Annotated in this window: 48 protein-coding genes, 1 pseudogene and 1 CRISPR repeat array (1 of these 50 running past the window's edge); of the genes and pseudogenes, 22 read left to right on the top strand and 27 right to left on the bottom strand. The window is 61.2% G+C overall.

From position 1 onward, the window contains the following. The 9 genes from PK789_RS00240 to trxA all read right to left on the bottom strand — a co-directional run. Positions 1 to 1,004, bottom strand: the beginning of a protein-coding gene (locus PK789_RS00240; RefSeq protein WP_324306056.1) for a carboxy terminal-processing peptidase. The gene continues 1,180 nt to the left of window position 1, outside the view; the window shows 1,004 of its 2,184 coding nt (coding positions 1-1,004); the start codon lies at positions 1,002 to 1,004; its stop codon lies off the left edge, out of view. A gap of 150 nt (positions 1,005 to 1,154) precedes the next feature. Beyond that, complete coding sequence (gene lipA, locus PK789_RS00235; RefSeq protein WP_324306054.1) at positions 1,155 to 2,171, bottom strand: lipoyl synthase; 1,017 nt, start codon at positions 2,169 to 2,171, stop codon at positions 1,155 to 1,157. A gap of 49 nt (positions 2,172 to 2,220) precedes the next feature. Further along, the gene (lipB, locus tag PK789_RS00230; protein WP_324306052.1) at positions 2,221 to 2,874 is read right to left on the bottom strand and encodes a lipoyl(octanoyl) transferase LipB; all 654 of its coding nucleotides are present in this window, start codon (positions 2,872 to 2,874) and stop codon (positions 2,221 to 2,223) included. Beyond that, the gene (locus PK789_RS00225; protein WP_324306050.1) at positions 2,862 to 3,140 is read right to left on the bottom strand and encodes a DUF493 family protein; all 279 of its coding nucleotides are present in this window, start codon (positions 3,138 to 3,140) and stop codon (positions 2,862 to 2,864) included. The genes lipB and PK789_RS00225 overlap by 13 nt, the downstream gene beginning before the upstream one ends. Continuing rightward, positions 3,137 to 4,366 (bottom strand): D-alanyl-D-alanine carboxypeptidase family protein, encoded by a 1,230-nt coding sequence (locus PK789_RS00220; protein WP_503011853.1) that lies wholly within the window; start codon positions 4,364 to 4,366, stop codon positions 3,137 to 3,139. The genes PK789_RS00225 and PK789_RS00220 overlap by 4 nt, the downstream gene beginning before the upstream one ends. A gap of 94 nt (positions 4,367 to 4,460) precedes the next feature. Next, positions 4,461 to 5,564: a septal ring lytic transglycosylase RlpA family protein gene (locus tag PK789_RS00215; protein WP_503011846.1), complete on the bottom strand. Its 1,104-nt coding sequence runs from the start codon at positions 5,562 to 5,564 to the stop codon at positions 4,461 to 4,463. A gap of 92 nt (positions 5,565 to 5,656) precedes the next feature. After that, positions 5,657 to 6,766 (bottom strand): lytic murein transglycosylase B, encoded by a 1,110-nt coding sequence (mltB, locus tag PK789_RS00210; protein ID WP_324306044.1) that lies wholly within the window; start codon positions 6,764 to 6,766, stop codon positions 5,657 to 5,659. A 108-nt stretch (positions 6,767 to 6,874) separates the two neighbouring features. Further along, positions 6,875 to 8,605: a transcription termination factor Rho gene (gene rho / locus PK789_RS00205; RefSeq protein ID WP_503011852.1), complete on the bottom strand. Its 1,731-nt coding sequence runs from the start codon at positions 8,603 to 8,605 to the stop codon at positions 6,875 to 6,877. Between the two features lie 248 nt (positions 8,606 to 8,853). Further along, positions 8,854 to 9,180 (bottom strand): thioredoxin, encoded by a 327-nt coding sequence (trxA, locus tag PK789_RS00200; RefSeq protein WP_324306042.1) that lies wholly within the window; start codon positions 9,178 to 9,180, stop codon positions 8,854 to 8,856. Between the two features lie 216 nt (positions 9,181 to 9,396). On the opposite strand from trxA, the gene rhlB reads away from it, so the two are divergent. Further along, positions 9,397 to 11,097, top strand: coding sequence for an ATP-dependent RNA helicase RhlB (gene rhlB, locus PK789_RS00195; protein WP_324306040.1), 1,701 nt, complete (start codon positions 9,397 to 9,399; stop codon positions 11,095 to 11,097). Between the two features lie 61 nt (positions 11,098 to 11,158). Here the strand turns inward: rhlB and PK789_RS00190 are convergent, their stop codons facing one another. Further along, the gene (locus PK789_RS00190) at positions 11,159 to 11,905 is read right to left on the bottom strand and encodes a peptidoglycan-binding domain-containing protein (protein WP_324306038.1); all 747 of its coding nucleotides are present in this window, start codon (positions 11,903 to 11,905) and stop codon (positions 11,159 to 11,161) included. A gap of 196 nt (positions 11,906 to 12,101) precedes the next feature. On the opposite strand from PK789_RS00190, the gene ftsE reads away from it, so the two are divergent. Genes ftsE through PK789_RS00175 form a run of 3 tightly spaced genes read left to right on the top strand, consistent with a single transcriptional unit; the run spans position 12,102 to position 14,567 of the window. Next, positions 12,102 to 12,791 (top strand): cell division ATP-binding protein FtsE, encoded by a 690-nt coding sequence (ftsE, locus tag PK789_RS00185; RefSeq protein WP_324306036.1) that lies wholly within the window; start codon positions 12,102 to 12,104, stop codon positions 12,789 to 12,791. After that, positions 12,784 to 13,734 carry a permease-like cell division protein FtsX gene (gene ftsX / locus PK789_RS00180; RefSeq protein WP_324306034.1) on the top strand — a complete coding sequence of 317 codons (951 nt, stop codon included), beginning with the start codon at positions 12,784 to 12,786 and terminating at the stop codon, positions 13,732 to 13,734. The genes ftsE and ftsX overlap by 8 nt, the downstream gene beginning before the upstream one ends. A gap of 2 nt (positions 13,735 to 13,736) precedes the next feature. Continuing rightward, the gene (locus PK789_RS00175) at positions 13,737 to 14,567 is read left to right on the top strand and encodes a response regulator (RefSeq protein ID WP_324306031.1); all 831 of its coding nucleotides are present in this window, start codon (positions 13,737 to 13,739) and stop codon (positions 14,565 to 14,567) included. Between the two features lie 24 nt (positions 14,568 to 14,591). On the opposite strand, the gene PK789_RS00170 is transcribed toward PK789_RS00175, so the two are convergent. Continuing rightward, a complete protein-coding gene (locus PK789_RS00170; RefSeq protein WP_324306029.1) occupies positions 14,592 to 16,841 on the bottom strand; it encodes a DUF5916 domain-containing protein in 2,250 nt (749 codons plus the stop codon). A 211-nt stretch (positions 16,842 to 17,052) separates the two neighbouring features. On the opposite strand from PK789_RS00170, the gene PK789_RS00165 reads away from it, so the two are divergent. Both PK789_RS00165 and PK789_RS00160 read left to right on the top strand, forming a co-directional pair. Beyond that, positions 17,053 to 19,101 (top strand): M1 family metallopeptidase, encoded by a 2,049-nt coding sequence (locus tag PK789_RS00165; protein WP_324306027.1) that lies wholly within the window; start codon positions 17,053 to 17,055, stop codon positions 19,099 to 19,101. Between the two features lie 13 nt (positions 19,102 to 19,114). Next, on the top strand, positions 19,115 to 20,074 hold the full coding sequence (locus PK789_RS00160; protein WP_324306026.1) for an alpha/beta fold hydrolase: 960 nt from the start codon (positions 19,115 to 19,117) through the stop codon (positions 20,072 to 20,074). Here the strand turns inward: PK789_RS00160 and rodA are convergent. From rodA to PK789_RS00135, 5 genes and pseudogenes are all read right to left on the bottom strand, one after another. Then, complete coding sequence (gene rodA / locus PK789_RS00155; protein ID WP_324306024.1) at positions 20,071 to 21,198, bottom strand: rod shape-determining protein RodA; 1,128 nt, start codon at positions 21,196 to 21,198, stop codon at positions 20,071 to 20,073. The two genes, PK789_RS00160 and rodA, sit on opposite strands and share 4 nt — an antisense overlap. After that, complete coding sequence (gene mrdA / locus PK789_RS00150) at positions 21,195 to 23,150, bottom strand: penicillin-binding protein 2 (RefSeq protein ID WP_503011851.1); 1,956 nt, start codon at positions 23,148 to 23,150, stop codon at positions 21,195 to 21,197. The genes rodA and mrdA overlap by 4 nt, the downstream gene beginning before the upstream one ends. Next, positions 23,150 to 23,626, bottom strand: coding sequence for a rod shape-determining protein MreD (mreD, locus tag PK789_RS00145; protein WP_324306023.1), 477 nt, complete (start codon positions 23,624 to 23,626; stop codon positions 23,150 to 23,152). The genes mrdA and mreD overlap by 1 nt, the downstream gene beginning before the upstream one ends. A gap of 5 nt (positions 23,627 to 23,631) precedes the next feature. Next, positions 23,632 to 24,558 (bottom strand): annotated as a pseudogene (gene mreC / locus PK789_RS00140) (rod shape-determining protein MreC); the annotation flags it as partial. A 100-nt stretch (positions 24,559 to 24,658) separates the two neighbouring features. Further along, positions 24,659 to 25,702, bottom strand: coding sequence for a rod shape-determining protein (locus PK789_RS00135; protein WP_324306021.1), 1,044 nt, complete (start codon positions 25,700 to 25,702; stop codon positions 24,659 to 24,661). Positions 25,703 to 25,924: 222 nt separating this feature from the next. Between PK789_RS00135 and PK789_RS00130 the strand changes: the two genes are divergently transcribed. Beyond that, the gene (locus PK789_RS00130; protein ID WP_324306018.1) at positions 25,925 to 26,860 is read left to right on the top strand and encodes a carbohydrate kinase family protein; all 936 of its coding nucleotides are present in this window, start codon (positions 25,925 to 25,927) and stop codon (positions 26,858 to 26,860) included. 49 nt (positions 26,861 to 26,909) lie between these two features. Here the strand turns inward: PK789_RS00130 and PK789_RS00125 are convergent, their stop codons facing one another. Together PK789_RS00125 and PK789_RS00120 are read right to left on the bottom strand one after the other, a co-directional pair. After that, positions 26,910 to 27,638, bottom strand: a complete 729-nt coding sequence (locus tag PK789_RS00125) for a hypothetical protein (RefSeq protein WP_324306016.1) — start codon at positions 27,636 to 27,638, stop codon at positions 26,910 to 26,912. Positions 27,639 to 27,716: 78 nt separating this feature from the next. Continuing rightward, positions 27,717 to 28,529 carry a D-hexose-6-phosphate mutarotase gene (locus PK789_RS00120; RefSeq protein ID WP_324306014.1) on the bottom strand — a complete coding sequence of 271 codons (813 nt, stop codon included), beginning with the start codon at positions 28,527 to 28,529 and terminating at the stop codon, positions 27,717 to 27,719. A 37-nt stretch (positions 28,530 to 28,566) separates the two neighbouring features. Between PK789_RS00120 and ubiE the strand changes: the two genes are divergently transcribed. From ubiE to PK789_RS00095, 5 genes are all read left to right on the top strand, one after another. Then, complete coding sequence (ubiE, locus tag PK789_RS00115; RefSeq protein WP_324306012.1) at positions 28,567 to 29,328, top strand: bifunctional demethylmenaquinone methyltransferase/2-methoxy-6-polyprenyl-1,4-benzoquinol methylase UbiE; 762 nt, start codon at positions 28,567 to 28,569, stop codon at positions 29,326 to 29,328. 4 nt (positions 29,329 to 29,332) lie between these two features. Further along, positions 29,333 to 29,515, top strand: a complete 183-nt coding sequence (locus PK789_RS00110) for a hypothetical protein (RefSeq protein WP_324306010.1) — start codon at positions 29,333 to 29,335, stop codon at positions 29,513 to 29,515. Continuing rightward, positions 29,515 to 30,228 (top strand): uracil-DNA glycosylase, encoded by a 714-nt coding sequence (gene ung, locus PK789_RS00105; RefSeq protein ID WP_324306009.1) that lies wholly within the window; start codon positions 29,515 to 29,517, stop codon positions 30,226 to 30,228. The genes PK789_RS00110 and ung overlap by 1 nt, the downstream gene beginning before the upstream one ends. A gap of 115 nt (positions 30,229 to 30,343) precedes the next feature. Further along, on the top strand, positions 30,344 to 31,225 hold the full coding sequence (gene rpoH / locus PK789_RS00100; RefSeq protein WP_324306007.1) for an RNA polymerase sigma factor RpoH: 882 nt from the start codon (positions 30,344 to 30,346) through the stop codon (positions 31,223 to 31,225). 139 nt (positions 31,226 to 31,364) lie between these two features. Beyond that, entirely contained in the window at positions 31,365 to 32,279 is a 915-nt protein-coding gene (locus PK789_RS00095) for a lysozyme inhibitor LprI family protein (protein WP_324306005.1), read from the top strand. 280 nt (positions 32,280 to 32,559) lie between these two features. On the opposite strand, the gene PK789_RS00090 is transcribed toward PK789_RS00095, so the two are convergent. After that, entirely contained in the window at positions 32,560 to 33,630 is a 1,071-nt protein-coding gene (locus PK789_RS00090; protein ID WP_324306003.1) for an energy transducer TonB, read from the bottom strand. A gap of 7 nt (positions 33,631 to 33,637) precedes the next feature. On the opposite strand from PK789_RS00090, the gene PK789_RS00085 reads away from it, so the two are divergent. Further along, positions 33,638 to 37,282 carry an indolepyruvate ferredoxin oxidoreductase family protein gene (locus tag PK789_RS00085; RefSeq protein WP_503011850.1) on the top strand — a complete coding sequence of 1,215 codons (3,645 nt, stop codon included), beginning with the start codon at positions 33,638 to 33,640 and terminating at the stop codon, positions 37,280 to 37,282. 81 nt (positions 37,283 to 37,363) lie between these two features. On the opposite strand, the gene PK789_RS00080 is transcribed toward PK789_RS00085, so the two are convergent. The 4 genes from PK789_RS00080 to PK789_RS00065 are packed head-to-tail and all read right to left on the bottom strand — an operon-like array spanning position 37,364 to position 42,456. Beyond that, positions 37,364 to 37,978 carry a trimeric intracellular cation channel family protein gene (locus tag PK789_RS00080; protein WP_324306157.1) on the bottom strand — a complete coding sequence of 205 codons (615 nt, stop codon included), beginning with the start codon at positions 37,976 to 37,978 and terminating at the stop codon, positions 37,364 to 37,366. A 10-nt stretch (positions 37,979 to 37,988) separates the two neighbouring features. Then, positions 37,989 to 39,272 (bottom strand): NAD(P)/FAD-dependent oxidoreductase, encoded by a 1,284-nt coding sequence (locus tag PK789_RS00075; RefSeq protein WP_324305999.1) that lies wholly within the window; start codon positions 39,270 to 39,272, stop codon positions 37,989 to 37,991. A gap of 10 nt (positions 39,273 to 39,282) precedes the next feature. Next, positions 39,283 to 40,224 (bottom strand): transaldolase, encoded by a 942-nt coding sequence (gene tal / locus PK789_RS00070; protein WP_324305997.1) that lies wholly within the window; start codon positions 40,222 to 40,224, stop codon positions 39,283 to 39,285. Between the two features lie 48 nt (positions 40,225 to 40,272). Further along, positions 40,273 to 42,456: a primosomal protein N' gene (locus tag PK789_RS00065; RefSeq protein WP_324305995.1), complete on the bottom strand. Its 2,184-nt coding sequence runs from the start codon at positions 42,454 to 42,456 to the stop codon at positions 40,273 to 40,275. A 456-nt stretch (positions 42,457 to 42,912) separates the two neighbouring features. Between PK789_RS00065 and PK789_RS00060 the strand changes: the two genes are divergently transcribed. After that, on the top strand, positions 42,913 to 44,289 hold the full coding sequence (locus PK789_RS00060) for a DUF3106 domain-containing protein (protein ID WP_324305993.1): 1,377 nt from the start codon (positions 42,913 to 42,915) through the stop codon (positions 44,287 to 44,289). Here PK789_RS00060 and PK789_RS11640 read toward each other — a convergent pair. Both PK789_RS11640 and PK789_RS00055 read right to left on the bottom strand, forming a co-directional pair. Beyond that, entirely contained in the window at positions 44,192 to 44,602 is a 411-nt protein-coding gene (locus PK789_RS11640) for a DUF4286 family protein (protein WP_503011849.1), read from the bottom strand. The genes PK789_RS00060 and PK789_RS11640 overlap by 98 nt on opposite strands. An 8-nt stretch (positions 44,603 to 44,610) precedes the next feature. Next, positions 44,611 to 45,690: a DUF3667 domain-containing protein gene (locus PK789_RS00055; RefSeq protein ID WP_324305991.1), complete on the bottom strand. Its 1,080-nt coding sequence runs from the start codon at positions 45,688 to 45,690 to the stop codon at positions 44,611 to 44,613. Positions 45,691 to 45,820: 130 nt separating this feature from the next. On the opposite strand from PK789_RS00055, the gene PK789_RS00050 reads away from it, so the two are divergent. Further along, on the top strand, positions 45,821 to 47,200 hold the full coding sequence (locus tag PK789_RS00050; RefSeq protein ID WP_324305989.1) for an MATE family efflux transporter: 1,380 nt from the start codon (positions 45,821 to 45,823) through the stop codon (positions 47,198 to 47,200). A 73-nt stretch (positions 47,201 to 47,273) separates the two neighbouring features. After that, positions 47,274 to 49,166, top strand: coding sequence for a signal peptide peptidase SppA (gene sppA, locus PK789_RS00045; protein WP_324305987.1), 1,893 nt, complete (start codon positions 47,274 to 47,276; stop codon positions 49,164 to 49,166). 27 nt (positions 49,167 to 49,193) lie between these two features. On the opposite strand, the gene PK789_RS00040 is transcribed toward sppA, so the two are convergent. After that, positions 49,194 to 49,793: a PfkB family carbohydrate kinase gene (locus PK789_RS00040; protein WP_324306155.1), complete on the bottom strand. Its 600-nt coding sequence runs from the start codon at positions 49,791 to 49,793 to the stop codon at positions 49,194 to 49,196. A gap of 118 nt (positions 49,794 to 49,911) precedes the next feature. After that, on the bottom strand, positions 49,912 to 50,136 hold the full coding sequence (locus PK789_RS00035; RefSeq protein ID WP_324305985.1) for a hypothetical protein: 225 nt from the start codon (positions 50,134 to 50,136) through the stop codon (positions 49,912 to 49,914). Positions 50,137 to 50,196: 60 nt separating this feature from the next. Here PK789_RS00035 and PK789_RS00030 point away from each other — a divergent pair, with 60 nt between their 5' ends. The 6 genes from PK789_RS00030 to cas2 all read left to right on the top strand — a co-directional run bounded on the left by PK789_RS00030 (position 50,197) and on the right by cas2 (position 56,290). Next, entirely contained in the window at positions 50,197 to 50,976 is a 780-nt protein-coding gene (locus PK789_RS00030) for an SDR family oxidoreductase (protein WP_324305983.1), read from the top strand. Positions 50,977 to 51,150: 174 nt separating this feature from the next. Beyond that, positions 51,151 to 54,246, top strand: a complete 3,096-nt coding sequence (cas9, locus tag PK789_RS00025) for a type II CRISPR RNA-guided endonuclease Cas9 (protein WP_324305981.1) — start codon at positions 51,151 to 51,153, stop codon at positions 54,244 to 54,246. A gap of 47 nt (positions 54,247 to 54,293) precedes the next feature. After that, positions 54,294 to 54,584, top strand: a complete 291-nt coding sequence (locus PK789_RS00020; RefSeq protein ID WP_324305980.1) for a nucleotidyltransferase family protein — start codon at positions 54,294 to 54,296, stop codon at positions 54,582 to 54,584. Next, a complete protein-coding gene (locus PK789_RS00015; RefSeq protein WP_324305978.1) occupies positions 54,581 to 54,958 on the top strand; it encodes a HepT-like ribonuclease domain-containing protein in 378 nt (125 codons plus the stop codon). Before PK789_RS00020 ends, PK789_RS00015 begins: the two co-directional genes overlap by 4 nt. Then, positions 54,955 to 55,941 (top strand): type II CRISPR-associated endonuclease Cas1, encoded by a 987-nt coding sequence (gene cas1 / locus PK789_RS00010; RefSeq protein WP_324305976.1) that lies wholly within the window; start codon positions 54,955 to 54,957, stop codon positions 55,939 to 55,941. Before PK789_RS00015 ends, cas1 begins: the two co-directional genes overlap by 4 nt. Then, entirely contained in the window at positions 55,829 to 56,290 is a 462-nt protein-coding gene (gene cas2, locus PK789_RS00005) for a CRISPR-associated endonuclease Cas2 (RefSeq protein WP_324305974.1), read from the top strand. Before cas1 ends, cas2 begins: the two co-directional genes overlap by 113 nt. A 72-nt stretch (positions 56,291 to 56,362) precedes the next feature. Further along, positions 56,363 to 57,652: a CRISPR direct-repeat array (repeat unit 36 nt; unit sequence AGGTTAGCAGATCAGGAATTGCGCTCTAGCCGGAAC). Positions 57,653 to 57,671 lie beyond the last annotated feature (19 nt).

The following is a 57,671-nucleotide window of genomic DNA, read 5'->3' as shown; positions in this document are numbered from 1 at the left end:
ATGGTGACCAGTTGCGGCTTGCTGTCCAGCGGTGCTTCTGCCGGCACCACGTCCAGCCGCACTTGGGTATTGGCAGCACCACGGATCAACTGCACCACATCGTCGATGCGCCAGCCGATCACATCTTTCATCTCGCCAGAGACACCCTGCCCAACGCCCACCACGCGATCGCCAGGCTTGAGCCTGCCGCTGCGTGCCGCCGGGCCACCCGGCACCATTTCGCGCACCACCACCACATCGTCCTGGCGGAACAACACCGCACCGATGCCCTCCAACGAATTGGACATCTGCATGTTGAAGTTTTCCGCGCTGCGCGGATTCATGTAGTCGGTATGCGGATCAATACTGCCGGTGTAGGCATTCATGAAGCTCTGAAACACTTCATCGCCCTTCAACTGCTGCACGCTGGTCAACAAATTGGCGTAACGCTTGTCCAGCGTCTTACGGATCTCGTCGGCCGGTTTGCCTGCCAAACGCAGGCGCAGCCAATCGTTTTTCACCGACTGCCGCCACAGCGCCTCGATCGCTGCGCTATCGGCCCACGGCGCATCTTTCCGGTCGTAGGAATAGCGCTCGTCCTTGCTGAAATCAAAATCGCCCTTGAGCAATTTGCGCGCATAGCTAATGCGTTCATCCACCCGTTGCCGATACAGCGCAAAAATCGCCCACGCCGGATCCACCTGCCCGGTTTTGATCGCGTCATCCAACGTGGTGGCGTATTTGTCGAAACCGGCCACGTCTTGTGCGGTCAAAAACACCTTGCCCGGGTCCAGCGTCTTCAAATATTCGGTCAGAATTTCCCGCGATAGCGCATCGTCCAGTGCGCGCGGGCGGTACGCATAGCGGCTATCGGACAGCAGCCCGAACACCATGCGTGCGGTGGTGGACTGGTCTTTGGTCGGACCTGCGGGCAGGGCGATATCGCCACTGGCAGCCAACAACGCCAACGGCGCGGTCAGGGCCAAACCAAGGGAGAGGGCAAGCAAGGGGCGGGTATGCTTCATCGAAATTCCACGGCGTGGGGCCGCATCAGGGTGACAGGCAGAATGGCCAAAGCTGCGACCGCGCACCAGTGCTAGAAGTTGCACCACTGCGTTGCATCCACTGTAACCGCTGGCGCCGGTGCTGGGTGAACGCTTACCGCAAGCGCAGGCTTAGCCGCCCGCGCCCAACCGCTCGGCAGCTTGGCGATCGGCGTGGTAGCTGGAGCGCACCATTGGCCCCGACGCCACATGCGCAAAGCCCAAAGCATCGCCGTAATCGGCCAGTGCTTGGAACTCCTCCGGCGTCCAGTAGCGCAATACCGGGTGATGGTGCGCGCTGGGCTGCAAATACTGACCGATGGTGACCATTTCCACGTCATGCGCACGCAGGTCGCGCAAGGTGGCTTGCACCTGCTCCATGGTCTCGCCCAGCCCCAGCATGATCCCGGATTTGGTGGGGATGCTGGGGTGCTGCGCTTTGAATTTTTGCAGCAAGGTCAGCGACCACTGGTAGTCGGCACCCGGGCGCACATTGCGATACAGATCGGGCACGGTTTCGATGTTGTGGTTGAACACGTCCGGCGGATCGCTGGCCAAAATCTCCAGCGCGCGATCCATGCGGCCTTTGCCACGGAAATCCGGGGTCAAAATTTCGATGCGGATCCCCGGCGCGGCGGCGCGGGTTTCGCGGATGCAATCGACGAAATGCTGGGCGCCGCCATCACGCAGATCATCGCGATCGACACTGGTGATCACCACATACTTCAAGCCCATATCGGCCACGGTGCGCGCCAAACGCAACGGCTCGCCGGCATCCAAGGGCTTGGGCCGGCCATGCGCGACATCACAAAAACTACAGCGCCGCGTACACACATCGCCCATCACCATGAACGTGGCGGTGCCATGGCTGAAACATTCGTGGATATTGGGACAACTGGCGTCTTCACACACCGTCACCAAGCGGTTTTCACGCAGCTTGGACTTCAGTGCCTGCACCGCATTCCCGGAGGGGATGCGTACCCGGATCCAACTGGGTTTGCGCAACACCGGCGCGTCGGCAAATTGCACCGGCGAGCGGTTGATTTTGTCGCCGGCAACTTGACGCGCACCGGGCTCAAGGGAGGCATGGTCGTTGTGGGCAAGGCTATCGACAACGGCCAGCGGAATATTGCGGGGGGTGGTGTTCATCCCGCAATTATCGCGCACATCGTGCACGGAGTTGTGTGCAGAGACAGGATCAAGCCACCAATTGCGGCGGCAGATCGGCTTGCGGCTGCCAGTGCAGGCCAAATTGCTTGCCCAGCTGCGCCAGTAGCACGGGCTTGACCGCATCCAGCGCGGCGGGGCCGCCCAAGTCATCCAACGCCACCACGTGCAGCCCGGCATAGCCGCAGGGGTTGATGCGTGCAAATGGCGGCGTACATTCACCGGTGATATTGAAGGCCAGCCCGTGAAAGCTGCAACCACGACGCACGCGAATCCCCAGCGCGGCGATTTTGGCACCGTTGACATACACACCCGGCGCGCCGGCTTGACGTGTCGCACCGATATTCCAGGTGTCCAGTGTGTCGATGATGGCTTGCTCGATTCTGCACACGTAGTCGCGCACGCCGATTTTCAGGCGTTTGAGATCCAACAGCGGGTAGGCCACCAACTGCCCGGGACCGTGATAGGTCACCTGCCCGCCGCGATCCACATGCAGCACCGGGATGTCGCCCGGCATCAGCACATGTTCGGGCTTGCCGGCTTGGCCAAGGGTAAAAATCGGGTCGTGCTCGACCAGCCACAACTCATCGGGTGTGGCCTCGTTGCGGGCATCGGTGAATGCTTGCATCGCCTGCCATACCGGCGCATACGCGTGCCGGGCAAGGTCACGAACTACAGCGTCCACTTCACTTCCGGATGGTCGCGCAGCGCGGCGTGGGCGCGGTCGTAGTCCTCACGCGAGTTGGCGCGGAAGGCAATCCGCACCGACACATATTTGCCATTGCTGGAATGGCGCCAGCGCACGTCTTCGTGCAGCACATCGATGCCTGCCGCCAACAAATGCTGCGGCAGGTCACTTTCCAGATGTTTGTCCGCAGAGCCCATTGCCGATAGCTCGAACGTGCCAGGAAACTGGAACCCGTGCTCGGGGTTGTCGGAGTGCACACTCATCCTTGCCACCACATCAGCAGGTCATGCCACAGCCGCTTGAAAAAGCCGCCCTCTTCCACTGCCTCCAGCGCCACCAGCGGGGCCTGTGCAATGAGTTTGCCGTCAAACATCACCTTGACCGTACCAATCCGCTGGCCCTTGCTGATCGGGGCTTCCAGTGACTTGGGCAGATCCATGCTGGCTTTCAGCTGCTCGTACTTGCCGCGCGGGGTGGACACCAACAACGGCGCAATCACGCCCACCTTGACCGCATCGGTCGCACCTTTCCACAGCTTCAAGGTTTGCACTGGCTTGTCGGCGTCGTAAAGCTTATGGGTTTCGTAGAAACGGAAACCCCAATTGAGCAGCGCTTGAGCGTCCACTGCGCGCTGGTTTTCACTGCTATCGCCCATCACCACACTGATCAGGCGTTGATCACCACGCATGGCCGAAGCCATCAAACAATACCCAGCACTGGAGGTGTGGCCGGTCTTGATGCCATCCACCGAGGCGTCACGCCACAGCAGCAAGTTGCGGTTGGGTTGGGTAATCGGGCCGACGGTGAATTCCTTGATTTTGTTGTAGGCGTAGGTGGCTGGATAGTCGCGAATCAGCGCGCGTCCCAACAGGGCCAAATCATGCGCAGTGGTGATGTGACCGTCGGCCGACAAACCGGTGGGATTGACGAAGTGGGAATGCTGCATGCCAATTTTCTTGGCATAGGCATTCATCAATTGGGCGAACGCCTCCGAGCTGCCAGCCACGTGTTCGGCCAGCGCAATCGCGGCATCGTTACCAGACTGCACCACCATGCCTTTTTCCATTTCCACCAGCGGCGCAGTCTTGTTGACTTCAAACCCGCTGTAACTGCCGTCAGTGGCAGCGCCACCTTCGCGCCAAGCGTGCTCGCTCATCATCACCGGATCGGTGGGCTTGATCTTGCCCGACGCCATTTCCGCCGCGATGACATAGCTGGTCATCACCTTGGTGATACTGGCCGGCTCAACCTGTGCGTCCACATTTTCACCGGCCAACACTTGGCCGGTGGCCGCATCCATCACCACCCATGCCTTGCTAACCTTGGGGGCCGGCGCATCCGGGATGGGCAGGGCGTCACTCAATGCAGCAGGCTTGGCGGCAGGCTTGGCGACGGGCTTGGCCACCGTGGGTGTGGGCACCGGTGTTTGCGCAACGGCCAAACCACAACCCAAAGTAAAACCAGCCGTAGCCAGGGCGACAAATAGCAGCGAACGTGGGTGCATCAACGAGAGCTCCGGGTGACCGCGCAAGCGCGGCAAAAAGCACGAAAGGTAAGAATCAATGGCGCATTTTACGCCGCAATTAGTACTTGACCCGTTGCGGCTGCGCAAAACCCAGACCCACGATGCGCGCCGCAAGTTCCGCAGTGGCGGCCTCACTGACCGGGCCAATACGCAGCCGCCAGATTTTTTTGCCGCCCACGTCGGCGTCTTGCAACTGTGCCTGCGTAATCGCCGCGCCTTGCAGCAACCCCAGCGCGTGCTGCGCATTTTGCTGATTGCCGAAGCTGGCCACTTGCAGGGTAACCTCGCCTGCCACGGGCGTGGCTGCGACCACCGGCAAACCCGCGCTGCCGGCAGCGGCGGGCACGGGCACGGGCGCAGGCACGGGCGCAGCCAGCAACTTCGGTTTTCCAGTCGCTACCCGGATCTGCCGCGACTGCATCCACGCATCAAATTCATCGGCACGCATGGCGCGGCCGCTTTGGTGCATGTCGAAGCGATTGTCGGCAGTCGCGGGCGTCGTTGTGGCAATCCTCTGTGCATTCGCCACTGGCGGGTTTGGTGTTGGCAGCGTGTCCACCTTCTTGCCGGCGGTGGTCGCGGCGTCAATGGCGGCGACGGCTTCCGTATCCGGCTGCAATGCCTCCACCCGCACCCGCGCACTGCCTTTATTGCGATACCCCAGTTTCACCGCCGCCGCATAACTGAGGTCGATCAAGCGCCCGGGATGAAAGGGCCCGCGATCGTTGATGCGCACCACCACCGAATTGCCGTTTTCCAGATTGGTCACCCGTGCAAAACTGGGCAGCGGCAAGGTCTTGTGTGCCGCGGTGAAGGCGTACATGTCGTACACCTCTTGGCTGGACGTGCGACGGCCATGGAACTTGTTGCCGTAGTACGAGGCGGTGCCTTCTTCGACATAGCCACTATGGCTATCCAGCACACGGTATTGCTTGCCCAGCACGGCATAGTCGCGATTGCCGGTGCGCGCACGCGGCTCATCGCGGACTTCGGGCTCGGGGATGGCATCCACATCCGGAATCTCGTCCGGAACGCTGTCCGACACCCCCGGCCGGAACAAGCCACCGGCCACATAATCCCCGCGCTTGGAGAGGTCCTCTTGCGCAGGCGCATACGGCGACACCCGCGGCTTGTGGATGCCGGCAGCCTTGGGCACTGGCACATGACTGATTGGCGCAGCCTTCGTGGCCGGCCCGGTGCTGGCGCAGGCCGCCAACCCCAAAGATATTGCAACTAACAAAAGCGCACGCAGGCTCATGGGACGGCACGTCCGGCAATGGCCTCGGACAACTGGAAGACCGCCGTCGCGTACAGCCGCGAGATGTTGTAGGTGGTGATCGCCTTGAAGTTATTGAACACCACCCAATACTCCGGCCCGGTCGCACCGTCTAACGTGATCAGGCTGACCGGCTGCGCCGTATCTGCCGCTGTCAACCCTGCGGTGGTGGTATAGCCCAACCCCGCCAAGCCCGGCACGGTTTGATCTAGCGTCACCGCATTGCCGGGGTTGATGAAATCACTGGCCATTGCCGTGCGCATCGCCGGCACCATCACCTTGCCGTCACGCTGCCACTTGCCTTTCTTGGCAAAATAATTGGCCACCGATGCAAACACATCGTCCAAATCGTTGAACAAGTCGCGCTTGCCATCGCCATCACCATCCACCGCGTATTGGCGGTAGCTGGACGGCATAAATTGGCCCCAGCCCATCGCGCCGGCATAACTGCCTTTGAGTTGGGTGATGTCAAACCCTTCTTCCTTGCCCAGCGCGAATAATTGCGCCAGCTCATCGCGGAAGAATGCTTCCCGCTTGTCCTCGTATGCCACCTTTTCAGGATTGCCGCTGCGCGGATACGCAAACGCCAGTGTGTAGAGTGCATCGATGACCGGGTAGCTGCCCTTGTTGCCGCCGTAGCTGGTTTCTACACCCAAGATTGCGGTGATGATTTCCTTCGGCACGCCGTATTGATCTTCGGCGCGCTGCAAGGCGACACGATTTTTTTCGAGAAACGCACGCCCCGCCTCGATTCGCGACGGCTGGATGAAGATGGGCCGGTAATCACGCCACGGCTTGGCTTCCGCCGGGCGCGCCATCGCCTTGATGATGGGTTCGCGAATTTGCGCGCGGGCCAACACCGCTTCGATGTCGGCAGCCGGGATATTGAAGCGCTGCGCGGTGCTTCGCACAAACTCGGCACGCGCGGCACGGGTATCGCGGGTTGGCATCGCCGTTGGCGTACCTGCAGGGATTGTGGCAACAGTCGGCGGTGCTGGCACCGGCGCAACCGGCGCGGGCTTGGGCGGTGTGGCGGCGCAAGCAGCAAGCAACAACGCCGCGAGTGAGGGTAGGAGGTTTCGGCTCATCGGCGCGAGGGTAGCACGCGAGGCAAGCCAGATTGGAACGCCCCGTTCAGGTTGTTGGCGTGCATGTCAGACAAAACATGCACGCCAAACAATGGGCAAACGCGGCAATCAGCGTTTCATCGACCCAAAGAACTCGTCGTTGGACTTGGTGTTCTTCATCTTGTCGAGCAGGAACTCCATCGCTGCGATTTCGTCCATCGGGTGCAGCAGCTTGCGCAGGATCCAAATTTTCTGCAGCAGGTCGGGTTCGATCAACAAATCCTCGCGGCGGGTACCGGAGAGGTTCACGCCGATCGCCGGATAGACGCGCTTCTCAGTGATGCGGCGATCCAGGTGCACTTCGCTGTTGCCGGTGCCCTTGAACTCCTCGTAGATCACCTTGTCCATCGCGCTGCCGGTATCGACCAGCGCCGTCGCAATGATGGTCAGGCTGCCGCCTTCCTCGACGTTGCGGGCCGCGCCGAAGAAGCGCTTCGGGCGGTGCATCGCGTTGGAGTCCACGCCGCCGGTCAGCACCTTGCCGCTGCTCGGCATGACGTTGTTGTAGGCGCGGGCGAGGCGGGTGATCGAGTCGAGCAGGATCACCACGTCCTTCTTGTGTTCGACCAGACGCTTGGCGCGCTCGATCACCATTTCCGCCACCTGCACATGGCGCGCGGCCGGTTCGTCGAAGGTGGAGGAGATGACCTCGCCGCGCACGGTGCGCTGCATTTCGGTCACTTCTTCCGGGCGCTCGTCGATCAGCAGCACGATCAGGTGCACGTCGGGGTGGTTGTAGGTAATCGCGCTGGCGATCTGCTGCATCATCATCGTCTTGCCGGCCTTCGGCGGGCTGACGATCAGGGCGCGCTGGCCCTTGCCCTGCGGGGCCATCAGATCGAGGATGCGGCCAGTGATGTCTTCCGAGCTGCCATCGCCGCGCTCCAGCTTGAAGCGCTTGCGCGGGAACAGCGGGGTGAGGTTCTCGAACAGGGTCTTGTTCTTCGACGCTTCCAGCGGCTCGCCGTTGATGGTGTCGACGATGTTGAGCGCGAAATAGCGCTCGCCGTCCTTCGGCCAGCGGATGCGGCCGGAGACGTGGTCGCCGGTGCGCAGGTTGAAGCGGCGGATCTGCGAGGGCGAGATGTAGGTGTCGTCCGGGCCGGCCAGGTAGCTGGCTTCGGCCGCACGCAGGAAGCCGAAGCCGTCCGGCAGGATTTCCAGCACGCCGTCGGCCTGCACGCCTTCGCCGTGGCGGGTCAGCACTTTCAAAATCGCGAAGATGATGTCTTGCTTGCGGGCGCGGGCCACGCCATCGGTGATCGACAACTGCTCGGCCACTTCCTGCAATTTGTACGCCGGCATGCGCTTGAGGTCGCCCAGCGAGTAGGTGGGGAAGCCCTCTGGCACCTGCGGGTGTGGCCGCGGCACAAAGTTTTCGCCGTTGCCACCACCGTTGCCTTCGTCCTGCATGCCGCCTTCGCGATAACGCTCGCGCTGGCGGTCACGGCGATTTTTGAAGCGATCGCGACGGCTGGTCCGTTGGCCACCGTCTTGCGGCTGGCCACCTGACTGCTGGCCCTCGGCATGGTTTTGACCACCGCCCTGCACTTCACCACTGGCCGGTGCAGTTTCGCTGGTGCTGGTGTTGTCTGCACGATGGGTGGTCGCCTCGCTGACAACAGGTGTCGGTGCGGGTGCGGGTGTCGGTGCCGGCGCTACTGGTGGCGCGGCATCTGGAACAGCTGCCTGCGGCAGTGCGATTTCGGATTGTTCGGGGCTACGGGCCTTGGCCACGCGGGGTTTGCGCACGCGCTTTTCGGCGACTTCGCCAGTAGCGTCGTTGGTGATATCAGACAAGAGGAAAACCTCGCTTACGTTGCGAGCGCCCACAGACTTGCGGGCGGGATCGTTGAGAGTGGTTCAGAAGGAAGGCGTGTGGCGCGCCGGGAGGGCGATGGATCTGCGCCGGACTTGCTAAACGCTAGCACCTTTGCGGGCAGGCGTGCAAGCTCACGCCGACCCGTACGTTTATTTTGGGGATGAACGGGGCGCGTGACGCACCCGTATCCCTGCCCGTCTCCGTCAACGGAACCGGGCACACGGCATCAAAGCGCCTTGTCGATCAGCTGGGCCAGCTGGGCCTTGCCCACCGCGCCAATCTGGGTGCCCTGCACTTGGCCGTTCTTGAACACCAGCAGCATCGGAATGCTACGCACGTGATATTTCATCGCGGTTTGTTGGTTTTGATCCACATCGACCTTGACGATCTTGGCTTTGCCAGCGTAATCGGCAGCCAATTGATCCAGCGCCGGCGCAATCATCTTGCACGGGCCGCACCACGGCGCCCAAAAATCCACCAGCACCGGCTGGTCGGAAGCCAGCACCAGGCTATCGAAATCGGCGTCGGTGGCGTGCAGGACGGTATTGCTCATGATGGCTCCAATGGCTAAGGCACGGCGGAATGCCGCACCGGTGTTAAACTTGGGGGGTTCGCCTTGCATTTCAAGACAATGTCAAGGCGATGTGCCGGGAACAACCAGCCCCGGAATCCTCCCGGCAGTCTGCGCGGCTGCCCCCCATTCAGACAAGTGGCACAGTGCAAACGGCGTTCCAGCGCCCGCTGCAACCGCCACCATAAAGGCCGCATCGTGTCCGATAAACCCCTGACCGACATCACCTTTTCCACCTTCGACCTGCACCCGTCGCTACTGGCCGGGTTGGAGGCCGCAGGCTTTACCCGCTGCACGCCGATTCAAGCCATGACCCTGCCGGTGGCGTTGCCCGGTGGCGATGTGGCCGGGCAAGCGCAAACCGGCACCGGCAAGACCTTGGCCTTTCTGGTCGCGGTCATCAACCGCCTGTTGACCCGCCCGGCGCTGGCCGACCGTAAACCCGAAGACCCACGTGCACTGATTTTGGCCCCCACCCGCGAGCTGGCCATCCAGATCCACAAGGACGCGGTGAAATTCGCCTCCGACCTTGGCCTGAAATTTGCACTGGTCTATGGCGGCGTGGACTACGACAAGCAGCGTGAGCTGCTGCAGGCCGGCGCTGATGTGATCATCGCCACCCCCGGCCGCCTAATCGACTACGTCAAGCAGCACAAGGTGGTCAGTCTGCACGCCTGCGAGGTGTGCGTGCTGGACGAGGCCGACCGCATGTTTGATCTGGGCTTCATCAAGGACATTCGCTTCTTGCTGCGGCGCATGCCCGAGCGCGGCACCCGCCAGACCCTGCTGTTCTCGGCCACCCTCAGCCACCGTGTGCTGGAGCTGGCCTACGAGCACATGAACGAGCCGCAAAAACTCGTCGTGGAAACCGAGCACATCACCGCCGCACGCGTGCGCCAGAAGCTGTATTACCCGGCCGACGAAGAAAAACTGCCGCTGCTGCTGGGCCTGCTGTCACGCAGCGAGGGCGCACGCACGATGGTGTTCGTCAACACCAAAGCGTTCGTCGAGCGCGTGGCACGCGCGCTGGAAAAAGCCGGCTACCGCGTCGGCGTGCTGTCCGGCGATGTGCCGCAGAAAAAGCGCGAATCACTGCTGAAAAAATTCCAGGCCGGCCAACTGGAAATCTTGGTGGCCACCGACGTGGCCGCGCGCGGCCTGCATATCGACGGCATCAAATATGTATACAACTACGACTTGCCGTTTGATGCCGAAGACTATGTGCACCGCATCGGCCGCACCGCACGCTTAGGTGAAGAAGGCGACGCCATTAGCTTCGCCTGTGAACGCTACGCGATGAGCCTGCCCGACATCGAAGCCTATATCGAGCAGAAGATCCCGTCCGAGCCGGTGACGCAGGAACTGATGACCGCGTTGCCGCGCCCCGAACGGCCCAAGCCCGAGGCCGGTGCAGACGGCGACAGCATTGGTGAGATTTTCAAGGAAGTGCGCGAGGCCCGCGCCGCTGAAGACGCCAAACGCGGCGGTGGTCATGCCGGCCGTGGTGGCCGCGGCGGCGGCAGTGGCCGTCCCAGCGAACGCCGTAGCAACGGGCCAGACAGCCGTGGGCCACGTCCGCCACGCAAGCCCCACGCAGCGGTCACTACTGCGTCTGCGGCACCCGCAGGGGCACACGCCAACGTGATACCGCAAGAGATGCCGCACGGCGCGCAGACCGAAGGCGAACGCGGCGAGCGCAAACGTCGTCGCCGGCGGCGTGGGCGGCCGTTGGACGCGGGCAGTGACACCAGCGCGACAGCGCAGCCCACCACCTCCGAGCCGCGCTTCGTACCGGCCAAGCCCGCAACCCCTGCCGCCGCCGAGCCCCCCTCGCTGCTGGTGCGTATCGGCCGTGGCTTGAAGTCGCTGGTGACGCGCTCACCCAACAAGCAGCACTAAAGCCTAGTACGCGGCATTGCAGAACCCCGCTGCAACGCAGGGGTTCTGTGGCGATGTGTGCTCAGCCAATCCCGCGCGCATTGGCGGCAAGCCCAATGGCGATTTGCCTGGCCACGTCTTTCGCAGACTGTGCGGTATCGCGCAGCTGCGCCACTGCGGACTCGACCACCGCCATGCAGCCCGCAATGGCACGCTGAAACTGGGCGACGACGTGCGCGGCAACCGCAGGAATGGCCGCCAGCCGTTGCAGCGCAAATTTGATCGCCGTCACTGCTTGCCCAAAAATAGCGCGCAGCTGTTGAACGAACATTCCTGCCGCACTTTGCCCCACCTGAACGGTCATCTTCACCACACTCCGCACCCCCGCCACAAACGCATGGAATGCGGCGTTGACCATTTCATGGATTTGGCCAACGACAGCACGCGGCAATGCAGACGCTGGGCCGGTCATCACCAACACCGGCGACACCACCAACTTGAATCCTTCGATGACCGCATCGGCCACAACGCCGTATAGCGACAAATCGACCGCCCCGCCAGCGGCTGGCACCGGCGCGCCGGGCGCTGCCGGCCCCGCAGCAGAGCCCGCCAGTGACACCCCCAGTATTGCCGCTGTTTTTTGATCAACCACACCGGTCACCGCCAGCCCCATGCGCTGCTGGAATGCACAAACCGCTTGCTGGGTTTTCATCCCAAACCGACCATCGACCGTTAGTCGCGGCAACCCAGCCAGCACCACATTGAGCCTTGACTGGAGTTGCGAAACACTGGGACCTTGGCTACCTAACTGTAATGTTGCACCCTGCATTGTGGCGTCCTGTTGTGAGTATTCGTGCTGCGCGTGGTGCGCATTGCGGCACGTCATTCAACGCACTTGCGGCGCAATGCCGGACACCTGCGCGCCACCGTTGCCGATTGCCGGCGCTAGCCGTTCCGCCGGCAACCGGCGATACTAACCAGCGATACTGCTAAACCTTCGCCACTCCCCCAAGCACATCGTCACCATGCCGGTTCTGCGCCTTGATAATGTCAGCAAAACCTATCCCGGCGGCCACACGGCGTTGGCCGAGGTGAGCTTTGCCGTGGATGCCGGTGAAATGCTGTTCGTCACTGGGCATTCGGGTGCAGGCAAAAGCACATTGCTGAAATTGATTCAGTTGGCCGAGCGCCCCAGCCATGGCACGGTGTTGTTTGACGAGCGCAACCTTGCCCGGGTGCGTGGCAGCGGGATTGCCGGGCACCGCCGGCAACTGGGCGTGGTGTATCAAAACCACCAATTGCTGATGGATCGCAGCGTGGCCGAGAACGTGGCGCTGCCACTGGTGCTGCGCGGGATGCAGCGCGCCGAGATTGGCAAACGGGTGCGTTCGATCCTCGACAAACTGGGGCTAGCGGCACGCGAACGCGCCCTGCCTTCGCAACTGTCTGCCGGCGAGCAGCAACGGGTGGGCATCGCGCGCGCGGTGGTGGCCGAACCGGCCCTGCTGATCGCCGATGAGCCCACCGGCAACTTGGATCCGGGCTTATCAGCGGAAATCATGGCACTGTTCGCCTCGCTGCCCGAGCGGGGCACCAGCGTACTGGTCGCCAGCCACGACCTGCGCTTGGTCAAGCACATGCGCAAGCGGGTGCTGGTGCTGGATCAAGGCCGCCTGGAAGACGACATCGCGCCGGAGGATCTGGTCGATGAATGAACGCAGTCGCAGCACCCACGCCCACCGTGCGCGTGCGTGGCTGGCCCATCACGGCGACAGCCTGACCGCCAGCTTGAAGCGCATCTTGCGCACGCCATGGGCCAGCGCATTGACGATTGCGGTGATGGCGCTGGCGCTGGCCTTGCCGCTGGGACTGTGGCTGGTGCTGCACAACATGGTCAGCCTGGGCGGGCAGGTGCAGACCAGTCATGAGGTAACGCTGTACCTGAAACCCGGTACCGACGCCGCACGCACCCAAGCCCTAGCGCACACGCTACAACAACGTGCCGACGTGGCCGCCGTGGCCGTGATCAGCCCTGCGCAAGCGCTGGCAGACATGCGCGCGCGTGACGATTTGGCCGCCGCCATCGACATTCTGGGAGCAGACGCCGCGCAGGCAGCGCTGCCCCCGGTGTTGCGCTTGACCCCACGCGACGATGCCACCGCGTTGGTGGACGCGGCCAAAGCACTGCCCGAAACCGACCGCGTGCAATTTGATACCCAATGGCGCGACCGTTTGCAGGCCTGGCTGGCGTTTGCCTTGCGTGGCGTGCAAGTGCTGGCGGCCCTGTTGGGGCTGGGCGCATTGCTGGTGGTGGGCAATACCGTGCGGCTGGATATCCAGTCGCGGCGTGAGGAGATCGGTGTGCTGCAATTACTGGGTGCCAGCGATGGCTTTGTGCGCCGTCCATTTTTGTATTTGGGCGCGTGGTACGGGCTGGCCGCAGGCGGTTTGGCACTGGCCATCCTGACCCTAGCGCAATGGGCACTGCAGCAACCGCTGGCAACCTTGGCCAGCCGCTATGACAGCCATTTCGTCCTGCAAGGGCTAGACCCACTGACCACTCTGGCCGTTCTGGTAACGGCGGGCCTGTTAGGCTGGTTGGGTGCTGGTCTGGTGACCGGTCACCAGTTGCGACAACACCGGCCAAGGCGGGCTTGAGAATGGCAGACAAACACGACTTGCGGCATGTTGTCAGCGACGCCCCCCGGGTGATGGTGGTCGATGGCAGTAAATTGGTGCGCAAATTGATTGGCGACACCTTACGCAAAGCCTTGCCCAGCGCCGATGTGGTGGGCTGCGCCGGCCTGACCGAAGCCCGTGCGGCACTGGCCGAAGGCAGCGTGGACTTGGTGACCACCGCCCTGGTGCTGCCCGATGGTGACGGTCTGGCCTTGGCGCGGGTGGTGCGCGAAGCCGCCGGACAAGCCTATGTGCCGGTGATCGTGGTGTCCGGCAATGCGCAGGAAACCCTGGAAACCCGCGCCTTCACCGAGGACGTCACGGACTACTTCGACAAATCCCTCGGTCAAGAAGCGCTGGCGGCATTCATTCGCGGCTATGTCCACCCGGCCCCGGTTGAAGGTGCGCGGGTGTTGTATGTGGAAGACAGTCGCGTGGTGGCGGTGGCCACCAAGCGCATGCTGGAGCGCCAATCCCTACAAGTGCTGCATGTGGTCAGCGTGGAAGAAGCGCTCGATCATCTGCACCGCTACTTGGGCCGTAGTGATGGCGACGTGGGTGCCGACTTGATCCTCAGCGATGTTTATCTGAAGGGCGCACTCAGCGGCCGCGACCTGCTCAACCAAATCCGCGCCGCGTTCCGCTACGGCAAGCGCAAATTGCCGATGGTGATGATGACCGGCGACGATAACCGCGACAACCAGGCCGCGCTGTTGCGCGAAGGTGCCAACGATCTGGTCCTCAAGCCCATCGAAGAGCGCTTGTTGGTGACCAAGGTGCTGTTCCAGTTGCGGCTGTCGAAACTGGGCTGATACGGCGCTGGCTGACCCATCGCATTACGGCTGCCAGCCGTAACTCAGCTTCAAGAACACGCTGCGGGTGTTGCCGAACAGTTCGGGGTGGTCATCGTCCATGAACGCACCATACGAGGCCCCGGCATACAACGCCGTGCGTGGATTGAGCTTGTACGAATACACCACTTGCGCCGCCCAATCGCGTGCGCGTTGCTTGACGGTATCGGCATACAAGGCTTGATTGCGCTCCACCTGGCTGCCCTGCAAGGTCAAGCGCAGGCGCTGGCGTGGATCAAATTGCCAGCTGCCGCCCGCATTCAACACCGTTGCCGTGAATGCGGTACCGCCGTCGCGTTGCATGCGCTGGCGCAGTACATCCCAATTCAACGCCACGCCCAAGCCAAGATTGGCATTACCAAAAACCTCGATCATGGTGCGTCGGCCGGTGGTATCTGCCGCTAAGTCCAGCATCCGCCCCACTTGCAGATAGCCACCCACTTGAACATTGCCAAGCGGACGGAAATTGCCGTTGAAATCGACGTAATGCTCATCAAACAACTTCCCTTTCCAGAACCGCGTCCGGGTCAGCCCATGCAAGGTCAGACCACTTTGCATCGGCCCCTGCGCATTGACTTGGCCCTCCAATTCACGCTCCAACAATTGCCCATCAAAGCGATGGGTGATGTCGAAATCCGCATGCACATTGATGCGGTTGAAGGCCTTGTCATCGCGATACCAGCTGCGGCCACCGCCGAGCAATGATTTTTCATACCCCACTTGGCCAATGAAACCCAGATCCGCGCGGAACCCCGGACTGATCGCCATGTGCCAAACATCCATATTCCAGTGGCGATTGCTGTACGCATACTCCGCCCGCCACGCATTGCCGGAGGGCGCGGCATCGCTGCCCAGCTCGTCCTGATAGCGATTCACAATGTTGGCTGGATACTGGGACTGGCTATGCAAAACCTGCGCAGTGGCGGTATGCCCGCCTTGTTGCCAGCGCACATCCACACCCGCCACGTCATTGCGATAGTCCTCGCCGCTGCGGAAAGTACCAATCACCCCCACACTGAGCTGCTGGGTGAAGTCTTGCCGATAGCGGCCCACCACCACATTGGCTTTTTGGTCGAGTTTCGCAAACCCGGACCCTTGCACGCCCGGCACCAATAGCAAGGTGGTGGCATCGCGTGCCACGATGGCACCATACGCACCGCTACCAGTGCGGCCGGTAATGCGTAGACCAAAATCCGGGTCGGCAATTTGGCGGGTGTACAGCACGTTGAACTGGCTGCTGAAATAGTCCGCACCTTCCAAAAAGAACGGGCGTTTTTCTTGATAGAACAAAGCAAACCCATCATTGAAATTGAGCTGCAGCTGGTCGGTTTCCACCTGCGAAAAATCCGGATTGATGGTGGCGTTCAAGGTCATTGCCGGTGACGGTGCCCAACTCATATCCACGCCGGGTTCGATGCGGGTTTTCTCGCTGGCCCATGGCGCTCCCGCAGCATCGCGGGTTTGGGTTTTGCCAACGGTCAGAGTCGGCACGATTTCCAGATTGCGGCCTTGCCGTGCACCCGCCATGCCTTGGTACTTCCCCCACTCGCATTGGAAACACTTGGAGTCGCGCGGCACTTTATGGCTAGTCAACTGATGGCGTTTATCGCGCGGCCAGTTACGAAACAAGGAAATACCCCAGTGCTGATCACCGTCACCGGTGGGAAAGCGCAAGGTGGAAAATGGGACGCGAACTTCCACGTCATAGCCATCGGCCGTGCGCCGGCCGGCGCTTTGCCACACCCCATCCCAACTCGGGTCTTCTTGATTGTTGGTATTGGTTTCATCGCGAATCAGATCCGCTTGCACGCCGAGCGGATTGACCACCAATTCGTAGCCGCGCCGATGATCATTGAACGTGTCAAGGAAGATGCCCACCCAATCGTCATTGAATGCGGTGTCGCGGTCACTTAGGTGCGCGCGGATTTTTGTCGGGTCAGGATCTTGCGCATGAAACGCCACATACAACGCATCGGCGGTATACCCCATGCGTACTGTGGTCTTGACCGGTGCCGGGGAGTTGTCACCGGGTTGGATTTCATAGGCGATCTCTTGCACCAACGCGCCCTGCCATGCGGCATCGTCCAGTTTGCCGTCGATCTGGATATCGCCTTGCAGCAACGGAATGCGGTTGTTGTTCACCGTCAAGTCGGGGCGGACGGGTGATGTGGTTTGCTGCGCTTGCGCGAATGCAGGGCATAGCAACAGGGCGGCGGTGAGGGCGTGCAATTTCAAGCGAATTCTCCAAGTCTGCGTGGGTAACGCGGCAGCAATGCAACATCGGATGCAAGCTGCAACCAAAGCGTTGCCATGACTGATGGCAGGGGCATGTGCTGCTGCACAACTGTGCGCAATGCTGGGTGTATCCGCCCGTGGCCGCACGCGGCATGCGACGAACACCCGCCGGCGGCGATAAACTCCACTTTTCTGCCACCGGATCGTGTCCATGCGCCAGTTACTTCTGAGTGTCTCCATCGCCGCCGCGCTTGGCGTGCTTGCCAGCGGCTGCCAAGGCAACCAAGCCGCACCTGTGGCCAATCAAGCCCATCCCGCATCCGCCAAGGCCACTGCGGAGAAAATCGTGGACGAACACTCCTACGCGCAACCAGACAAGGTGCGTATTACTGACATCGCGCTGGATTTGGCGGTGAATTTCGACGCCAAAACCTTAAGTGGCTCGGCCACCTACACCCTGAACTGGGTGGATAAAGCCGCCACTCAATTGGTGCTGGACACGCGCGACTTGACCATCAGCAAGGCCGAGGGCTTAGCCGCCGACGGCACTTGGTCGGAATTGAAATTTGCGCTCTCCGATAAGGACAAAGTGTTGGGCAGCGCACTGACCATCGAAACCCCCACGCGCCCGGCCAAGGTGCGCGTCAGCTACGTCACATCACCTGAGGCCTCCGGCCTGCAATGGCTGGCACCCTCGATGACCGAGGGTGGCAAACAGCCCTTCATGTTCAGCCAGTCGCAACAAATCCATGCGCGTTCGTGGGTGCCGCTGCAAGACACCCCGCAGGTACGTTTCACTTACAGCGCGCACGTCACCGCGCCGAAAGACGCGATGGTGTTGATGAGCGCGGACAACGACCCGAATGCGGTGCGTGATGGCGATTACAGCTTCAAGATGCCGCAAAAAATCCCGTCGTATTTGCTGGCGATTGCCGCTGGTGATTTGGTGTTCAAGCCGATCTCCGCACGCAGCGGCGTGTGGGCAGAACCCACCATGGTGAACAAGGCCGAGCACGAGTTTGAAGACACCGAAAAAATGATCACCACCGCGGAAGGCCTATACGGGCCGTATCGCTGGGGCCGCTATGACTTGCTGGTGCTGCCCCCCACCTTCCCGTACGGCGGCATGGAAAACCCGCGCCTGACCTTCGCCACGCCCACTGTAATCGTGGGCGATAAATCCTTGGTGTCGCTGGTGGCGCACGAGTTGGCGCATAGCTGGTCGGGCAATCTGGTGACCTTTGCTACCGACAAGGACAGCTGGCTCAACGAAGGCACCACTACCTATGTGCAAAGCCGCATCACCGAAGCCTTGTATGGCCGCGACATGGCCGACATGGAAGAAGTGATCGACCGCGATGAGCTCAAGCAAGAATTCAAAACCCTCGACCCCAAATTGCAGCGGCTTTCGCTCAAGCCTGGCACCTTGGCCGATCCGGATGACCAATCCAGCGCCACCGTGTATGTGAAAGGGGCGTGGTTCCTGCAATTTCTGGAAAAACGCTTTGGCCGTGATGTCTTCGACCCGTGGCTGAAAAGTTACTTCGATCATTTCTCATTTCAGAGCATCACCACCCAGCAGTTCCGTGATTACCTGAAAACCAATTTGATCGACAAGCATCCCAACATCGTCAGCATGCAGGAAGTGGATCAGTGGCTGTACGCGCCAGGCATTCCTGCCGATGCGCCGAAAGTGGAGTCAGGCAAATTTGCCACCGTGAATGCCGCGCGTATCGCGTGGCAAGGCAGTGAGCAGCTACCCAATAAAGCCGTGACGGAAGCTTGGAGCACACAGGAATGGGTGCACTTCCTAGAGTCCATGCCGGCCACACTCAAGCCTGCGCAACTCACCCAGCTGGATGCGGCCTATCACTTTACCGGCACACCCAACGGCGAAATCGCGATGCGCTGGTACCCGCTGGCAGAACGCAGTGGCTATACCGCCGCGCGCGAAGAAATGGGCAAGTTCATCGAGCGTGTGGGCCGGCGCAAATTGATTCTGCCGATCTACAAGGCACTGGTGGCCACCCCGGACGGGCTGGCGTTTGCCGAGGCGGCGTTTGCCAAGGCCAAACCCAGTTCACACCCGATCACGGCCGGCTCGGTGCAGGCGATTTTGGATGCCGCCAAGGGCAAGCCCTCGACACCAGCTCCGGCCCCGACTGCCAGCCAACCCCGCGTGGTTGGCGGCCCGCTCAAAGCCCCACTGGTAGAAGACCCGGCCAGACCGCCGGCGCACCCGGCACCCGCCAGCAAGTAAGCGCAGGCGCACGATGCCGACTCTCGCTATCGGCATGCTTGTCCTCGGCGCGGTGGTGGCCATGGCCACCCTCGCGCTGTGGCGGCAGCGCGATGCATTGATCCGCGCGGAATTCAACCGTCAGCGCCATGCTGCTGGCTTGCAACGCTGCACCCTCGATGCCGCAGGGCATCGCTGGGTGCTGGCTTGCCGCGATGCCAGCAGCGCAGATGCGGCGACCATCGTCATGCTGCATGGCTACACCGGGAGCAAGGAAAATTGGTACCCCTTGGTGCGGGCATTGGCGCCGCAACATCGCCTGCTGATTCCCGACCTGCCGGGCTGGGGTGAAAGCGAACGCAAACCCGGGCAGGCCTATGGCTTTGTCGAACAAGCCGCGCACGTGGCCGCACTGATTCAAACCCTATCACCGGAGCGGCCGGTGGTGCTGTTGGGGCATTCGATGGGCGGCGGCATCGCTGCACTGGCTGCCGCGCGCTATCCGCAGTTGATCGCGCGCGTGGGCTTGCTCAATGCTGCGGGTGTGCGTTTTGCCGACAACGCATTCGGCCTGGCGGTACTGGCCGGTGAGAACCCATTTGCAGTCACCGATACGGCGTCGTTGCAGCGCTATGTCAACGCTGTGTTTCATCGCGATCAAGCCAAACCCTGGATCCCGTGGCCAGCATCCCGCGCGTTGATCGCACAGCGTCGCCGCGATGCCGCGTTCGAGCAATCGGTGCTGGACAGCATTGGTCGCAGCGATGACGCCATGCTGCCGGGTGATGCGGCTACCGCCATTGGGCAACCCACCCTGCTGTTATGGGGCCGTCAAGATGCCATCATCGACCCCAGTGCAATGGCACTTTATGCCGCCCGCATCCCGCAGGCGCAGCAAGTGTTGTTGGAGGACTGTGGGCATATGTCGCTGGTGGAGCACCCACGCGACGTGGCCGTGGCGGTGGCCGCGCTGATGGCGCCAGCATTCCCCTAACGGTGCACAGGCCGGTGCGTGCGCAGCGCCATCACCACCCCAAAGCCCAGCAAGATGGTGACCGCCGAGGTGCCACCGTAACTGAGCAGCGGCATTGGCACGCCAACCACGGGGAGCAAGCCAGAAATCATGCCGCCGTTGACCAAGACATACACAAACAGCGACAAGCCAATCGCCCCCGCCAGCAAGCGCGCATAGCCATCGCGCGAATCGGCGGCAACCCACAGACAGCGTCCGATCAAAAACAAATACAACAATAGCGCCACCATTACCCCAACCCAACCGAAGTCTTCCGACAGTACGGAGAACGCAAAGTCGGTGGTGTGCTCGGGCAGGTAGTTCAAATGCGATTGGGTGCCCTGACCCCAGCCTTTGCCGGTCATACCGCCACCGCCAATAGCGATTTGCGATTGCAAGATGTTCCAGCCCGCGCCCATCGGGTCATTGTCAGGATTGCGGAAGGTCAAAATACGGTCTTGCTGATAGGGCCGCAGGAACGATAGCCATTCGATCGGCGCCAGTTTGGCAAGCGCAAAGCCGCCGCCACCGAGAACGCCCGCAGCGCCCCACCACCACCACGAGGTACCGGCCAGAAACAGCACAAATACGCCGGTAGCCAGAATCAATACCGCTGTGCCCAAGTCACGTTGCAGCAGGGTCAAGCCCACCGGCAACGCAATGATCGCCACCCCACCCAGTAACACCAAAAAGCGCGGCGGCAGGCGGTAACGATCAAAATGCCACGCCAGCATCATCGGCAGGCTGAGCTTGCACAACTCGGCTGGCTGCACATTGAAAAACCCCAGCTTGATCCAATGATTGCCGTATTTGCCGCCGCCAATGAACAACACCAGCACCATCGGCACCAGCGAGAGCACAAACAAGGCCGGCGTGGCCTGTTTCAGCAAGTGCATCGGGATTCTGGATGTAACCCACAATGCACCCAAGCCCACCACGTAGAAACTGCCCTGCATCACCACACCACGCACCGATTCATTGCTGGCGCTGTATTGGGTCATCAGGCCAATGACCATCAGCACCAGTATTGCCGTCAACATCGGCAGGTCTAGGCTGCGGGTAAAACGCAGCAGCAAATCCAGCAGCCAGCGCAGCAAAAATTTCATCGGGCGGGGGCCTTGGCAGGCAGCGGCGATGCATCGGGGCTACCGCGGACATTGGAAAAATTGGGGGCTAGCAGTGTCGGTAGCACGCCGGTGTCTGGCGTTGCCGGCGCGGGCTTTTTGCCCAGCAGCCACGCATCAAACACTTTGCGGGCGATGGGTGCAGCGGTGGCCGCGCCGTAGCCACCGCCCTCGATCGCCACCGCAATCGCAATGGTGGGTGCGTCTGCCGGCGCGAACGCGATGAACAGCGCGCGGTGGCGTAAGTGCATGGGCAAGTTGCGCGGATTGATCGCGGCATCGCCACGGCGGCTGACCACTTGCGCGGTGCCGGTCTTGCCGGCGATCAGATAGGTCAAGCCAGGGCGAATATTGGTGGCAGTGCCGGGGCCATGCACGGTGCCGATCATGCCCTCGCGCACGGCTTGCAAATGGGCCGGATTTTCGGTGATGCGCACCGCCGGTTTCAGCGGTACCGGTTGCCACGGCGCATCGAAATCGGCACGCATGTCTTTGACCAGATGCGGCGGCCGCAGCCACCCGCTGGCCAGCCCACCGGTGGCCTGCACCAATTGCAAGGGCGTGACTTTCCAGAAGCCTTGGCCGATCCCGGTGATCACGGTGTCACCGGGGTACCACTTGCCTTGCTTGGCCGCGTTCTTGGCCTTCCATTCCGGCGAGGGCAAGATGCCACCGATTTCGCCTGCCAAATCCACCCCAGTGGGCCGACCGAAGCCGTAGCGGCCAAGGTATTCGTCCACACGGGCGATGCCCATGTCCAACGCCAGCTTGTAGTAGTAGGTGTTGACCGAGTCGTAGATCGACTTGCGCAAATCGGTCCAGCCGTGGCCGCCACGATGCGAGTCGCCATAGCCGCGTTTTTGCCCAGGCAAGTAGAACATGCCGGTGGACAAAATCTTGTCTTCGGGGCGACGCAAACCACTGTCCAGCCCCGCCAATCCCAGCAGGGGCTTAACGGTGGACCCGGGGGCCACGCCCCCCAATACCACCCGGTTGAACTGCGGTCGCGACGGATTGCTGTTGAGGGCCTCGAAATCAGCGTGACTGATGCCATTGACGAATAAATTGGGGTCGAAGGTGGGCAGACTGACCATCGCCAAAATCTCGCCCGTGCGCGGATCCACCGCCACCGCCGAGCCTTCCAGTTCACCAAAGGCATCGGTCATTGCCTGCTGCAAGTCGGCGTCAATCGATAGCCGTAGATCGGTGCCCGGGGTGGCTGGCACCGTGTCCAAACTGCGCACAGTGCGTCCGGCGACATTGGTTTCCAGCCGCCGGTAGCCGGGCTTGCCGCGCAACTGGGTTTCGTAATACCGCTCCAACCCGGATTTGCCCACATGGCTATAAGCCCCACCGGCATCACCCAACGCCGCCAGATCCTTTTCATCGGCGCGGCCCACATACCCCACCACATGCGAAAACAAAGCCCCATACGGGTACACCCGGCCCAGATACGGCACCAAATCCACCCCGGGAAACCGCCAGCGATTGACCGCAAACCGCGCCGCCTCATCATCGTCGATACGCAATTTCAAGCTGACCGGTTTGAACGGGCGCGCCGCCTTGTATTCCTTCAAAAACCGTGTCTGCTGCTCGGCATCCAGCGCCACCACACCTTGCAAGCTGCGCAGCAAGGCCACCCCATCGCCAGCCCGTTCTGGCACCGCATCCAACCGCCACGTGGCCACGTTGTCGGCCAAGATGCGACCCTTGCGGTCGTAAATCAGACCGCGTGCCGGCGCAACCGGCACCAGCCGCAGGCGGTTGTTTTCCGAACGGGTGGCATACAAGTCATGCTGCACCACCTGCATATTGAAATACCAAGCCGCCAACCCGGCCAGCCCGGCAAAAGCGGCAAAAAACCCAATCAGTGCACGCCAGCGAAACTGGCTGGCTTCGGCCGCATGGTCTTTGATGGGGCGAGCGCGGCGAATCATTGCCGGCGCAAGCGCAGGTGATCAAGCAGCAGGTGTAACGGCGGCCATAACAGCATGCCCAGCAACGGTGCCAGCCAATAGGTGGCCGGTGGCTGTGGCACGCCCATCACGACATGAATCACGCTGCTGATCACGCGGTCGTTGAGCAACAACACGCCCAGCGTCAACGCCTGCTGCGACATCGGGAAGAACCGCAGGCGTGCACGGAAGCGATCCAGAATAAACGCCAGTACCACCAGCCGCAGCGCCTGTTCACCCAGCAAGCCGCCATAGGCCAGATCGGCCACGACACCCACGCAAAATGCCACGCCCAGACCCACCCGCTCTGGTATTTCAATCAACCAGTAGGCCAGCACCAACGCCAGCCAATACGGCCGCAACGGCTGCACGCCATCAGGCAATGGCACCATCCCCAGCAGTAACGCCAGCAACAAGCTGACCGGTAGCACCCAGCCATTGCGTGGGCGGCTCATGGCTGCCCCCCGGTGCGCACCGGCGCGCTGCCCGCCGTGGGCTTGGTGGCCGTTGCCGCCGGTTTGGCGGCCGCTGCGGCAGGCACTTGCGCCGGCTTGTAACCACGCAGTAGCAATACATCACGGCCACGATCCAATTGCGCGGCAGGCCGGACATCGGCCTTGAGGAACGCGCGGCTGTCATCCGCGCGCAATGCCGCCACCGTGCCGACAGCAAACCCCTGCGGGAAGCGACCACCCAAACCCGAGGTCAGCAAGACATCGCCCGTGCGCACATCTGCCGATAGCGGCACATCCGCCAATTGCAGTGCATCGCTACGGCCGGTGCCATACACCATCAGGCGGACACCGGTGCGCGCCACCATCACCGGCACCGCATGGTCAGGATCGGTCAGCAACAGCACGGTGGCGGTGGTGGGGGTCAATGCAATCACCTGTCCCATCAAGCCGCCAGCATCGATCACGGTTTGTCCCAGCCGCACCCCGCTATTGCTGCCCGCATCCAAGATCAAGCGCTGGCGGGTGGGGTCTAGATCCAGATCCAGCACCCCGGCCAACTGCACATCCAAACGTGCACGTTCGGCACTGTCCAACAGACCGCGCAATCTGGCGTTTTCGGCAGCGGCCGTGCGTAGCCGCGCATTGCGTGCTTCGGTTAGGAGCAGGGCTTGCCGCAGCCGCGCATTGTCATCTGCCAATTGCGCGTGGGTCACCGCGTTTTCGCGCAGACTGGTGCCAATGCGCGCCGGCTGCCCGGCCAGCCACCACAATGGCTGCACCACCGCCTCGGCCTGGGTGCGTAGCGTGCGCAGCCAACCGCCGCGGTGATCTAGCACCATCAACATGGTGGATAAAATCAAAAACGCCAGCAACCGCAACACGCCGGCAACTTCACCGGGGCGGGCAGCGGGGGAACTGGCAGGTGTGGGCACGGTGGCAGCGTCAGTGAGGGCAGCAGTAGAAGTGGAACATCCGCCCACCGACGCGGGCAAGCTGGCACGCGCAAAGATGCGCGCACCCACACACACCAGCTTATTCGGGCGCGAAGAACTCGTTACCGTGCATATCCACCAATTCCAGCGCGCGACCACCGCCGCGGGCCACGCAGGTCAATGGATCGTCGGCGACTTGCACATGCAAGCCGGTTTCTTCGGAGATCAGCTTGTCCAGATCGCGCAGCAACGCACCACCACCGGTCAGCACGATGCCGCGCTCGGCCACATCGGCGCACAGCTCCGGCGGGGTCTGTTCCAGCGCCAAGCGAATCGCCGAAACAATCCCCGCGAGCGGCTCACGCAGCGCTTCCAACACTTCGTTGGAATTGATCGTGATGATCTTGGGCACGCCTTCCGCCAAATGGCGGCCAGAGATTTCCACCTCGCGTACCAGCTGTTGCTGGTAAGCATTGCCCAGTTCCATCTTGACCCGCTCGGCGGTGGCATCACCAATCAGCATGCCGTGATGGCGGCGCACGTAGGCGATGATGGATTCGTCGAAACGGTCGCCACCAATGCGCACCGACTGCGAATACACGATGCCATTCAGCGCGATCACCGCCACCTCGGTGGTGCCGCCGCCGATATCCACCACCATCGAGCCGCGCGCCTCGGTCACCGGCATGCCGGCACCAATCGCGGCGGCCATCGGCTCTTCGATCAGATACACCTCACGTGCGCCGGCTTCTTCCGCCGATTCCTTAATAGCGCGCCGTTCCACCTGGGTGCTACCGGCCGGCACGCACACCAACACGCGCGGGCTGGGGCGCAGGAAGCGGCTCTTGTGCACCTTGCGGATGAAGTGCTTGAGCATTTCTTCGGTATAGGTGAAGTCGGCAATCACGCCGTCTTTCATTGGCCGCACCGTGGTCATGTGGCCGGGCGTGCGGCCCAGCATCTGCTTGGCCTCACTGCCTACCGCCGCCACCGCGCGCGCGCCGCCACCACGGTCTTGGCGCACCGCCACCACCGAAGGTTCGTTGAGAACGATGCCCTGCCCTCGCACGTAAATCAGCGTGTTGGCAGTACCAAGGTCGATGGAAAGATCGCTGGAGAAATAGCCCCGAAGGAACTTGAACATGCGAATGTGTGCCGAAGTAGAGGGGGCCGCGAGGGGGGAACGCGGGGTCTGGCCGCCGGGGACTGCCCCCCTGCCGCCCAAAGATGGATAAAACCAGCCCTTTAGCGTAACAACGCCCATTGCCGGGGGCAAGAATGCGCTTGCGTGCCGTTCATCCCAGATATGCCCATCGCTGGCGCAGTATCATGTGCGGCCTTGTGACCAAACTTGCCCGAGGCATCCATGGCAGCCCTGATCTGCGGCTCACTGGCCTATGACACCATCATGGTGTTCCCCGACCAGTTCAAAAACCACATCCTGCCGGACAAAGTACACATCCTGAATGTGTCATTTTTGGTACCCCGGATGCGCCGCGAATTTGGCGGCTGCGCCGGCAATATCGCCTATAACCTAAAGCTGCTGGGTGGTGAACCGATCCCGATGGCCACCGTGGGTGGCGATTTTGGCCCCTACCGCGACTGGTTCACCGAACAAAACATCTCTCTGGATCACGTCAAGGTGATCGACGAATTGTTCACCCCGCAGGCCTTCATCACCACCGATCTGGACAACAACCAGATCACCGCCTTCCACCCCGGCGCGATGATGCGCAGCTACGAGAACCACGTCACCGACGTCCCAAACGTGAGCATCGGCATCGTCAGCCCCGATGGCTACGAAGGCATGCTGCAGAACGCCAAGGAATTTGCCGCCGCCGGCATTCCTTTCATTTTCGATCCCGGCCAGGCAATGCCGCTGTTCAATGGCGAAGAATTGCGCGCCTTCATTGAGCAAGCCAACTACGTCACCGTCAACGATTACGAATCCAATCTGCTGCAAGAACGCACCGGCTGGAGCGCCACCGACATCGCCGACAAGGTCAAGGCCTACATCGTCACCCGTGGCCCCAAAGGTGCGGAGATCCATGCCGATGGCCAGTTGCATAAAGTGCCGCCGGCACACGAACGCCGCGTCACCGACCCCACTGGCTGCGGCGATGCGTTCCGTGCCGGACTGATTTTTGGGATTGAAAAAGGCTACGACTGGATGACCATTGGCCGTCTGAGCAACCTGATGGGCGCACTCAAAGTGGAACACCCCGGCACCCAGAACCAGCGCTTTGATTACGCCGAATTTTCCGAACAATTCCGCCAGCAGTTCGGTTACGCACTGGGCTGACTTAGCGCGTCATGCGCAGATGAATGTCTGCGCATGACGGCAGCACGACTCAATTCCACTTCGGCAACTTGGTCGCGTTCAAGCCACCCACCTCAAACTGCACGCTACGCTTGCCCACCGCCTTGGTGGGAAACTCGATGGACAAATGCTTGCCGGTTTTGGCCAGCTTCCACAAAGTTTTGTAGTCGTCGATAAACATTGCGATGGCCTCATCGGTCTTGGGCCGTGACCCGGGCAAGGTCTGCACCTTGCCATCCAAGGTCACCTTCAATTTGCAGCCCTTGTAACAATCAAAATCGCCAGCTTGTAGCACCAAGTAAGCACTGCGCCCCCAGTCCGGATGATCTCGGAAAATCAAGCGTATCGGGTGGGTGCCGCCACCATCGGTGTCCACCGGCTCTTGTGAATAAATCGCTGCCGAAATTTGCCGCCCGCCGGTCTTTACTGGCTCATCACCGTAGTCCCATAACGCCGACAAACGTTGCTGCTGGGCCTCGGTTTCAGCCTGCGCACGCACTGCATCCAATTTGTCTTTGACCCGCGCCGCCGCATCGGTGGTGGGGTGATCGACTTGCAGGACTTCGCCATAGCCCTTGGCCAAGCGCCAGTTGTGTGCGGCCACCGCATCTTCAAACTGTTTTTCCATCACCCCTGCGGCCTGCTCTTGCGCGGCTTTCTGCGCGGCGGCGGCCTTGGCAGCGGCTTCCGGGTCTTCGCCTTTGCATGCACTCAGGACCAGACACAACGCAATGGCAATCGAAATCGAAATCGGTTTCATCGAAAATCCTATGCAACGGCAACGGCGAGCCGGCATTTCAACACGCCTGCGCGGCAGGCGCACCCCGCCATCAAATTATCAACCCAGTTGCTGGTTGCCCTGCCACTGCTCGCCTGCCTGCAACAGCACCGGTTGCACTACTTGCGCGGCCTCGACGCAGACAAAGTGCTGCCAGTCGCCGGCCTGCAAATCCGCAATCCCGGCGGCCAAACGCGCGCCCGGGTTCCATACCACCACATCGGCAAAGCCTTGTTGTTCGATGCCCAGCTGCTGCGCGCCATCGACCAAGGTGAGCGGTGCCACCACGTCGTTGTAGATGCGATCGGTTTCGCCAGTAAAAGCCACCGCGTAATCACTTTGCCGATGCAAGGTGCCGCCGCTGGTGCTGTCTTCAAAATCACAGCCTTGCAGGCCTTCCACACACGCCTGCGCGGCATCATCAACACGCAGATAGGTGTGCAGTGCGGCCGTGAACAGCATGGGTGCCGAGCCGGTGTTTTCGACCGTCAAGCTCACCACCAATTGCGTGGCAGTCAGCCCCACGCGCAAGCGCAGCGTGCACGGGTGCGGCCAGTCGCCGGCATGACAGACCAATAAAAATACGGCGGCATCTTGTTCGATGCCTGCAAACTGCCACGCCCGCAGCCGGGCAAACCCATGCCGCTGCAATGTGCCGCGTTCGGAAAATTGCGGAAAAATCACCGGAATGCCGCCCCGGATGGCCGCCTTGCCATCAAACTGGCTGCGCGCGCTCAAGAACAAGCGCTGCCGACCATCGGCTGGCTGCCACGACAGCACCTGTGCGCCATGTAGCGCAACCAAGGCGTTGGCACCGGCGTGGTGCAGGCGGAAACAAGGAAGACCGTGGGCGTGTTCGGGCTGTGCGTGCATGCGGGCAAGTGTGCCATGCCGGTGCGATAATCCCGCCATGAACACGCAGCAGACCCCGCCAGAGACCACCCACTTCGGTTTTCGCGACGTGCCGGTGGCCGACAAACAAAAATTGGTGGCCGAGGTGTTTTCCTCGGTGGCCGGTAACTACGACCTGATGAACGATGCCATGAGCTTGGGCATCCATCGCTTGTGGAAACGCTTTTTTGTGGCCACCTGCCAAGTGCGTAAAGGCGCGCGGGTGCTGGATCTGGCCGGTGGCACCGGCGATATCGCCGCGCTGCTGAAAGACCGTGTGGGCGATACCGGCGCGCTGGTGTTGGGCGATATCAACGGCGACATGCTGCGCGTGGGCCGCGACCGCATGACCAACCGTGGCAATGTGCGCGGGTTTGACTATGTGCAGTGCAACGCGCAAAGCCTGCCGTTTCCCGATGCCAGTTTCGATTTGGTGACGATGGCGTTTGGCCTGCGCAATGTCACCGACAAGGACGCCGCACTGCGCGAGATTCAGCGTGTGCTGAAAGTGGGTGGGCAGGCGCGGGTGTTGGAGTTTTCGGAAGTCAAAGCCGAGTGGTTCAAGCCGATCTACGACTTCCATTCGTTCAAGGTGTTGCCGCGCCTTGGCAAGCTATTTGCCGGCGATGCCGACAGCTACCAATATCTGGCTGAATCCATCCGCAAACACCCGCCGCAAGACACCCTCAAAACCATGATGGAAACCGCAGGCTTAGCGCGTTGCAGCTATCGCAACATGAGCGCGGGCATCGTGGCCATCCATACCGGCTATAAGGTGTAAGCTAATGACCGAGATGAAAAGTTTTCGCGAAAGCAAATGGCGCTATTCGCAATTTGTCATCTTGGGTTTGCTTTGCGCCGGCGTGGTAAAGGGCGTGAGCCCGTTGGGTTGGCTGCCGGCACTGGGCATCGGCGCGGCGCTGGGCGCGGCGTATTTTTTGTTTGAGAAAAAGCGCGGCGTGATTTGATGACCGCGTTGCATCTAGAGCCGAGCTGGAAAGCCCGCATCGGTAACTGGTTTGCACGCGAGGACATGCAGCAGTTGTCGGCATTTTTGCGCCAGCGCAAAGCCGCCGGTGCCACCGTGTATCCGCCGGGAAAGGATATCTTTGCGGCCTTTGATGCCACCCCGTTCGATGCGGTGAAGGTGGTCATTCTGGGCCAAGACCCGTACCACGGCCCGGGCCAAGCACATGGGCTGTGTTTCTCCGTGTTGCCCGGCGTGGCGGTACCGCCGTCGCTTTTGAACATCTACAAAGAACTGCAAGCCAGCACCGGCTTTGTGCGCCCCGATCACGGCTGCCTGCTACCGTGGGCGGCGCAAGGCGTATTGCTGCTCAATGCGGTGCTGACGGTGGAAGATGGCAAACCCGGCAGCCACCAAGGCCGTGGCTGGGAAGGCTTTACCGATCATGTGGTGGAGGTGTTGAACCGCGAACGCGAAGGCTTGGTGTTTTTGCTGTGGGGCAGCTATGCGCAGAAAAAAGGCGCGGTGATCGACAGCCGCCGCCATCGCGTATTGAAGGCCCCGCACCCCTCGCCACTCTCGGCACATCGCGGGTTTCTGGGCTGTGGGCATTTTTCTTCGACCAATCAATACCTTGCCAATACCGGCCAAAGCCCTATCGGGTGGTCGCTGCCGCCGGCTTCGGCACTGCTGGCGGGCTTGCCCCGCGCCTGATCGGCCCCATATCGAAAGAATGTGTACCAAACCCGAACAGCGTTCTATGAATAGAACGCTTGTGAACTTTTGACAGGGTTAACAGTCATAGATGGCGACTGCTAGAATTCAAGGTATGAGGGACACCACCATGACATCCACTGCACTTGTTGCCAACAACCTGCCGATCCCCAGCGCGATTGGCTCGCTGGAGGCCTATATCAGCGGCGTGCACGAAATTCCGGTGCTCACTGCCGAAGACGAACATGCCTTGGCCGTGCGCCTGCGCGACCACAACGACATTGGCGCTGCGCAGGATTTGATCCTCTCGCACCTGCGCTTCGTCGTGCATGTGGCGCGTGGCTACAACGGCTACGGCCTGCAATTGGGCGACCTGATTCAGGAAGGCAACATCGGCCTGATGAAGGCAGTGAAGCGCTTCGACCCGGCCGTCGGCGTGCGCCTGGTCAGCTTCGCGGTGCACTGGATCCGTGCCGAGATGCACGAGTTCATCATCAAGAACTGGCGCATCGTGAAAGTCGCCACCACCAAGGCGCAGCGCAAGCTGTTCTTCAACCTGCGCAAGAGCAAGACCCGCCTGGGCTGGCTCAACGCGGAGGAAGTGCGCGCGGTGGCGAAGGACCTGAACGTGTCCGAGCGCGAAGTGCTGGAAATGGAATCGCGCCTGTCCGGCCGCGACATCGGCTTCGACGCCCCCGACGATGCCGACGACGACCACGCCCCGCCGGCCCCGGCCAGCTTCTTAGTTGCGCACGAGGCCGACCCAGCCAGCGCCTACGAATCGGCCGATAGCGAAGCCGATCAACTGGACGTACTACGCGACGGCATGGCCAAACTCGACGCCCGCAGCCGCGACATCATCAAGCGCCGCTGGCTGGACGCCGACAGCAAAGTCACCTTGCAGGAATTGGCCGACGAATACGGCGTGTCCGCCGAACGCATCCGCCAGATCGAAGCCAATGCACTGAAGAAGATGAAGGCATTGTTTGCGGCGTAAGCCCGCACAACATCCCGCAACACCCAACAGCCCGGAGCGATCCGGGCTGTTTTTGTATTGACACTTGGCGCGCCCTCCCGCCAATATTCCTGAACGAAACTGGATTTTTCGTTCATGGAATCGACAACAGGGGGACAGGATGCATAGCACTACACGTTCGGTGGCTATCGCCATCGCCATGCTGGCCATGGCCGGCTGCGGAAAACAGAAAGCGGTTTGCTCGGGAACAGACGAACTCGATGTGGTCAAGAGCATCGTCATGGGCGAAGCTGAAAAAGCCATCACCAAAGAAAAGCATGATGACGGCAGTGCCGTATTCAATGCCGCCTCAGCACGTGCCACGCTCAGCAAGCTCACCGTTGCATTCGAAAACGTCCGCACCGCAAAAGAAGACCCCAACAGCACCAAAGTATTTTGTGAGGGCACGATCAAACTGGTTGTCCCGCCAGATTTGCTGCAATCTGCCGAAGAAGGTCGCAAATTGGCTGGTTTCGGAACGGTATCCGCACTGGCCAGCACCAGCTCGATGGAGCAAGCCGCGAACGCATTCACCAAGTCCATCGAATACAGCGCACAACCCACCGACGACGGCAAGAAGGTCTACGCCGAACTGACCGACGCCAAATCGATCGCTGATTTCATCAGCGAAATGGTGGGCTCTTCGCTACTGAAACCCATGATCGAAGCGAAGAAAGTCCAGGAAGCCAAAGCCGCCGAGGCAGCCAGCCAAGCAGCCGAAGCACAGCGTCTACAAAACGAGCAGCAACAAGCACAACTAAAAGCCGAACAAGGCGCTGCAAACCTGAGCGTAGCCCAAGAGCAAAATACCCTCGCCAATCAAGCGATCAATGAACTCTGGAAAGGCCTTTCAGAAGAAGATCGCGATCGCCTACAGGGGGCGCAGCGTGCTTGGATCAAGAAAAAGGACGTGGACTGCAAGGTGGAAGCCGCGGGGCGCAGCACGGATCCGACCGAGATTGAAATCTACCGCCTGAACTGTGACACCACAGCAACCAAGGCACGCATCGAGGAATTCAGACGCGCCATGTATTGATTCAGTACCCTCAAGCAACCCAACAGCCCGGAGCGATCCGGGCTGTTTTGTTGTGCGCTCTCGGGCATGCACAGCGCGCGTTTCTTGAACGATTAATGTATTTACAATGCAAATTGTAAGCGCGTAGTGTGACCACATGGACACGTGTTTTGAGCTCAACGGCACGCTCTTCATTTGGAATGCCAAAAAAGCGCGCCGGGGGTTTTTTACAGGTGCCCTGCAGTTGATGTATTCATTATTACCTAAATTCTATATTTCCAGCGATTTATTTAGTCGCGCATCAAGGATTAGGCGCTGTCAGCAATTGAATGTCCTGCCGCAGTGAGTACAGGCCGACCCCAGGCAATGCATCGGGGCTGCCAGCCGCTTGCAATTCTTCGCGCGCCCACGGAATATCGTGAACCTCCGGATCAACCACATAGGTTTCCCATCCATTCTCCACTGAGTGATAGGGGGCGGGTATTTTGAAGTCAACCTGAAACCTGCTTTTCCAGTTGGCATCATTCCTTTGGGTGCCGGTTGTCGGTGGTGTAAATTCCCATTGTCTGGCAAAGCTTGTGGCCGCCTTTGCAAATAGTTTACGCAACACGCGCATGGAATCATCTTTACGCATCATGAGCAGATTGACCTTTTCTACGTCTGCCGCAAGCACGCGCCCATCGCGCCCAACCAGCAGCACGAGATAAACAGTTCCTTGCCCCCCCAAAAGAATTGCTTCCTTTGGGTATTTCGGCGGCATTATTTTTTTGATACTCAAACGATCCGTTGCTGGCTCATCGGACTGCCCCCCAAACCATGTGCTTGCAATGCGCACACTCATGTTATTGCCACTAATCTCCGGCGTGGCAATCAAACGCAGGCTCATCGGCGCTTTGGCAGTCACCACCTTGCCATCCACCTCCACCGGCTTGAAGCGCCAATGGGTGATTTTGTTGTCCAGGAAATTTTCCAGACCCTCACCCAAGCCTTCCTTGCTCTCCAGCGTGTACGCCTGCACCGAGCCATCCGGTGCAATCACGATGTCGCCTTTCACCAACAAACTGGACTCCACCAATTTGCGGTTTTCTTTGCTGCTGCCAGCAACTGCGCCCGCGCTGACACCCACAAGCAGTAGCGCAAACACCAGCCCCTTGATTTGTGGCGACATCCCCTCTTCCCCAGCGAAATACGAGGTGGCGATTCTGGCATACGGCAACGGCATCACCTGAAAGTCAGGGCCGGCACTCCCTGCTAAAATACCGAGTCTTTGCTCGAACGCCGCCTTCGCTGCGGCGTTCTGTCGTTTTCTGGAGTCCGTTATGACCAGCACCGCCGAACTGTCCTCGCCCGAATCCGCCAAGTCGTTGCTCACCGCCGACGTGCTGGATGCCGATTACACCTTGGACGATAAATACCGCCGCATCCAAGGCCGGATTTATCTCTCCGGTGTGCAAGCCTTGGTGCGTCTGCCTTTGGTGCAAAAATTGCGCGATGAACGCGCGGGGCTGAACACGGCGGGGTTTATCAGTGGCTATCGCGGTAGCCCCTTGGGCGGTTTCGATCTGGAATTGTGGCGCGCCAAGAAACATCTGGAAGCGGCCAAGGTGAAGTTCACCCCCGGCTTGAATGAAGACCTCGGTGCGACGATGGTGTGGGGCACGCAGCAGCCGGGCTTGTTCCCGGGCGCGAAGCACGATGGCGTGTTTGGCATGTGGTACGGCAAAGGCCCCGGTGTGGACCGCTGTGGCGATGTGTTCAAACATGCCAACGCGGCGGGCACCTCCAAGCTGGGCGGCGTGCTGGCACTGGCCGCTGACGATCATGCTTGCCGCAGCTCCACCTTGCCGCACGGCAGCGAGGACGAATTTGTCAGCGCGATGATGCCGATCTTGAACCCCGCCGGCGTGCAAGACATCCTTGATATGGGCGTGCTGGGTTGGGCGATGAGCCGCTACACCGGCCGCTGGGTGGGCTTCAAAACGATTGCCGAAACGGTGGAATCCTCGGCTTCGGTACAGGTCGATCCACACGCGCTGCAAATTGTGTTGCCCGGCGATGATGCCTTCGAAATGCCCGTGGGCGGTCTGAATATCCGCTGGCCCGATCCGCCGATGGAGCAGGAAATGCGCCTGCATCGCTACGCGGTGAAAGCCGCGCAAGCCTTCGCGCGGGCCAACCGTATCGACCGCGTGGTGCAAGACTCACCCACGGCGCGGCTGGGCATCGTCACCACCGGCAAGAGCTATCTGGACGTACTGCAGGCGCTGGAATACTTGGGTTTGGATGCAGCCGCCTGCGCCGATATCGGCATTCGCGTCTATAAAGTGGGCATGACCTGGCCGCTGGAGCCGCGCGGCATTGAAGCGTTTGCGCGTGGGCTGGAAGACATTTTGGTGGTGGAGGAAAAGAAAGCCTTCATCGAGCGCCAGATCAAAGAACAGTTCTACAACTGGCCAGACAGCTGGGGCCCACGCCCGTCCATCGTCGGCAAATACGATGAGCAAGGCGAATGGATTTTGCCGTCCACTGGCGAGCTGACCCCAGCCACCATCGCCAATGTGATTGGCCGTCGCTTGCAACGCTTTCATCGCAGCGAACAAATCGACGCCGTATTGGGCTGGATCGAACGCAAGGAAGGCGAGCTGGCACTGCCGCGCGCCAACTTCCCACGGGTGCCGCATTACTGCTCCGGCTGCCCGCACAACACCAGCACCAAGGTGCCGGAAGGCAGCCGCGCGCAGGGCGGCATTGGCTGTCACTACATGGTGACGTGGATGAACCGCGACACCGACACCTTTACCCATATGGGCGGTGAAGGCGTGACATGGGCCGGGCAAGCACCATTCACCGACACCCCGCATATCTTCCAGAACTTGGGCGATGGCACCTACTTCCACAGTGGCTCGCTGGCCATTCGTCAGTCGATTGCCGCTGGCGTCAACATCACCTACAAAATCCTCTACAACGACGCGGTCGCGATGACCGGCGGCCAGCCTGTCGATGGCACCTTGACCGTGCCACAAATCGCCGCACAAATGCGTGCCGAAGGCGTGCAGACCATTGCGTTGGTCAGTGATGACATCGACAAGTGGACGGATCCTGCGCTCTTCCCGCAGGGCACCACCTTCCACGACCGTCGTGACCTCGATGCCGTGCAGAAAATGCTGCGTGAAGTGCAAGGCACTAGCATCCTGATTTACGACCAGACCTGCGCCACCGAAAAACGCCGCCGCCGCAAGCGCGGCAAGTTGGTGGATCCGCAAAAGCGCGTGCTGGTGAATTCGCTGGTCTGCGAAGGCTGCGGCGATTGCGGGGTGAAAAGTTTCTGCGTGTCGGTGTTGCCCAAAGAAACCGAATACGGCCGCAAGCGCAGTATCAACCAGAGCGATTGCAATAAAGATTTTTCTTGCGTGGAAGGCTTCTGCCCCAGCTTCGTCACCGTGCATGGCGGCAAGCTGCGCAAGGGCAAAAAAGTGGACACTGCCTCGTTGCTGGCCAATTTGCCCGCACCGCAGATGCGCAGTGATTTGTCGCAACCGTGGAATATTTTGATCACCGGCGTCGGCGGCACCGGCGTGGTCACGATTGGTGCGTTGCTGGGGATGGCCGGGCACTTGGAAGGCAAGGGCGCCAGCGTGCTTGACCAAACCGGTCTGGCGCAAAAGGGCGGCGCCGTCACCACCCATATCCGCATCGCCAAAACACCTTCCGACATCCATGCTGTGCGGATTGCCGCCGGTGAAGCCGACCTGGTGCTGGGTTGCGACATGGTGGTGGTGAACGATTATTGGGTGCTCTCCAAAATCCGTCCCGAGCGCAGCACCGTGGTGATGAACACCTACGAAGCGATGCCCGGCACCTTCACCACCCGCCCGGACATGCAGTTCCCCGCCGCCGATATCGTCAAGGCCATCAGTACTGCGCTGAACGGGCAGGCACCGCTGCAGATCGATGCCACCAAAATTGCGACAGCGCTGATCGGCGATGCCATCGCCGCCAATCTGTTTATCCTCGGCTATGCGTGGCAGCAGGGGCTGGTGCCGATTTCCTTGGATGCCTTGATGCGCGCGATTGAACTCAATGGCGCGGCGATCGAGATGAACAAAACCGCATTCGCGTGGGGCCGGCTGGCGGTGATCGACTTGCCGGCCGTGGTTGAAGCCGCCGGCATCGTGCGCAACACGCCCACCTCCGCCGAAGCGAAAGCACATGTGTTGCCGGTGTTGGGGGCGACCGCCAACGATGCGGGCGAGTCGGGACTCACCCCGTTCACTGCCGGCCTGCGCGATGGCGATGCGCTGCGCCATGTGCCTGCCACCGGCGCGGGCGAAGCCGCCTTTGCACCGCTCGACGATGCACACCTGTCGCGCTCACTGGATGAAGTCATCACGCGCCGCGCTGCTTTCCTTGCCGGCTATCAAAACGCCCGCTACGCCAAACGCTATACCGACTTCGTGGCCAAGGTGCGCGCTGCGGAGTCTGCCAAGGCACCGGGCAGCAGTGATCTGTCGGAAGCGGTGGCCCGCTACTTCTTCAAACTGATGGCGTACAAAGACGAATACGAAGTGGCGCGTCTGTACACCAGCGGCGAATTCAAAAAGCATGTGCAAGCGCAGTTTGAAGGCGACTACAAGCTGCACTTCCACCTCGCCCCACCGCTGCTGGCCAAGAAAAACGCACAAGGCCAACTGGTGAAGAAAGAATACGGCGCGTGGGTGTTCACCGCGTTCGCTGTGTTGGCGAAACTGCGCGGCCTGCGCGGCACCCCGCTGGATGTGTTCGGCTACACCGCCGAACGCCGCAGCGAACGCGCACTGATTGGCGAATACGAAACCACCATCACCGCACTGCTGAGCAAACTCGACGCCGGCAATGTGGACCTCGCCGCCGATATCGCCAGCGTGCCCGAACACATCCGCGGCTACGGTCACGTCAAAGAGGCGCACCTACACAAAGCCCGCACCCGGCAAGCGGAGTTGCTGCGCGAGTGGGACAACCCGTTGCGCTTGGTGCAGGTGGGGTGATACAGACATGAACGTGACTGACCGGCAGCGGGCAGCCGCAGTGCGTGAGGCCGTCTGAGGGCGGCGAATCTCCCCGCCTACCTACTCGCGCGGCCCCGCCACCGGCAGCCGCCAGCCACGGCGGATGCCCATGTAGCGCAGGCCGAAGCAGACCAGTGCGCCTAGCACCATGGCGGGGTGTTGTGGCAGCCCGAACGCGGCGGCCAACGCCACCACACCGCCGCCCGCCAGTGCCGCAATGGCATAGAGTTCGGCCTGTAGCACTACCGGCACCCGCGCCACCAGCACGTCGCGGGCGATGCCGCCGCCGATGCCGGTGACCATGCCCAGCAGCATCGCCGCGAACGGCGACAGCCCGAACGCCAGCGCCTTGCCAGTGCCCAGCACTGCGAACAGGGCGAGGCCGGCGGCATCGAACAATTGCACCGGGTTGCGCAGGCGCTCGATCACCCCGCACCAACGGAACGTCACCAACCCGGCCACCATCGCCGTGACCAGATAGCGCCAGTCGGCCAGCGAGGCCGGTGGGTGTGCGCCGATCAGCACATCGCGCACGATGCCACCGGACACCGCCGCCGCGCAGGACAGCACCAGCACACCGAACAAATCCAGCCGCTTGCGCACCGCCAGCACGCCGCCGCTGAGCGCGAACACGAAGGTGCCGATCAGATCGAACAGCAGCAACAGGGTGGAAATGACGTGGGTGTCATTCACCATCGCGCGCCTCCGCTGGCTCGCGACTGGCACCGAGGATGATCCGTGCCGCGCGTTGGTAGCTCCAGTACGCCCACCACCAGTTGAGTAGCACCACCAGCCGGTTGCGGAAGCCGATCAGGAAGAACACGTGCATCACCAGCCAGAACCACCACGCCAGCAAGCCGGAAACCTTCAGTTTGCCAAGATCGACCACCGCCGCCATGCGCCCGATGGTGGCCAGGTTGCCGTAGTCCTTGTAGGCAAACGCGGGCGGTGGCGCACGGCCGGCCAGCCGTGCACGCAGCACCTGCGTCACGTAGCGGCCCATCTGCTTGGCCGCCGGCGCAACGCCGGGCACCGGCCTGCCGTTGGCTTGCAGCAATGCAGCAAGATCGCCGGCAACGAAGATATCGGAATGCCCCGGCACGCTCAGGTCCGGCTGCACCTGCACGCGGCCGACGCGATCCAATGGCACACCCAGCATCGCGCCCAATGGTGATGCGGCCACGCCTGCCGCCCACACCACCGTTTTGGCCGGCATGAAGGTGTCGCCTAAGATGTAGCCATCGGCGCTGATGTCCTTCACCGGCGTGCCCAGCGAGATTTCGACGCCGAGTTTTTCCAGCTGCCGTTTCGCCTTTGCCGACAGGTCTTCCGGGAACGCCGCCAGCACGCGCGGCCCGGCTTCGACCAAGCGCACGCGCGCACTGGCAGGATTGATGTTGTGGAATTCGTCCTTCAGTGTGTGGCGGGCAATTTCCGCCAGCGTCCCGGCCAGCTCCACGCCGGTGGGGCCGCCGCCAACGATGGCGAAGCTCAACCAAGCGGCACGCTCGGCCGGATCGGTTGCCGCTTCCGCACGTTCGAACGCCAGCAGCAATTTGCGGCGCAGGTCCAGCGCATCGTCCAGCGACTTCAAGCCCGGCGCATGCGTCGCCCAGTGGTCGTTGCCGAAGTAGGCGTGGGTGGCACCGCTGGCCAACAACAGGACATCGAAATCGAGCGTGGCGCCATCGTCCAGCACGATGCGCTTGGACGCCGCGTCGATGCCGGTGACGGTGGCCATCCGCACTTCGACGTTGTTCTGCTTGCGCAGGATATGCCGCAAGGGCGCGGCGATATCGGGCGCGGACAGGCCGGCGGTGGCGACTTGATACAGCAGCGGCTGGAACAGGTGGTGGTTGCCGCGATCAATCAGCACGATCTCCACCTTGGCCGTCGCCAGCGCGCGCGCCGCCCACAGGCCGGCAAAGCCGCCGCCGACGATCACCACGCGCATGCGCTGGGCCGTCATCCCCGCAGTCTCAGCCCAGCTTCGCCGCCAGCAAGGCTTCCAGCTTGCCTTGATCCAGCGCGAATTTGCGAATGCCATCGGCCAGTTTTTCGGTGGCCATTGCGTCTTCGTTGTGTTGCCAACGGAAGTGGGTTTCATCCAGCGCTGCCGGTGGCGCGGCGCGCTTGCCATCGTCCACCAAGGCGGGCGCAATGCTGGCGTCGGTTGCGGCGAGTTCTGCCAGTAGTTCTGGCGAAATGGTCAGCCGGTCGCAGCCGGCCAGTGCCAGCACTTCACCGGTGTTGCGGAAGCTGGCGCCCATCACCACGGTTGGGTAACCGTGTTGTTTGTAGTGCTGCCAAATGCGCGTCACCGACTGCACGCCGGGATCGTCCTGTGGCGTTTGCGGCCTCGCCATGCCATTGGCCAGATGCCAGTCGAGGATGCGACCCACGAACGGCGAAATCAGGTACACGCCTGCTTCGGCGCAAGCCACCGCTTGTGCGAACGAGAACAGCAAGGTGAGGTTGCAATGGATGCCTTCGCGCTCCAGCACTTCGGCGGCGCGGATGCCTTCCCAGGTGGACGCAATTTTGATCAGTAAGCGATCAGCACCGATGCCCGCATCGGCATACAGGCCCACCAATTTGCGCGCCTTGGCCACCGTGGCCTGCGTATCGAAACTCAAGCGCGCATCCACTTCGGTGGACACCCGGCCCGGGATCAGCTTGAGGATCTCGCCGCCGATGGCGACGGCCAGACGGTCGCAGGCATCCCCCGCGCGATCTGCACCACCCGCCTGCGCGATGGCGGCATCGAGCAGCGGCGCATACGCCGGCAGCACCGCTGCCTTCAGCAGCAGCGAGGGGTTGGTGGTGGCATCCATCGGTGCGAAACGCGCAATCGCGTCGATATCGCCGGTATCGGCAACCACGATGGAATGCTGGCGGAGCTGGTCGAGTTGGGTGGTCATGGTGCACTTCGGCAGGACGTCAGGTGTCATTGTCACCGATGCTGCCATTCAATACAGATCCTGCGGATCCACATCCAGTGACCAGCGCAGTTTGCGCGCGACCGGCGCGGTGTATAGGGCGGGCATCATGTGGCCTAGCGCGGCGTGCAGTGCGCGGCGGCTGGGCGATGACAGGATCAATTGCTGGCGCTGGTAGCCGGCGCGGCGCGGCATCGGCGCGGGCAGCGGGCCGTGTGCGTCGATGGGGTGTGCGGCCAGCAGGGTTTTGGCGTGTTGCAAAAACTGCTGCGGCGGCTCGCTGTGCTTGTCCTCGGCACGCAGCAAGGCCAGATGCGCAAACGGTGGGAAGCCGGCGGCCTCACGCAAGGCCAGCTCGCCGTCGGCAAAGGCGTGGTAGCCGCCTTGAATCAAGGTGAGCAGCAGCGGGTGCTCGGGGTGATGGGTTTGCAGCAGCACCGTGCCGGGTTTGTCGGCACGGCCTGCACGGCCAGCCACTTGAATCAGCAACTGCGCCAATTTTTCACTGCTGCGGAAATCGGCAGAAAACAGGCCTTCGTCGATCCCGACCACGACCACCAAGGTGAGCTTGGGCAGGTCGTGGCCTTTGGCCAGCATTTGCGTGCCCACCAAAATGCCCGGTTGCGTGCCGAGGGTGTCAAAGTGGGTTTGCAAGGCATCGCGATGGCCGCTGCTGGCGCGGTCAATGCGGATCACCGGGACATCGGCAAAGCGCGCCTGTAATTCGGCTTCGATACGCTCGGTGCCATTGCCCTGCGGCTGCAAGCCCAAGCTGGCGCAATCGGGGCAGGCCGGCGGCGCGGGCTTGCGATACCCGCAATGGTGGCATTGCAGGCGCTTGCCATGCGCGTGCACGGTCATCGGCGTGGGTTTTTCCGGCGTGCTGCAGCGTGGGCAATGCGCGCTCCAGCCGCAGTCATGGCAGAGCAGCACCGGGGCATAGCCACGTCGGTTGCGAAACACCAGCACTTGCCCGCCGGCCTGAAGCGCTTCGCGGATTGCCAGCAAGGTTTGCTCCGACAGCCCTGCGTGCAGCGGCCGTTTGCGCACGTCCTGCACCCGCACCTGCGGTGGCTTGGCTGCGCCTGCACGCTGGCGCAAACGCAGCCCGGTGAACTTGCCAGTGCGGGCGTTGTGCAGGGTTTCCAGTGCTGGGGTGGCGCTGCCCAGCACAATGGGCACGCCCAGCGCACGCGCGCGCACCAGCGCGAAGTCGCGGGCGTGGTAGCGGATGCCATCAAACTGTTTGTAACTGCCGTCGTGTTCTTCATCGATCACGATCAAACCCGCCTCCGGCAGTGGCACGAACACCGCCGAGCGCGTGCCCACGATCACCCGCGCCTGCCCGCTGGCGGCTTGCAGCCACACCTTGGCACGCTCGCTATCGTTCAGCCCCGAATGCAGCGCATGCACCGGCACCCCCAACCGCGCCCGGAACCGCGCCAGTGCTTGCGGAGTCAGGCCAATTTCCGGCACCAGCACCAAGGCCTGTTGGCCACGCGCCAAACACGCGGCAATCGCCTGCAGATACACCTCGGTCTTACCGCTGCCGGTGACGCCGTCGAGCAAAAAGGGCGCGAAGCCTTCGGCCGCACGGATCGCGTCGATGGCGTTCTGCTGCTCGTCATTGGGCTGAATTGCGGCCTGTACCGGCATGACACGCGCCGCCGCATCCAGCACGACGTGATCGACCAACCCGCGTTCGCGCAGACCGCGCAGTGCTGTGCGCCAGCCGGGGAATGCCGCATCCAGCCCGTCTTCATCACGCAGCACCCGCAGCCATTCGGCCAATGCCTTTGGCTTGCCCGCGCGCATCGCCGGTAGCGCGGTCTGGCCGGCTTCGTTCAATTTCCAGCCGTAGCAGGTGGTGTCGGGTGCGGGCGCACCACGCCGCAGCAGCGCCGGCATGGCCGTGGCCAGCACTTCACCCAGTGGCGCGTGCAGATAGCTGGCCAGCCAGTGCAACGAAGCCAGTAGTTCACTGTGCAGCAACGGCTGGGCGTCCACCACGGCCAAGGCGGTTTTCAAGGCAAGCGCGTCGGTGGCCGGAACCTGCGCCACCACCACGCCGCACAGCTCCCGCCCGTGAAATGGCACCCGCAGACGCTGGCCCACCGCCACGGCGTTCGCCGCCACACCGGCGGGTGGCAGATAGTCGAACAGGCGCGGCAATGGCACCGGCAGCGCCACGCGCAGGGCGAGGGAGGGGGGCATCAGCCCAGTCTAGCCGGACGCACCTAGCGCACACCAAGCGCAAGCCAGGGCACGCAGGCCGAAGTTGCCAAGCATTGCTCATTTTTGTCTGACGTAAGCACGGCAAGTGTCTGTTATTCATAGGAAACACGGCTTATCCACACAGGCTGTGGATAACTCTGTGAACTTAGCCTTCCCAGTCGCGCGCAAGCGCCACCGGATGCGCTTGCTGTCATCTTGGTGAAAAAAACGCCAACTTAAAAGATTTCTTAAAAATCATATGGTTATCCGTGGAACATCGCCTTTGCTCGGGGTGAAGATCTTGTGAAACCCGCCCGGCGTGGCAAATTTTGCCGCTGTGCACAACTGCGATATCCACAGCCCGCATGGGCGCTAGCGGAGCCGCACCATGCGCGACTGTCAAGCCATCCAAATACCCTGCGGCAGGCTAAGATGCGGCACCGCAACCGGCCTGCTATGACCTCTCAATCCCCCGCCCCCCCACAGTCCCCGGCGATTGCCGCGTTTTTGCGCGGCGTGGAACGGCGTGCACGCCTTTTGGCGCATGTGCAGACGGGGCACGTAGCGACCGCGCAGCGGGCATTGGCGGTAACCGCGCAGGTGTTTGCGACGGAAGCCGAGCAGTGGCCGATTGCGCAATGGCCGCTGCAATACTGGCGGCTGTTGTTGTCGGTCCCGGCAATGGGACAGGCTGTCGTTGCCGACGGCTGCCCACTTCCGGCGATTGCACAGTTGCCTGCCGCGGCGCGCGCTGCGGTATTGCTGCATTTGGTGGTGTGCCTGGATGAGTCTGACGCCGCAGCCGCACTGGGCATTGCTATTCGCGATTACCAGCAGCGCATCCGCGATGCGCTGCCGCGCGACCGGCAAGGGCAGCCTGACCTCGCCGTCTGGCGGCACTGGCGCGACGCCGTGCAGCAGGCCTTGGAGGCCGCTGATGCCCCCTCCGATCCAGACATCGACGCCAGTGCCACCAGCACTGCAAGCAGCACGCCGCCGATGCCCACTGCGCGCGCGTCCACAGCACCCCCACCGCCGGCACCAACTGCGGCACCATTGCCGCCGCCACACCGGCATCTGTTGCGCTGGTTATGGCTGGGTGTGGCGGTCTGCTTGTTGGCGTTGTTGGCGACGTTTTTCTTGCACCCGCGCGGGCGCGCCCTGCTAAGCGCATGGCACAACCGTGTGCGGGTAGAGCCCTTGCCCGCGGCCGCCGCACCCAAGGCGACATTTGATCCCGCCGATCCAGCCAACGACCCCGACCGCGCCCTGTTTGCCGCGCCACAAGCATTACTGCTGGCGCGTGACCTGCCGCTGCTGGCATGGCTAAGTTCGCTGCCCGAGCCCTTGTCCAACGCCGCCCCGGCAACCGTCGCTCCCGCACCCGCACCCGCGCCACAGTGGAACCGCGCCGACCTACGCCAGACCGCCTGGCTACGCGGTGCGATGGCCGAATGGCAGGCATTGACTGAGGCCGAGCGCAGCACCTTGCGTGCCACCGCCGCCCAGTTCCACACACTGCCGCTGGCGCAACAACAACAGCTGCGTCAGCGCTATGCCCAGCAGACGTTTGATGCCCATCGCGGCTGGCATCTGGGCCCGCAGTTGGGCCGCCAATGGCCGCGCATCGCGCCGCTGTTTGCGTATGTCGATGCCGGTGAACGTGATGCGCTATTGCAGCTTTTGCGCAACGCCAGCGCAGACGACACCGACACCCTTGCGCGGCTGGCGCAAATCACCCCGCCTGAAGCCCGCGCCGACTTGCGCCGTGAGCTATTGGCGCTGCCTGCGGCGCAGCGCTCGGCATGGTTGCAGGCACGCTTGAACCGCTAACGCACCCCGCTGCATGGCACTCGCGTAATACCCGCCGGCTGGCACTGAAGTTGTCACCAAACCGGGTGATGCCATCTGCACGCATGCCTGCGGCATATTGCTCGAAATAGGCTTGCAATGCCTGCGCATCGCGCAGGTGGTAATGCACACACAACGCCACAAATCCGGGGGCCGGTGCGGGATCGAGCACATCGAAACAGTGCGCGCGCACAAACCCCGGCAAGGCCAACATGGCCGCGATATGCTCGACCAGCCACGCGCGATAGTCGGTCTCGATGGCCGCCGCCACACGGATGTTGACTTCGTAGATCACCGCGCTGCTCACATTTCCACCAGTCCAATCAAGGCAGCCGCGGTGACGGCGAAGGCCAGCAAAATCGAATAAACAAAGCCCAGCACCGTGAACTTCACCAGTGTCATCGGCCAGCCCTGTGCGTACACGCGCTTTTGCATCAACAGCAAATACACCGGCATCCACAGCAGCAAGCCAGCTATCACCCAATCAAATACTGTGTTCAGGCGCGTGCCGTCGGGGGCGAAGGTTTCTGCCGGCACTGCCGCCAGCAGGGTCAGCAACAGCGCCAAACACAAAAATGCGTGGCTGTGCAGGGCCACGATCAGATGCTCCATATACAGCCGGCGCTGCAACAAATAGGTCAGCTTCAACATCAAGGCAAAGACCGGTACCAACACAAACAAGGTTGTGGGAATGACGCTCAACACCGCATCTTTGAACGCGCCCGGGTCGCGTTTAAGGCGCGCCACGTTGTCGCTACCGCGCTTGACTTGATCGTTGATCCATTGGTTGGCGAATGCAGGTAGCCAACCGATCGCAACCGGGTGTTTTTCGGCATCCCAAGGTTGACCATGAATGACGAGGCCCACGTGTGCAGGATCGCTTGCAGGGGCACCTGCCGGGGTGCCTTGCAAGGCCCGAATACGCGCATCGGCAGCCTCTCGAATACGTGCCTCCCCGACTTCGACGCCAACGATCCCGGGAGCTGCTGGCGTTCCCGCCATGTCGCGCTTGGCCTGCGCCATTTGCGCCAATTGCGCGTCGCGAATTTTCTCCACCGCTGCCACCGTGGTGGCCTGCGCAAATGCGTCTTGCGTGCCCGCCATCGCGCCGGTGTTGTCCACCTGCACGGTCAGGCGGGCGATGAAAAACGCCAGCACCGCCAAAAAGAAAAACAACCGAAACGGCGTGACATACCGAATTTGGCGGCCCGCAAAATATTCCAGGGTCAAAAACCCGGGGCGCAAGAACAACGGCTTGAGCGTGCGTACGATGCGCGCATCGAAATCAAACACGCTGTCCAGCAAATCGCCAAATACGCTGCCAATGGGCCGCATCAAGCCTTTGACCGGCTGCCCGCAGGCATGGCAATGGGGGCCTTGCAAGGCCGTCCCACAATTGCGGCAAGGCGCTGGTGTCGCGGGCGGGCTGGGAGTATCGGTCGCGGGGTTCATCTGCATACCGATAAAATGACAGGCCGCGCGCATCCACGCTAGCGCGAACCTGATACTTCCTATGCACACGCCCCCCACACCCGCCCGCTTCCTGCACGAAGTGCGGCGTACCGCACGCTTGGCTGCGCCATTGGCCGCCGGACACTTGGCGTCTGGGCTGGTGAGTTTTGTCGATGCGCTGATCGCCGGTCATCACGGCACCGCCACCTTGGCCGCAATGTCGGTGGGCACCGCCTTGCTGTGGCTGCCCTTACTGGCCCCGATGGGGACCTTGATGGCGTTGCCGCCGGCGGTCTCGCAGTTGGATGGCGGTGGCCGCCGCGCCGAAATTGGACCCTTGTTTCGGCAGGCCTTATGGCTCGCGCTGGCACTGGGGCTGGGCTTGTTTGTGCTGCTTTCGCTCGCCCCGTTACTGCTGCGGCCAATGGGCATCACCGCCGACATCGTGCCCGGCGTCACCGCCTTTTTACATGCGGTGCGTTGGGGTATCCCGGCGTTCACGCTGTATCTGGCGATGCGCTATCTCAGCGATGGCCTGCATTGGTCGATGCCCACCATGCTGGTGGGGTTTGGCGGCTTGGCATTATTGGCTCCGGTGGCCTATGTGCTGACCAATGGCCGCTTGGGTTTGCCTGCGCTGGGGGTGGTTGGCATTGGCGTGGCCACCGCGCTGGTGTTTTGGGCACAGGCGCTGGCGTTTGCGTGGTATCTGGCACGCAGCCCACGCTTTCGTGACCTTGCGCTGTTTTCGCATTGGCAAGGGCCGCGCTGGGCGGCACTGCGGCCCTTGCTGCGCACCGGATTACCGATTGGGGTGATGGTGACCATGGAAGGCGGCCTGTTTGCGGTCACCGCATTGCTGATTGGGCGCTTGGGCGATGTGCCGGTGGCCGCCCACCAAGTGGCACTGAACGTGGCCACGCTGTGCTTCATGCTGCCATTTGGAATTGCCGAGGCCACCACGGTGCGGGTAGGGCATGCACTGGGGCGCAGCGACTTACCCGGCATTCGCAACGCCGCGTTTGCTGGGCTAGTGTTGGCGATGGTCACGCAGACCTGTTCGGCGCTGTTGATGTTGCTGGGCCACAACACCATCGCCGCGCTCTACAGCACCGACCCGGCGGTGATTGCGCTGGGCGGCAGCCTGTTGCTGTATGCCGCGTTGTTTCAGTTTCCCGATGGCGTGCAAGTGGTCTGCGCCGGCGCATTGCGTGGCCTGCAAGACACCCGCGTGCCAATGTGGCTGACCGCGCTGGCGTATTGGGGCATCGGCATGCCGGTGGGTGCCGGGCTGGGCCTGTGGCTGGGTTGGGGGCCCAAAGGCATGTGGCTGGGGCTGAGTGCCGGCCTGCTGGTGGCTGCCATCTTGCTAAGCCGGCGCTTCCTGCGCAGTAGCCAACAATTGCCCACGCGGCATACCCCCATGACCGACGGCGCATGAAGCCTGCGCCATCCTTGGTTAGCATGTCCCCCTGTACAACCGCTTGCGCTCACGTCTTCCCCCGGAGTTTTCAATGAATCAACCGCGCCGTCGCGGCCCCATCGCCAGTCTCGTGGTTGGCCTGTGGAATACCGTCAACTTCACCCGCAGGCTGGTGTTCAACCTGCTGTTCTTGCTCGTGCTGGTCATCCTGCTGATGGCGATGCTGGGCGGCGGCAAACTGACCCCACTGGAGGATCGCACCACTTTGGTGTTTGCACCGGAAGGGCGTCTGGTTGAGCAATACACTTGCGATGCACTCAGCCGCAGCTTGGCCCGTGCCACCAACAGCCGCGATTGCCGCGAGCTGCGCTTGCGCGATGCTCTGCGCGTGCTGGAGGCGGCGCGCACCGACAAGCGTATCGAGCGGCTGGCGGTAAATTTGGATGAGCTGCAACCCTCCGGGTTTGCTTCGCTGCGTGAAGTCGGCGCGGCGTTGGCCGCTGTGCGCACATCCGGCAAACAAGTGGTGGCATTTGGTCAGGGCTTCACGCAGGGGCAATACCAACTGGCAGCGCAAGCCAATGAAATTTACCTCGACCCGATGTCCTCGGCCGGGGTGATGCTGGATGGGCTGGCCTCGTACCGGCAGTTCTTCCATACCGCGCTACAAGACAAGCTGGGCGTGGATGTGCACTTGTTCAAAGTCGGCACCTTCAAATCCGCCGCCGAGCCTTATATTTTGGATGCCGCATCGCCAGCATCCAAGGAAGCCGATCTGTACTGGATGGGCGATATTTGGCAGCGCATGCTGGCCGATATCGGCAAAGCACGCGGCTTGGATCCGGCCACACTGTCCAATTTTGCTAACACCTTGCCAGAGCAAGTCAGCGCCGCCCACGGCGACTTGGCACAACTGGCCTTGCAGCAAAAATTGGTGACCGGACTGAAAACCCGTGAAGACGTTGAAACCCTGCTCACCCAGCGCGGCGTGGCCGACGACAACGCCGATGGTGGCTACCGTCAGGTCAGCTTCGACACCTATCTGCAACACCTGGACCGCAGCTTGCCGCAAACCGATAGCCGCCCGCAGGTGGCGGTGGTGGTGGCCGAAGGTGAAATCGCCGGCGGCAAACTGCCCAACGGCAAAGTGGGCGGCGACTCTACCTCGGCACTGCTGCGCCAAGCCCGCGACAACGACGACGTCAAAGCGGTAGTGCTGCGGGTGAACTCACCCGGCGGTGAAGTGTTTGCATCGGAACAAATCCGTCGCGAAGTAGCCGCCTTGAAGACCGCCGGCAAACCGGTGGTGGTGTCGATGGGCGATGTCGCCGCCTCCGGCGGGTACTGGATCAGCATGAATGCCGACCGCATCTATGCCGACCCGTCCACGATTACCGGCTCAATTGGCATCTTTGGCCTATTCCCCACCCTCGATCGCAGCCTCGACAAAATAGGCGTGCATACCGATGGCGTGGCCACCGCCAAATATGCCGGCGCGTTTGACCTGACCCGCGCACTGGACCCGGGTGTGGCCACCACCGTGCAAGCGGTGATCGAAAAGGGCTATCGCGACTTCACCGGCCGCGTGGCCAATGCGCGCGGCAAGACCGTGGAGCAGATCGACAGCATTGCCCAAGGCCGTGTGTGGAGTGGCGCGCAGGCCAAGGAGCGCGGCTTGGTGGATGCGTTTGGCAGCCTGAAAGATGCCGTGACCGATGCCGCCAACCGCGCCAAGTTGGGCAAGCCGGAGGCATGGCAAACGCGTTATATCGAAGATAGCACCACCCCATTCTCGCAACTGCTGGGCGGTATGTTGCAAAGCCGTGCCGGGCTGGCGCTACTGCAACACAGTGGCAGTGCCGAGTTGCTGCTGGCCCGCCGCGTGCAGGAACAGCCGGTATTCCGCTTCGTGCAGGACGCGCTGGACACACCCGGCCAACAGCGCGTCAAGGCGCTGGCGTATTGCCTGTGCTCGCCGCTGTAAGCATCCTCGCTTTGGGACGTGCGTCGATCAACGGCGCACGTCCAAGCGCTCGCCATTGACCACCGCCTGCACCGCATCCACATCTACATTCAATGCATCGCCCGGAAAGTAATGCTTGAGTGCTCCGGCGGCTTGGCCAAACGCTAAGCTCTCGGTGTCGGACATTCCGCTCAACATCCCATGTAAGACCCCTGCTGCAAACGCATCCCCAGTCCCAATGCGATCCACGATATTGCCAAGCTCAATTGGTGCGCATTGTTGTGTTCCACCATCGCGACTCGCCAACATTGCCCCCAGTTGATGATGATCTGCGCGTGGCTGAGTGCGCACCGTCGCCGCAAGTGTTTTTAAGTGCGGGAACGCCGCGAATGCAGCAGTGGCGGCACCGGCGAAACGCTGCAGCGGATCTGTGCCATCAACGTCCTTCCCCAGAACGAGTGCAATATCACGGTGGTCGGCAAACGCGATGTCAGCCAATGCCATCAAAGCATGCAATATCGACTGTGGTTGCCCATTCCATGCCTCCCACAGCTTGGCTCGGAAGTTGCCATCGAACGATACCCGTACCCGCACAGGGGCTCGCCGATGACACGCATCTGCAGGCCCGAGGTGCCGAAGTCGTCGCATGCTTGGTGGTGCGTCGCTGGCAGCAACTCGATCCAACGTTGGCTTCTGCAGTAATTCGCGATACCCACTGCGAAACACTGCCTTCGTCGTATTCCAGTACTCACCAGCCTTAGCCAAGTCACTGCGTCGCCGCATCCGCCTGCTTGGCCTGCTCCGCCGCCTGCGTTTGCACGGTGTCCGCGGCGGTGTGTGCCGCATCTTTGTAGGCATTGGCCGTTGCCGTAATGGGCGATGCCGGCGCCGCTGCCTTCGGCTCCGGCCGCTGCGCGGGGTCCGGCGGTGGCGGGGCCGAGCACGCGGCGAGTAGGCACAACATCGGCAACAACAGCGAATTCCAACGCATGATGCTTCCTCCAAGCAGGGCTTGGCCTATCCTACGCTGAACCTCATGATGGAGCCGCCCATGCCCTCACCCCGCTGGAGTCTTGATGGCCAACGCGCCCTTGTCACCGGCGCTAGCGCCGGCATTGGCTTGGCCATTTGTCGCGAGCTGCTGGGGTTGGGTGCGCAGGTGTTGATGGTGGCGCGTGACGCCGAATTATTGGAGTCCGCACGCGCCGAACTGGAAGACGAATTCCCCGGCCCTGAAGATGCCGTGTTGGCCCTGCCCGCCGATGTGACGGATGACGAGCAGCGCACGGAAATTCTCGACTGGGCGGCGGACTTGGGCGGTCTGCACATCCTCATCAACAACGCCGGTGGCAACCTCACCCGCCCCGCACTGGACTATGGCGAAGACCAGTGGCGCAACATCTTCGAAACCAATCTGTTCTCCGCGTTTGAACTGTGCCGGCTGGCGCACCCGTTGCTCAGCAAACACGCCGCCTCCGCCATCGTGAATATCGGCAGCGTGTCCGGCATCACCCACGTGCGCAGCGGCGCGCCCTATGGCATGAGCAAAGCCGCACTGCATCAGATGACCCGCAACCTTGCGGTGGAGTGGGCCGAAGACGGCATCCGCGTCAATGCGGTGGCCCCGTGGTACATCCGCACCCGTCGCACCAGCAACAAATTGGCCGATCCGGATTATTTGGATGAAGTTTTGCTGCGCACCCCGATGGGCCGCATCGGCGAACCCGAAGAAGTCGCCAGCGCCGCCGCCTTCCTGTGCCTGCCCGCCGCCAGCTACATCACCGGCGAATGTATTGCCGTCGATGGCGGGTTTTTGCGGTATGGGTTTTAGGGCAGGCACCGTCTCAGTCTGTGCGACAGAGACCCGCTACAAAAGACAAGGGCCGGCTAGGCCGGCCCTCAGATTTGGTGCATCTTTCAGCTTGTTGCCGGAAAGAGCGCAATTCCTGATCTACTTCATGGGAAAAACTAGCAGCGACGCACCGCCGCGTCAACAGGGGGCGAAATGAAATTCAAGAAACGCTATCGCTTGGGCTTGGATATCGGCACCAACTCGATTGGCTGGTGCGTACTTCAATTGAGTGATGATGATCAGCCCATTGGCATTATCCGTGCGGGTTCACGAATTTTTTCCGATGGCAGAAGCCCAAAAACGCTAGCGTCACTGGCAGCGGATCGCCGCGCAGCACGCCAAATGCGCCGCCGTCACGACCGCGTGCTGAAGCGACAAACGCGCTTCATGGATGGCTTGATTCGTTTTGGCTTGATGCCAAATGACGATGACGAAAGACTCGCGTTGTCTGCACTCGACCCGTACGAACTGCGCCACAAAGGTCTGGATGAGCCCCTGACAGCTTTCGAGTTAGGGCGCGCGTTGTATCACCTTGCCAAGCGGCGCGGCTTCAAGAGCAGCCGTAAGTCCAAGGGCGAGAATGAAAACGAGGCCGGCAAGATTGCGACGGCCATCGGCAAGACGCGCGAGCGCATCGCAGCCGCTGGCTGCCGGACGATGGGCGAATACCTCGCCAAACGCCACGAACAACGCGAAACCGTGCGCGCCCGCACGACGGCGGATGGCAAGGAATACCTGCTCTACACGCAGCGTGCGATGGTCGCCGAAGAGTTCGATGCGTTATGGGCCGCACAGGCTCCGCATCATCCGAATGTTTGCACGGAAGCAGCGCGCGCCTTTCTGCGCGACACGCTGCTGTTCCAGCGTCCTTTGCTACCCGTCCAGCCCGGCCGCTGCATTTTTGAGACCGAGGAGTTTCGCGAGCCGTTGTGGTCGCCCTTGCAGCAGCAATTCCGCGTATTGCAGGAACTGAACAACCTGCGCGTCATCGAAGGATTGGAAGAACGCCCGTTGACGCTGGACGAGCGCAACACCCTGCGCGATGCCCTTTATCGCAAGCGGGAAATGACGTTCGCCGCCATCGTTAGGGCGCTCAAGCTGCCGAAAGACACACGCTTCAATCTAGAGTCGGAAAAGCGCAAAGGATTGAAGGGCGATGTGGTTGCATCCCAACTCGGTGTAGAAAATTCGTTGGGAGATGCATGGTTCGCCATGTCGCGGCAGCAACAACGCGACTTAGCCGAATTGATCGACATCATCGACGATACCGAGGAATTGAAGAGCCGTCTGATGGACGGGCCATGGCGCTTCGATGCCGCCATTGCCGCGCAGTTGGCCAAAGCGCGACTGCCGGAAGACTACGGCAGCTTGAGTCGCAAAGCGTTGGAGAAGATCGTTCCGATTCTGGATGCCGACGTCATCACCTACGACAAGGCGGCGCAGAAGGCCGGCTACAACCACTCGGATTTTTATACGGGCGAGATCTTCGAGCGATTGCCGTACTACGGGGAAATCCTGCGCAGCTACACGTCCCCCACGCCGAAGGCGAAAGATCCGAACGAGAGGACGTTCGGCAAATTGGCGAACCCGACTGTACATATCGGCCTGAATCAGTTGCGGCAACTGGTCAACGAGATCATCCGGCGTTGGGGCCATCCGACCGAAATCATCGTGGAGCTTGCGCGCGATTTCGGTTTGTCCGGACAGAAGCGCCGAGACCTCGAAGGCGAGCAGGCCAAGAATCAGGGGCGCAATGAAAAACTGAACCAGCGGTTGAGCGCTTTGGGACAACGCGAAAATCGGGAGAACCGCCAACGCCTGATGCTGTGGGATGAACTGGGCCGCGAAGATGCAAACGACAGGCATTGCATCTACTCCGGCCAGCGCTTCAGCATGAGCCAGTTGTTCGACGGGACGGTAGAAATCGACCATATCTTGCCGTTCTCACGCTCACTGGACGATAGCTTGTCCAACAAGGTGCTTTGTCTTTCGCGCGCCAACCGGGATAAGAAGAATTCGACGCCGTTCGAGGCGTTCGGGCACTCCCCGTCGGGTTACGACTGGAAGGAAATCGAAGAACGCGCCGCCCGGTTGCACAAGAACAAGGCAAAGCGTTTCAAGGAAAACGCCTTGCAGAATTTCCTAGGAGAGAAGGATTTCCTTGATCGGCATCTCACGGATACGGCGTACCTGTCGCGCGTTGCCCGTCAATACCTCACGGCCGTTTGTCCGCCAAACAAGGTCTGGGTGGCGACGGGCCGCCTGACAGCCATGCTGCGGCAGAAGTACGGGCTGAATGAGATTCTCGATCCGGAACACAAGGGCAAGAACCGCGATGACCACCGCCATCACGCCGTGGATGCGGCTGTCATTGCGGTCTGTGACCGCTCGCTCATCCAGCGTATATCCACCGCCGCGAAGAAGGCCGAGGCCGACGGCGAAAATCGATTGCTGAAATCGCTGGACGTACCGTGGGTAGGCTTCCGGGAGGAGCTTGCCGAAGTGGTGCGCAGGATTGTCGTCTCCCACAAGCCCGACCATGGCCGTGAAGCGGGCCTGCACAACGACACCAATTACGGACAGCGCGGAGAACCCAATGCCAGCGGCGCGATGTTGGTATCGGTACGCAAGCCGTTGACTGCATTGACTCCGAAGAACGTGGATGCCGTTGCCGATCCTGCATTACGTGGTGAACTAAAGAAACTTTTGGATGGCCTGTCTGGTCAGGAGCTGAAAGCCGCACTGGATGCCTACACCATACGAACAGGTGTGCGCCGCATTCGTATGGAAGAACGCTTATCCGTCATTCCTATCCAAGACCGCGCAACCAAACAGCCCTACCGATACGTCAAGGGTGACGGCAATTATTGCTACGACATTTACCGTACAGAGAATGGCAAATGGAATGGCGATGTGGTGGATATCTACACCGCCAACCAGCCTGACTTTGATCCGAAGTCCAAGACTGCCTATAGCTCAGGTAAGTCTTTGGTGATGCGGCTGCGGAAGGGCGACATACTTAAACTAGAACATGATGGGCGGTTCAAGCTGATGCGGGTCGCTCTTTTTTCACGTAATGGTGTCGCTTTACATGAGCACAACGAATCTAATGTTGACGCTAGGGATCGAGATCGAGAGAACAGCTTTTCCTATATACGCAAGGGTGCCGATCCACTCCGCAAGCTAGGCGCGAGACTGGTTGGCGTGGACATTCTCGGCTACATCAACGACCCCGGCTTCAAGGAATAGCTGACTGCAATGGCAACGCATCACAGGATGCGCTAGCCTCTTACCCCATGAGACCGTCCACTGCCTTGAGCACGCACCGTGAGGCTATCCGTCGCATCGTGGCGGCGCACCGCGCCACCAATCCGCGAGTGTTTGGCTCTGTGCTTTATGGTGCAGACACCGAAGGCAGCGACCTTGACCTGCTGGTTGACCCACTAGAGGGCACAACACTGTTTGATCTTGGTGGCATCGTTTACGAGCTGGAGCAGCTGCTAGGTGTCCCCATCGACTTGTTGACACCCAAGGCCATCTCCAGGCACTTCCGCGATGACGTGATCGCGCAAGCGCAGCCTGTATGAAGCACCAGGATCGCCGCCTGCTGCACTACTTGCAGGATATTGTGGAAGCGCAAGAGCGCATCGCCGAGTACGTGGACCATTCGGATTTTGACGCATTCCTTGCAAACCGCATGATGCAAGATGCCGTCATTCGCAATTTTGAAGTCATCGGTGAGGCCAGTAAGCACCTGCTACAGCGCTTCAAGGCGTTTGTTGACGCGCACCCGGAATTACCACTTGCAAAGGCCTATGGGCTGCGCAACATCGTCGCACACGGCTATCACGATGTGGACTTTCAGGTGATTTGGGACACCACGCGCCATGATCTGCCTGAGCTTGCACAACAGTTACGAATTTGCCTGCAATCCTTTGCTAGCCCATCACAAGAGCTATGATTGGCCGCATTGTTGAGATTGCAGGGGATTCGCGCTACCTGCACAAGGAGCGCGGGTTTCTGGTGGTCTCGCACAAAAATGCAGAACAAGGCCGTGTCCCACTGGATGACGTGGCCGCACTCATCTGCAATGCGCATGGGTTGGTTTACAGCAACAATCTGCTGGTTGCATTGGCCGAGCGCGGTTGCCCCATCGTGCTGTGCGGGAAAAACCATATGCCCGTGGGCATTGTCTGCGCTGTAGACAGCCACTATCGCCAAGGCGCACGGTTGGATGCACAAGCTGCTGCATCAAGCCCAACCAAAAAGCGGCTGTGGCAAGAATTGGTGCGCAAAAAGTTGAGCATGCAGGCCGCAACACTGGGTGCATTTGGTTTACCTGAGGCCCCCCTGCGTGCACTGATTCCAAAGGTGACATCCGGTGATACGCGCAATATGGAGGGCGTGGGTGCGCGCCGCTATTGGCGCTTACTACTTGGCCCCAACTTTCGCCGGAACCAAGGTGCCGATGGCATCAATGCCCTGCTCAATTACGGCTATACCGTGTTGCGGGCAACCGTAGCGCGGCATTTGCTTGCCACAGGGCTGCATCCGGGTATGCCATTGCATCACGCCAATGATGCCAATGCCTTGCGGTTAGTAGACGATTTGATGGAACCATTTCGGCCCTTCGTGGATGCGCAGGTGCGGCAATTGGCTGATCTAGGCCGTTATGACGTAGATGCGCCCAACAAGCGGGAGCTGTCCTTGATGATGGCCCGTGGTATTCAGACAGAAGATGGACTTAGCCCGATTTCCGTGGCCATTGAACACTTGTGCACGTCATTGGCGCATGTGTTCGAAAAGAAGCGCAAACACCTCAATCTGCCTTATGATCGGGCCGAGAGCGTGTCTGCTTGGTTGGGAAACAAGGCCTTGTGCAAGACCCCATGGAGTAGTGATGGCGAGGACGAAACGCTACCGTCCATTGCCGAGGAAGACTGAAGGCCACAAGTCGCCTAACCAACCCTTGAGTGGGTATCGGCTAATGTGGGTATTGGTCATGTTTGACCTACCGGTGGATACGCAAGAGGCCGTCAAGGCAGCCAACGACTTTCGCCATGACCTGCTGGATCTTGGGTTTGAACGCTGCCAATATTCAGTGTACTTGCGCTTCGTAGAGGGGCGCGATCAAGCCGACACCACAACACGGCGTGTGCAAGCGGTATTGCCGAATGGAGGTAAGGTGTATGTGCTCTATTTCACGGACAAGCAATACGCCGGTATCGTCCGTTTTGAGAACAAAAAACGGCGTGAAAAACTTACCAATCCAGAGCAGTTTCAGCTTTTCTGACGTGTTAACGTCAAAATTTCTCGCAAATAGAAAACAAAAAGCCACTGAAATCAGTGGCTTATGTTGCTAACGAGGTTAGCAGATCAGGAATTGCGCTCTAGCCGGAACGGCCGCGTAGTCGTCGTCGGCACCGGTCGAAGGTTAGCAGATCAGGAATTGCGCTCTAGCCGGAACTGTAACCCTTGAGCTTGAGCAGCCGCGCGTAGGTTAGCAGATCAGGAATTGCGCTCTAGCCGGAACGGCCACGGCCGCGTGCTGGCCGCGGCGCGCAGGTTAGCAGATCAGGAATTGCGCTCTAGCCGGAACCCTGCTTCCCGACGGCAATTCGCCCTACCTAGGTTAGCAGATCAGGAATTGCGCTCTAGCCGGAACCGAGCAGAGTATCAGCACGCAGATGGAGGCAGGTTAGCAGATCAGGAATTGCGCTCTAGCCGGAACTGGATGACATTGCCTTTCACTACGGCAAGCAGGTTAGCAGATCAGGAATTGCGCTCTAGCCGGAACTCGGCAGCGTTTGGCCATTGGCCGCGCAGGAGGTTAGCAGATCAGGAATTGCGCTCTAGCCGGAACATGGGGTACGGTTGGGCCAGCGTTGCCACGAGGTTAGCAGATCAGGAATTGCGCTCTAGCCGGAACGTACACATGGGCCTGTGTCACGTCGCTCAGAGGTTAGCAGATCAGGAATTGCGCTCTAGCCGGAACTAGCGGCACATGCGGGTGATGCCGGTGCGCAGGTTAGCAGATCAGGAATTGCGCTCTAGCCGGAACTAGCGCCGCAGCGACTGCCATGCCGGCATAAGGTTAGCAGATCAGGAATTGCGCTCTAGCCGGAACTCTAGACACGATATGACAATCATGGGATGCAGGTTAGCAGATCAGGAATTGCGCTCTAGCCGGAACTTCGCCGAGTTCGCCCTCGGGGTCGGCCCCAGGTTAGCAGATCAGGAATTGCGCTCTAGCCGGAACGTATTCAAAGCTCAGGCCGGGGGTGAAGGTAGGTTAGCAGATCAGGAATTGCGCTCTAGCCGGAACCGATCCATATTACCACGGCGTTCAAGATGAAGGTTAGCAGATCAGGAATTGCGCTCTAGCCGGAACTTGAAGGGTAATCTCCTGATCGAGAATGTAAGGTTAGCAGATCAGGAATTGCGCTCTAGCCGGAACTGACGGATTACAAAGCAAGCGAAGTGATGGAGGTTAGCAGATCAGGAATTGCGCTCTAGCCGGAACCCAGCCGGGAATTTGCCGCACTGGGCGGCTAGGTTAGCAGATCAGGAATTGCGCTCTAGCCGGAACCGCGGCGCGGTGTTCCCGGCCATCGCCGCGAGGTTAGCAGATCAGGAATTGCGCTCTAGCCGGAACCGCGGCGCGGTGTTCCCGG

Source organism: Thermomonas sp., from assembly GCF_035369645.1.
In the GTDB taxonomy this organism is placed as follows: domain Bacteria; phylum Pseudomonadota; class Gammaproteobacteria; order Xanthomonadales; family Xanthomonadaceae; genus Thermomonas.
This window is presented reverse-complemented; position numbering and strand designations above follow the sequence as displayed.

What these genes read in the sequence shown, in the direction of transcription:
- tal (WP_324305997.1), bottom strand. Translation starts at nt 40,224, where the DNA reads ATGACCACCCAACTCGACCAGCTCCGCCAGCATTCCATCGTGGTTGCC.
- ftsX (WP_324306034.1), top strand. Translation starts at nt 12,784, where the DNA reads ATGAATGAACGCAGTCGCAGCACCCACGCCCACCGTGCGCGTGCGTGG.
- PK789_RS00030 (WP_324305983.1), top strand. Translation starts at nt 50,197, where the DNA reads ATGCCCTCACCCCGCTGGAGTCTTGATGGCCAACGCGCCCTTGTCACC.
- cas2 (WP_324305974.1), top strand. Translation starts at nt 55,829, where the DNA reads ATGATCGGGCCGAGAGCGTGTCTGCTTGGTTGGGAAACAAGGCCTTGT.
- ftsE (WP_324306036.1), top strand. Translation starts at nt 12,102, where the DNA reads ATGCCGGTTCTGCGCCTTGATAATGTCAGCAAAACCTATCCCGGCGGC.
- rpoH (WP_324306007.1), top strand. Translation starts at nt 30,344, where the DNA reads ATGAGGGACACCACCATGACATCCACTGCACTTGTTGCCAACAACCTG.
- PK789_RS00020 (WP_324305980.1), top strand. Translation starts at nt 54,294, where the DNA reads ATGAGACCGTCCACTGCCTTGAGCACGCACCGTGAGGCTATCCGTCGC.
- PK789_RS00165 (WP_324306027.1), top strand. Translation starts at nt 17,053, where the DNA reads ATGCGCCAGTTACTTCTGAGTGTCTCCATCGCCGCCGCGCTTGGCGTG.
- PK789_RS00050 (WP_324305989.1), top strand. Translation starts at nt 45,821, where the DNA reads ATGCACACGCCCCCCACACCCGCCCGCTTCCTGCACGAAGTGCGGCGT.
- cas9 (WP_324305981.1), top strand. Translation starts at nt 51,151, where the DNA reads ATGAAATTCAAGAAACGCTATCGCTTGGGCTTGGATATCGGCACCAAC.
- PK789_RS00040 (WP_324306155.1), bottom strand. Translation starts at nt 49,793, where the DNA reads ATGCGACGACTTCGGCACCTCGGGCCTGCAGATGCGTGTCATCGGCGA.
- sppA (WP_324305987.1), top strand. Translation starts at nt 47,274, where the DNA reads ATGAATCAACCGCGCCGTCGCGGCCCCATCGCCAGTCTCGTGGTTGGC.
- mltB (WP_324306044.1), bottom strand. Translation starts at nt 6,766, where the DNA reads ATGAGCCGAAACCTCCTACCCTCACTCGCGGCGTTGTTGCTTGCTGCT.
- PK789_RS00120 (WP_324306014.1), bottom strand. Translation starts at nt 28,529, where the DNA reads ATGCACGCACAGCCCGAACACGCCCACGGTCTTCCTTGTTTCCGCCTG.
- PK789_RS00225 (WP_324306050.1), bottom strand. Translation starts at nt 3,140, where the DNA reads ATGAGTGTGCACTCCGACAACCCCGAGCACGGGTTCCAGTTTCCTGGC.
- PK789_RS00160 (WP_324306026.1), top strand. Translation starts at nt 19,115, where the DNA reads ATGCCGACTCTCGCTATCGGCATGCTTGTCCTCGGCGCGGTGGTGGCC.
- PK789_RS00125 (WP_324306016.1), bottom strand. Translation starts at nt 27,638, where the DNA reads ATGAAACCGATTTCGATTTCGATTGCCATTGCGTTGTGTCTGGTCCTG.
- PK789_RS00060 (WP_324305993.1), top strand. Translation starts at nt 42,913, where the DNA reads ATGACCTCTCAATCCCCCGCCCCCCCACAGTCCCCGGCGATTGCCGCG.
- mreD (WP_324306023.1), bottom strand. Translation starts at nt 23,626, where the DNA reads ATGAGCCGCCCACGCAATGGCTGGGTGCTACCGGTCAGCTTGTTGCTG.
- PK789_RS00110 (WP_324306010.1), top strand. Translation starts at nt 29,333, where the DNA reads ATGACCGAGATGAAAAGTTTTCGCGAAAGCAAATGGCGCTATTCGCAA.
- PK789_RS00095 (WP_324306005.1), top strand. Translation starts at nt 31,365, where the DNA reads ATGCATAGCACTACACGTTCGGTGGCTATCGCCATCGCCATGCTGGCC.
- lipA (WP_324306054.1), bottom strand. Translation starts at nt 2,171, where the DNA reads ATGAACACCACCCCCCGCAATATTCCGCTGGCCGTTGTCGATAGCCTT.
- PK789_RS00130 (WP_324306018.1), top strand. Translation starts at nt 25,925, where the DNA reads ATGGCAGCCCTGATCTGCGGCTCACTGGCCTATGACACCATCATGGTG.
- PK789_RS00135 (WP_324306021.1), bottom strand. Translation starts at nt 25,702, where the DNA reads ATGTTCAAGTTCCTTCGGGGCTATTTCTCCAGCGATCTTTCCATCGAC.
- ung (WP_324306009.1), top strand. Translation starts at nt 29,515, where the DNA reads ATGACCGCGTTGCATCTAGAGCCGAGCTGGAAAGCCCGCATCGGTAAC.
- PK789_RS00175 (WP_324306031.1), top strand. Translation starts at nt 13,737, where the DNA reads ATGGCAGACAAACACGACTTGCGGCATGTTGTCAGCGACGCCCCCCGG.
- PK789_RS00075 (WP_324305999.1), bottom strand. Translation starts at nt 39,272, where the DNA reads ATGACGGCCCAGCGCATGCGCGTGGTGATCGTCGGCGGCGGCTTTGCC.
- ubiE (WP_324306012.1), top strand. Translation starts at nt 28,567, where the DNA reads ATGAACACGCAGCAGACCCCGCCAGAGACCACCCACTTCGGTTTTCGC.
- rodA (WP_324306024.1), bottom strand. Translation starts at nt 21,198, where the DNA reads ATGAAATTTTTGCTGCGCTGGCTGCTGGATTTGCTGCTGCGTTTTACC.
- PK789_RS00065 (WP_324305995.1), bottom strand. Translation starts at nt 42,456, where the DNA reads ATGCCCCCCTCCCTCGCCCTGCGCGTGGCGCTGCCGGTGCCATTGCCG.
- cas1 (WP_324305976.1), top strand. Translation starts at nt 54,955, where the DNA reads ATGATTGGCCGCATTGTTGAGATTGCAGGGGATTCGCGCTACCTGCAC.
- PK789_RS00190 (WP_324306038.1), bottom strand. Translation starts at nt 11,905, where the DNA reads ATGCAGGGTGCAACATTACAGTTAGGTAGCCAAGGTCCCAGTGTTTCG.
- PK789_RS00015 (WP_324305978.1), top strand. Translation starts at nt 54,581, where the DNA reads ATGAAGCACCAGGATCGCCGCCTGCTGCACTACTTGCAGGATATTGTG.
- PK789_RS00035 (WP_324305985.1), bottom strand. Translation starts at nt 50,136, where the DNA reads ATGCGTTGGAATTCGCTGTTGTTGCCGATGTTGTGCCTACTCGCCGCG.
- trxA (WP_324306042.1), bottom strand. Translation starts at nt 9,180, where the DNA reads ATGAGCAATACCGTCCTGCACGCCACCGACGCCGATTTCGATAGCCTG.